The following is a 56468-nucleotide window of genomic DNA, read 5'->3' as shown; positions in this document are numbered from 1 at the left end:
CCGGCGAGATCGGTTCAAGGGATGATCCAAGTTCAGGGTACCCAGTTTGGCAGGGGCAAGACCTTTGTGGTCGGAGATAGAGGTTTGGGGAATTCTCGGCAGCGTTCTGACTGGGGCTGCGGCAGCAGTGGCGGGTTGGGAAGGGGGAACGAGGTCGGTGGCCGGGGAGGGCAATTGGGAGTCAGATGACAGCTCTGCTGCTCGGGTGTTGGGGGATCCGGTTCGCGTCGAGGCTTGTGCTCGCGAAGTCAAGCCGCCCAACATGCCTACCGGCAAGCCCAAAGCCGTGACACAGAGACAGCTGACCAAGCCCATTTTGCGGGCGGGATCCAGTCCCTGTCCAAGCTGTTTCCAATTTCGCATGAGGCCGCGCTCCTCTCCAATCCTGTACAACTTCCAAGGCGACGGTTAAAACAGAAGTTAATGTACCATAGGTTTCTGAATTGACCAGTTTGCACAGTCGGGCACAAAAGCCCAAGTCTTGATAGCATAAGGGGTTTCGGCATCTTGGACTACCGCTCAGCAGGGGTTGACATCGATCTGGGCCAGGCCTTTGTCAGGGGGATCCGCGAGCGCGTTGAACGGATTCAAATTCCGTCCTCAGGTTCTTCAGGAACCTTGGGTGGCATCGGCGGCTTTGCCGGCCTGTTTGAGCTGCCGACAGGGTATCAAGCGCCGGTGTTGGTGGCGGGCACCGATGGGGTGGGGACAAAGCTGGACATTGCCCAGCAGTGGGGTCAGCACCGGGGGGTGGGCGTCGATCTGGTGGCGATGTGTGCCAACGATGTGCTGACGGTGGGGGCCCGGCCGCTGTTTTTCTTGGACTATGTGGCCACCGGCAAGCTGGAGCCGGAAGCCCTGTGGCAGGTGATCGACGGCATCTTGGCGGGCTGCCAGGAAGCGGGCTGCCAACTGCTGGGCGGGGAAACGGCGGAGATGCCGGGGTTTTATCCCCCTGGGAAGTACGACCTGGCCGGGTTTTGTGTGGGAATTGTGGAGAAGGCGGCCATTCTGGATGGGTCGCGGGTACAGCTTGGGGATCGGTTGTTGGCTTTGCCCAGCAGCGGCCTACACAGCAACGGCTACAGCTTGGTGCGGCGGATTGTGGCCGACCGGGGTTGGCGCTGGGATCACCGGCCACCCGGCTGGGATCGGCCTTTGGCGGAAGTATTCCTCACCCCCACCCGCATCTATGTCCAGGCGGTGCAGCGGCTGCAGGCAGCAGGGATCGCCATCCACGGCATGGCCCACATCACTGGCGGCGGGATCCCGGAAAACTTGCCCCGCTGTTTGGCCCCCAACCAGGCGGCGCGGCTGCAGCCCCATAGCTGGCCCATCCCACAGGAGTTTCTCTGGCTCCAAGAACAGGGCCAGGTGGAGACCTTGGAGATGTTCCGCACCTTCAACCTGGGGGTGGGCTATGTGCTGGTGATCCCCCCTGAGGCGGAAAATCAGGTGAGATCCCTGCTCCCCGAAGCCTTCCCCATTGGGGAGGTGGTGGCAGCCAATCCAGGGGAGAGCCGCGTTCTGGGACTGGAACAGTGGGGATCCCTCACAAGCCCTGCCGACTAGCCAACCGATGGATCCCCACCAAAAGGGGGAAAGGGATCCCAGTTCCCTCGACTCATCCTCGCCGTCGCTATGCTAAGTTGGCATGTGGCCTCAGCGCTGTTGCCCGCCTTCTTGCCCGAGCCTGCTTCCCGACATTTGTCCTCTTTGGGAATAGGGGTAACTCGGCCTTGGACCGTTTGCTAATCGCTGCTGACCCTCTAGGTTAGGAGTTGCTGATGACAGGTTTACCCACTGCTCGTGCAACCGCGGGTGCCATCGAAGTTGAGCATCTGAGCAAAACCTACGGCAGCTTCACTGCCATTTGCGATGTTTCCTTCCAGGTGAACGCCGGCGAGATCATGGGTTTTTTGGGGCCGAATGGGGCTGGCAAGACCACTTCCATGCGCATTTTGGCGGGGTATCTGCCTGCCAGCGAGGGGACGGCGCGGGTGGCCGGGTTTGATGTTCACGAAAACTCGATGGCGGTGCGGCAGCGCATTGGCTATCTGCCGGAAAACCCACCCCTCTACCCCGACATGACGGTGGAGGCGTACCTGCACTTTGTGGCCCAGATCAAGCGGGTCAGCGCTGGCGATCGGCCCAGGCGGGTGGACGAGGCGATCCGGCGGTGCAGCCTAGAAGAAAAGCGCCACACCCTCATCCGCAAGCTCTCCAAGGGGTTTAAGCAGCGGGTGGGCATTGCCCAAGCCCTGGTTCACGACCCGCCGGTGATCATCCTGGATGAGCCCACCATTGGGCTGGATCCCAAGCAGATTATCGAGGTGCGCAAGCTCATCAAGAGCCTGGCGGGGGAGCACACCATCATCCTCTCCACCCACATCCTGCCCGAGGTGAGCATGACCTGCGACCGAGTGGTGATCATCAACCGCGGCCAGGTAGCCGCCATCGGCACCCCCGCTGAGCTGACAGCCCAGCTCCAGGATCGGCAGCAGGCAAAGCTGGTGGTGGGGGCAACCGAGGCAATGGCCATCCGGACGGCCCTGCAGCCTTTGCCCCAAGTGGAGGTGGTGAGCCTACAGCCCTTGGCGGCGGATCCCTCCCGCTGGCAGGTGCAGCTCAAGAGCAACGCTGCCGCGGACGGCTGGATCCCGGAGGTGGCCAGGGTGCTGGTGCAGGCAGGGATCGACCTCTACGAGATAGGCCGCCCGCAGGCTTCTTTGGAAGAGATTTTCCTGCAGCTCACTACGCAAGAGGGATCTGAGGGCGCATTGGAGGAAGCGGCATGAACGGAGTGGTTGCCATTTTTCGCAAAGAGCTGCGCGGCTACTTCACCTCCCCCATTGCCTATGTGGTGGCCGCGGTGTTTTGGGGACTGGCGGGGTTTTTCTTCTTTAATATTCTGGTGCGGGTGATCAGCTTTTCTCAGCAGGTGGATCTTTTCGCCCAGTTCGGCCAGGAGAACCCTTTTGACGCCGCCACCATCCTGTCGCAGCAGTTTCTCAACCTCTTGGGCACTCTTTCTCTCTTCTTATTGCCCATCTTCACCATGAGCTCCTATGCCGAGGAGCGGCGGCGAGGCACGATGGAGCTGCTGGCTACTTCTCCCATCACCAACTTGGAGGTGGCCCTGGGCAAATGGTTGGCGGTCTGGGTGTTTTTCATCACGCTGCTGCTGCCGCCGCTGGTCTACCATGTGCTGGTGCTGAGCAGCGCCAACCCGGCAGTGGACTACCGCCTGACCCTGATGGGTTATGTGGGCCTAACCCTGCTGGCGGGTAGCGTTATGGCTTTGGGGTTGTTTATCTCTTCTCTGACAGACAGCACCCTCATCGCAGCAGTGGCCACCTTTGGCTTGATTTTGTTGCTCTGGGTGATCGACGCGGCAGCCGGCCAGGAGGAGAACTGGATTGCCGCGACGCTGCGGCATGTGTCTTTGCTGCAGCAATATAGCAACTGGGTGCAAGGGATCCTCAGCAGCAGCAGCCTCATTCTTTTCTTGAGCATCATCGTCCTGGGGCTGTTTGCCACGGTGCAATCGGTGGAAAGCCTGCGCTGGCAACAGAGCTAGGGTCAGATGGGAGGAGTGTGGTGTTTGCGGCAGCGGTGCGGAGCATTATGAAGGACTGGCGCGCGTTATTGGACTGGACAGGGATCCTGGGCATTGGCGTCATCGCCATTGGCCTGGTGGTGGGATCCGCCTTCACCGGTTGGACGGCTGTGCCCCTGAGCATGCTGGCAACAGGTTTGGCCCTGCTGGTGGCTTGGGGCATCACCCACCGGCAGGAGGTGGGGGTCTTCCTCGGTTTGCGTTCCACCCAGACCAACGCCAACATCCTGGTGGCGGCGGCGGCGATGGCCGTCATTCTGGTGCTGGTGAATGTGGTGGCGGTGCGCTACGACCTGCGGCTGGATCTCACTGAGGAGGGTCTGTTTACCCTCTCGCCCCAAACCCGGCAATTGGTGCAGGGATTGGTGCAACCGGTCAAAGTTTGGGTGGTCACCACTGCGCCGGATCCCAACTTGCGGGAACAACTGGAGCGCTATCGCCGCCTTAACCCCAACCGCTTTCAGTTTGAGTTTGTGGATCCCAATCGGGATCCCTTGACCATTCAACGGCTGCAGGTGACGCAAAACAACACCCTGGTGGTGGAGGCCGGAGAAAGCCGACAACAACTGCCCCAGCCCCCTGCTCCTGACCTGGAGAGCAGACTGACCCCTGTCTTGTCCAAAGTGGTCAACCGAGGGGAGTTAGTGGCCTATTTCGTGCAAGGGCATGGGGAAGTGGGGCTGCAAGCGAGGGAAGGCGCCCCAACTCTGGCTCAGGCGGCGGCAGCCCTGGGCCAGGAAGGCTATCGGGTAGAGCCCCTCAACTTGGTGCAAGCGGAGATCCCAGAGGATGCGAATGTCCTGGTGCTGGCGGGGCCACAGCGGGCTTTGTTCCCCGGCGAGGTGGAGAAACTGCAGGATTACCTGGCCGAGGGAGGACGGCTGCTGTTGCTGATCGGGCCGCGGGTGGATGCCGGCCTGGATCCCTTGCTGGAAGAGTGGGGCGTGGTCTTGGGGGATGACATCATCCTGGAGGCGAGCAGCATCAGCCAGCTTCTGGGGACAGGGCCAGCCGTAGCTTTGGTTACTGACTACGGGGATCACCCCATTACCGCCCCCTTGGCCGCCCAGCGGCTGATGACCCTCTTTCCCTTAGCTCGTTCGGTAGAAACCCAAGCTCGGGAAGGGATCCAAGCCACGCCCTTGCTGCGCACCGGCCCGCAAAGTTGGGGGGAGACCAGTCCTGAGCTGGAACGTGGCCCCTTGCAATTCGATCCGGATCAGGACAAGCCCGGCCCCCTCACCTTGGGTGTTGCTTTAACCCGCCGTTTGGACGCCGACCAGGCCGACACAGGATCCCCGCAGGAGGCCCGCCTGGTGGTGATCGGCAATGTCAACTTTGCCCTCAACGGCAACTTGCGGCAGCAGGGCAACCGGGATCTCTTCTTGAACACCCTCAACTGGCTGACTGAGCAAACGGAGCAGATCTCCATCCGCCCCAAATCCATCACGGATCGCCGTCTCACCCTGACCGGTCAAAACTTCCGCTGGCTGGTGCTGGGATCGACGGTCCTTTTGCCCTTGGCGGCCCTGGGTTCCGGAGCTGCCCTGTGGTGGCAAAGACGGTAGAGCTGGAGGAAAGCAGGCATGTTCAAGCGAACCACCTGGATTCTCCTGGGTTTGGCGGTGGCCTGTTTGCTGGGCTACTTCCTCTTGGACAACATCCAGCAACTGCGCCAGGAGCAACAGGCGGAGCGAGCGCGGCTGTTCCACTTTGCCACCGACACCATCGCCCGCATTGAAATCCGCCAACAGAAAGAGGGGGAACCCGTTCGCGGCAGCGGTGCGGAGTACTTGGAAATCCTTTTGGAGCGCAATCCAGAAGAAGAGGGATCCCACTGGCGGATTGTCAGTCCCATTCAGTCAGCGGCGCTGGACTTCCCCATTGAGCAGTTGCTCAACACCTTCTCCCGCCTCACTCCCCAAATCACCCTAGAGGGGGTCACTGACCTGGCCGCTTTTGGCCTGGATCAGCCGCGACACCAAATTGCCCTTTTCCCCAAAGAAGGGGATCCCTACCGCCTAGCCATCGGCAACGACAACTTCGACGGCTCTGGCTTCTACGCCCAGCCCGAAGGGGGACAGGTGGTGCTTCTAAGCAGTGCCCAGAAGGGATCCCTGTTGCCCTCCCTACTGGCTTTGCGGGACAAAACCTTGCTTCGGTTTGACACTGCCGAGGTGAAGGCCCTGCAAGTGCAGTTGGCAGAGGCAGAGCCGGAAGTTGTTCGCCTGCAGCTGCAAGACGTTCGCGCCAGCGGTGCGGAGCACTTTACTTGGCAGATTGTCCAGCCCCGCGAGCTGCCTGCCGATGACCTCAACGTCGATCGTCTGCTCAATACTTTGTCTCGCCTGCAGGCCGTGGAGTTCCCCGCCGAGACCAAAGACGAGCTCGCCCCCTATGGCTTGGAGCAGCCTTCCGCCCGCCTAACGGTGGAGCTGGAGGGCGGCAAAACCCTGAACGTCGCTTTGGGATCGGAGAAAGATGGCCAGGTGTACGTCATCACCTCTGAGCACCCGGCAGTAGCCACCCTGCTCACCTCCACCGCCGATATTCTCCGCTCCGACTTGGAAGAGCTGCGGGATCACCGCATTGCCCGCCTCAACGCCAACCAAGTGGGCCAAGTCACCTTAGAATCCCAAGGGGAAAAGGTCACCCTCACCCCTCGGCCTTCAGAGAAGGGATCCCTGGAGCTGCGCTGGGAAAACCCGGAGCAACCGGGCCAGCCTGTGGATCTCGGCTCTCTGTTCTCCAGCCTAAATGCTGCCCGCGCCAAAGAGTTTGTGGAACAGGCCGACGCGGAAGCCCAAAGGGTGTTGTCTGATCCGGACCTACGGCTGACCTTTGAGCCCAAACCCGACGCCGAGCAGGATCCCTTAACCCTGACCTTGGCCGCCTCTGGCTTGCGGGCCTACGTGCAAAGCAGCCGCCAGCCGGACATTGCCGTGATCGAGCTGAGCACCTTCAACAGCCTGGAAACCGAAGTGAATCGCCTCTTGGAAGGCCAGCCGGAGAGCAAGGACTCTGCCCCGCTAACGCGACCAGATCCCACTCCCTCGCCCTAGAGTCCCTAGAGCCTTAGCCAGCAGGGGTAGCTGTCTTCTCTTCCGCAGTTTGGGTTGCTTTTTTCAGGGCTTCCCCTTGTATCGTCAACACCGAGCAGGGGGCGCGGTGCAGCACGTAGTTGCTGACGCTGCCCAGAAACAGCTCGCTCAGGCCGGAGTGGCCGCGGCGGCCCACCACCACCAAGTCCGCCTCCCAAGAGCGGGCCAGATCGCAGATGACTCGACCGGGGTTGCCGTAGTTGAGGCTGTACTCAGCACGGATCCCGTGCTCAGCCGCTTTCCCCACCAGCGAGCGCAGGTAGTCCATCTGGTTTTGCTCGAAGATGGCGCATTGCTCCCGATAGGACTGCCACAGCTCGGCGCTGATGGTGGAGCTGTAATCTACCCCCAGGATCATCGGCGGCTCTGGGGCGCCCGGCTCTTCCTGAGACAGAACATGGAGAATCATCATCTGGGCCTGCATGGCCTTGGCCACTTGGACGGCCTTTTGAAATACTCCCTGGCTCAGCTCCGACCGATCCACTGCCACCAAAATCCTGCTGAACATATCGGCTTCCTCCAGATGGCTAACAGCGGGGCACAAGGCAGAAGCAGCGTGACTTCGGGGTTGACCTCTGACCCCTTTTCCCTCGACTCCAAGCTCCCCTCTGCTCTGCCCCACCTATCTGTGTTGTAGAAGATTTGGGCGAGAAAACCCCAGATATCTTGAACGAACTAGGCAGATTGGCAACGAAAGTTCAGAGATCTTGACACCGGTCAGAAGGCATCGCCTTGGGCTGCCCACTCCAACACCGCCTGCAGCGCCTCGGCCTGCTCTTGCCAGACTTGATCGAGGGGAGTGCCCCGCAGGATTTCCAGCGTTAGGGTTGGGATCCGCCGTTCCTGCCCTGCCCAAGTGCCCAGAGAACCAGGGGTAGGGTAGCCAATGTCGGCGGTAATGGGCAAGCCGTTGCAAGCGGCCATCACCTGGGCCAGCTCAAGGGCAGGGCCGTTGTAGTTCACACAGGGGTGTGCCTGACAGGAGTGGGCAGAAAGGATAAATTGGGGCCGCATCTGGGCCAAGCCCTCCAACAACGCCTGCGTCTCGGGCTCGGAGCCTGGGGCTGCTCCGGGCGGATAGCGAGCTTCCAAAGAGGCCGGGATCCAATCTTGGGTGGGCAGATTGCGGTTGAGATCCACACCGTTGGCATTGAGACGTTGCCCCAGGGCACAGCCATCCGGGTTCAAGCGAGGGATTGCCCATAGGGTCGCCTTCCCGGCCAGGGATCCCCATCTCCCCGAGGCCACATAGCGCTCGATCAGGGCATAGCCCTCCACCTCATCCCCGTGTACTCCGCCGATCAGCAGCAAGGAGCGGATCCCTTGGGTGAGCTGCCAAAGGTGAATGGGACGCCCCTGCACCGAGTAGCCGATGACCCGCAGGGATCCCAAAGGTTCACCCGCAGCAAGTTCCTGAGACATGGGGGATCCCGGCAAGTCTCGCAACCGTTAGAACGGGAGATCGTCCGGCTCCGGTGGGGAAACCACATCCCCCTCAGAGGATTCCACAATCGCCGGTTCACCCATCCCCGTCAGAGAGAGGACGCGAGCGGATCCCAGCTGATGGACACGGCGCGCGGTGATCTCGGCCAGCTTTTCCTTGCGCCCATCTCGCTCCACCACATTCATGTGCAGTTGGCCTTCCACTGTGATTTGGTCGCCCACATGGCAGGTGTCCACCACCCTTTTGGCCAGTTCTCCAAAAGAGGAAACGCGCACTCGGTAGGGCGGCTCATCCGGGCGCAAGCTGGGAAAGCCAATCACCAAGGACGCAACAGCTAAGTTATCAGGGGTGTAGCGCAGCTCTGGCTCAGACAGAACCTCGCCCATCAACACAATCGAGTTCATAACGGAGCCATCCAGGGATAAGGGGCAGCTCAGGGCACTTCCATCATGCCCGCAGGCCAGGATGCCGTCAAACCTAGCCGACGCGGAGAGTCATGTGGCGCAGCACACTCTCGTTGATGCGCAGGTTTTTCTCCCAGGCAGCCACCGCATTGGGTTCGGCTTCGTAGTTGAACTGGATGTACAGACCCTCCTTGAACTTTTTCATCTCAAACCCGGCAAAGCGGCGCTTGCCCCTATTGGTAATCTCCACGTGGGTTACTCCGTTCTCTCGCAGGATTGCCTCCTGACTGCTGAGCAGTTGTTCGAGGGGTTCATCTGACAGATCAGGACGCACAATCAGCATCGTTTCGTAAGCGCGGGGCATGGAAGCAAGTTCTCCTTAGAATCCAGTGGTAGAGACGCAGTGGACTATACTAGCTTTTCTTTCCCACAACCGAAAAGGCTGCCGCCCAATTCCCATACTCTGGCCGCAGCGGCAAATGCAGGTGAGGCTGCTCACAAGAGGGGATCCATTGTCCGATACAATAGGGATTGCTTCATTGGCCGCTGGTTGGCCCGGCCAAGACACGCTGAATCGAGAGTTGGGATTCCAAGCATGAGCGCAGACGAAGTTTACAGCCGTGTTCGTAAGATCGTGTCCGATCAACTGGGCGTGGAAGATGACAAAGTGACCCCGGAAGCCAATTTCCAGAACGACCTGGGGGCCGATAGCCTCGATACGGTGGAGCTGGTCATGGCTTTTGAAGAGGAATTCGATCTGGAGATCCCCGATGAAGATGCAGAAAGGATCGCCACCGTGCAAGACGCTGTCAACTACATCCTCTCGAAGAAAGCTGCCTAATCTGCCTCCATACCCCTGGGCTAACACCGGACGATGGCTACTCTGGATCCCGCCACTGCTCTCAGGCCAACCCGCCGCGTTGTGATTACGGGGCTGGGCGCGGTCACCCCCATCGGCAACTCTCCTGCCGAGTTTTGGCAGAGCCTACTGGCAGGGCGCTGCGGCATTGGGCCGATTACCCATTTTGATGCCTCCCGCCACGATTGCCGTATTGCCGGAGAGGTGAAGGGATTTGATCCCCTCGACTACTTGGATCGCAAGGATGTCAAGCGCACCGACCGCTTTGTGCACCTGGCGATGGCGGCCACCCGGCAAGCCTTGGAGGACGCTGACTTTCGCATCACCGCTCTCAACGCTGAGCAAGTGGGGGTGATCTTGGGCACCGGCATCGGCGGCATCCGCGTCTTGGAAGAGCAGCAGACCATCTATCTGCAGAAAGGGCCGGATCGCTGTAGCCCCTTCATGGTGCCCATGATGATCGCCAATATGGCTGCGGGTCACCTGGCCATTCATTTTGGCGCCAAAGGCCCCAATTCCTGCACAGTTACGGCCTGTGCCTCTGGCTCCAACGCCATTGGCGATGCCTTTCGGCTCATCCAGAGGGGAGAGGTGCAAGCGGCGATTACAGGTGGCACGGAAGCGGCGGTCACCCCTTTGTCCATGGCGGGGTTCAGTGCCATGAAGGCCCTTTCCACCCGCAACGACACCCCGGAGCAAGCCTGTAGGCCCTTTGATCGGGATCGGGATGGCTTTGTCATGGGGGAAGGAGCAGGGATCCTGGTGCTGGAGGAGTTGGAGCACGCCCGCGCCCGCGGGGCCAAGATCTATGCGGAGATAGTCGGCTATGGCCTCACCTGCGATGCCCACCACATGACCAACCCTGCCCCCGGCGGCGAGGGAGCGGCCCGGGCGATGCGGCTGGCCCTCAAGGATGCCGGGCTTCAGCCTGGGGATGTGCAACACATCAATGCCCATGCCACCAGCACCCCTCTAGGGGATATCGCCGAGGTCCAGGCCATCAAGTCGGTCTTTGGCGAGCATGCCCCCCGTTTGGCCATCAGCGCCACCAAGTCCATGACCGGCCACCTGTTGGGGGGAGCGGGCGGCATTGCCACGGTGGCCACAGCTTTGGCCATCCACCACGGCTGGGTTCCTCCCACCCTCAACTTGGACAACCCCGATCCCGAGTGCGAAGGGCTGGATTTTGTCCCCCACAAGGGGCGGCAGATGGCTGTTGAGGCCGCTTTGGTGAATGCCTTTGGGTTTGGTGGGCACAACGTCACGCTGGCCTTGCGCCGCTACTCTCCCGCTTGAAGGGCTTGGCCTATGTCTTCTCCCGAAAGTTCACTGCCCTCAGTTCGCCAACAAGCCTTGGCCGCTTTGACGGCGGAGCTGGCGCAGCAGGGTCACCCGCCCGAATATGCTCAGCACATGGCGGCGGCGGTTATTTTTCAAGCGGATTTGGATCTGTGTGCAGCTCAATTGGCGCGGGTGCTCAGTTGGCTGAAGCAAAACCATCCTCAGCTCTATCCAGAGGCGGTGCAATTGGTGGACGCCACCCGCGAAGAGTTCGAGCGTCGCGTCCAAAATGGATAGACAAGCCATCTGCTTTGATGCAGTTGGGTTGCGGTCGTTAGCAGAGGGTGATGTCGCCCATATGGGGCTGCAAGGGGTGATCTTGAGCTGGAGTGGGGTGGTGGCCGATGACGAGAACTTGCACCTACAGGCCATCAACCAACTGCTGGTGGAAGAGAACCTGCGCCCCTGGAACCTGTGCTGGCCGAAGTCGGGATCCCCTGGGCAGCGGGAGCTCTATCGGCTGCAATACCTGGGCCGACCGGATCGAGAGCGCCTGCCGGCTCTGTGGGGGGATCAAGGGCGGGTGCTCAGCCCCAAACAACTGGAAGAGCTGCTGAAACGCAAGGCCCTATACTACCGACAGGCTTTGCAGGGGCAGAGGGAATTGCCTCTCATTCCCGGTTTGGCGGAAACTTTGGAGACGCTGGAGCGGCTGCAACTGAAGGTCGGCCTGCTGTGCGGCCAATCGGCAGCCGAGGTGGCCGCTTTTCTGGAGCGTTTCCAGTCCTGTTGCCCGGCCCTGACGCGGTTGACCGATGGGGGATCCTACCGAGTGACGGGGGATGATGCAGGCCCAATGCTTTCCCCAGGACACTTGCACCGCCTGCTTTTGCAGCGGATGGAATTGCCTGCCCAGGAGTGCTTGAGCATTGAGGCCACCTACCCCGGCATTCAGGCAGCCCGTTCGGCAGGGATCCCGGTGCTGGCTCTGGCCACCTTCTTTCCTCTGCACATGCTGCAGCGGCGGGCCAATTGGGCGGTGGACGGCTACCATCAGGTGGAATGGGATCGCATCCGGAACTGGTTTGCCGGCGGGCAAGACCGTCCTTCGACCCCAGTTGAAGGAGAGGCGGAGGCCGGTTCCTTCAAGGGATCCCAGGGAGGTCAGCCCCAGCCCTAGGGCAGGATCAGCATGCCATCCCCAAAGGAATAGAAGCGATACCCCTGGTCGACGGCCTCTCGGTAGAGATCCAGCAGCCTTTGCCGCCCGATCAGCGCAGCCACCAGCATCATCAGGCTGGAGCGGGGCAGATGAAAATTGGTGACCAGTCCTTGAATCACCCGCCAGGAGTAGCCGGGGTAGATGAATAGATCGCTTTTCCCCTGCCAAGGCTGCAAGGTGCCAGAGGCTGCCGCGGTTTCCAAAGAGCGCACCACAGTCGTTCCCACCGCGATCACCCGCCCCCCTCGGGCTTGGGCTTTTTGGATGGCTGCCACCGTTTCTGCCGGCACCTTGAGCCACTCGCTGTGGAGACGATGCTCGGTTACCCGCTCCGCTTCCACCGGTCGGAAGGTACCCAGGCCGATGTTCAGGGTGATGTAGGCCGTTTGGATCCCTTTTTGGGCCAGCCGCTCCAGCAGCTCCTGGGTAAAGTGCAGCCCTGCCGTGGGAGCAGCCACCGAGCCGGGGTGCTTGGCCCAGAGGGTTTGGTAGTCTTCAGGGCGAACTTGTCCTGAGCCTGGGGATCCGGAAGCCTTGATGTAGGGAGGAAGCGGGATCCGGCCCACCTGTTCCAGGATTTCCTCAAAAGGTTGCGCCCCTTCCCACTCAAACTGCACCACTCGCCCGCCGGTTTCCGGGTCCAAAGCCAGAACAGTGGCCCTCAGCCCAGAGGGGGATCCCTGCTTGCTCCAAAAACCAATCCGATCCCCCACCTTCACCCGTTTGCCCGGCCTGACCAAAACCCGCCAGCTCCACGCCTGATCCGGCAGAGGTTGCGCAGCGGCAGGGATCCCTTCCAGACAAGGCTCCAGCAGCAACACTTCGACCCGCGCCCCGGAGGGTTCCTTGGCCCCGAACAGGCGGGCCGGGATCACCTTGGTATCGTTGAGAACCAGCAGATCCCCCTCCCGCAGGTAGTCAGGCAGATGGCAGAAGCGGCGATGCTCGTGCCTATCCGGGTACACCACCAGCATCCGCGCCTGATCCCTGGGCTCCACCGGCGTTTGCGCAATCTGGTCTGGAGGGAGAGTGTAATCGTAGGAAGCTGTAAGCAGATCGGGATTGGACTCCCTATCGCCCAAAGGCTCGGCCTCACCGGGGGGAGCAGCAGCAGGCGAAAAAGAGTCAGGCATGGAGGGAGATGAATCAAGATGGGGTTCTACGTGGATCCAGCATAGCCAACCGGATCCCGCCAACCCTCTCCCTTTTGAGGGAAGCAGCTAAACCTTGGCCACCACCACCTGCTGCGGCTGATCCTGATACTTGCCGGCGCGGTCGGCGTAGGTCACTTGGCAGGGATCCCCTTCCAGAAACAGAAGCTGGACCACCCCTTCGTTGGCGTACACACGGCAGTCGGCGCTGGAGGCGTTGGAAAACTCCAGGGTGAGATAACCCCGCCATCCCGCCTCAGCGGGCGTCAGGTTGGCAATCAGGCCCACCCTGGCATAGGAAGATTTGCCAATGCAGATCACGGTAATGTTATCCGGAACTTGCAGCCGCTCCAAAGACACCCCCAACCCATAGGAGTGGGCCGGGATGATAAAGTAATCCCCCATCTCGTCGTGGTGCAGCTCCACCGCTTCCAGATTCTTGGGGTTAAACCGTTTGGGATCCACCACTGTGCCGGGCACATGGCGGAAGATCTTGAACTCCACCGGCGACAGGCGGATGTCGTAGCCATAGGAGGACAGCCCGTAACTCAAAACGGGCCGAGATTCAACAGCGCGCACCAGCTCAGGGCAGAAGGGCTCAATCATCCCTCGCCGCGCTTGCTCACAGATCCAGCGGTCGTTTTTCAACATGGCTACAGCCGGCTTCCTGGAGAGTGAGGGCACATCTGGTGGACAAGCTCCAGTCTTATTGGGACTCCGCCCCCCTGACGCGACCCGTGTTGCCTAGGTCTTTCGGAGCGGAAACTGTTTGCGCTAGCGGTGCGGAGCAACATGGGCTGCTGTAGGCATAGCACCTGTGCCGCTGACTTGAGGGGGATCCAGAGAACAGGCAACATTCCCATCGGCAGTGCGCAGCCCTGGGCCTGGGATGCCACGTAGGCGCAACTGCGTGATCAAGTCGGCCCGCTCCAGAAACGAATCTGGCATCTCCGGCCCGGTGATCACCATGTCCATGGAGATGGGGCGCTGGTCGATTAAGCTCAGCACTTCCGCTTCTGGGATCAGGCCCAACTTCACAGCCAAGCTCAGCTCATCCAACACCACCAAGTCATAGCGGCCACTCCTGACAGCCTCCTGGGTAAATTGCCACAGCTCATCCAATGCCACCCGCTCCTCAGGCTCTAGGTGAGGTGTATCGATGCAGCGGTGCAGGCGACAACGAACCCACTCCAAGGATCTGCCCAGGGAGAGACGATTTTCGGGCCCCTGGTTGATCCCACCCTTGAGAAATTGCACGATCAGCACCCGCGTTCCCTGGCCTGCCAAGCGCATCGCCTGAGCCATGACGGGCGTAAACATGCCCCGGCTGGGGTGGGTGTAAAGCTGCAGGGATCCCTGGGGAACCAACTGGGCGGAGAGGGATCCATTCTGCTGAAGGAAAAGCTCGCCGGCAGCAGGGCTGGCTTGAGCCGCAGGCTGTTTGGCGCGGGCTACAGGAGCGGCATCCTTGGAGGAAGGCATAGGATTTGGAGAAGCAGTGCAAACCACGTTCTATCTCGCGAGCAGGCTAGAGAACACGGCCCTAGGTTACAAGGCCTACAAGTGGTGGAGAGCGTCGGCTATGGATTCCATGAAACACCACCTGTGCGTATCCGTCAATGAGTCGGTTCTGCTTCTAGCTGGCATACAAATCATCCCCAATAGAGTAATAGAAAATACAATCCTTGCCCATCCTAGCCTTTTGGCACAAGAGGCAATACCTGAAAAGCTTTGACAGGGGATCTCAATAAAATTTCAGGCCTAGCCCAGAAGCTTGTGTGTGGGGCTATCTCACTTGAGTATAGAGGTGCTCTATAAAAATTTGAGAAAAAGATCAATTTCTTCCAAATAAGATTAACTCTCACAAACAGGAATGCCAGTACCAGCAGCCCACCCACGAGAGAGGAGCAAGGGTCAACCTACCCCAAAAGCCTTGTCCACCAGGAGAGATAGTCATTTTTAAAATAACTATACATTTGGTCGGGAGCCGGGTAGGCCTACACATTAGCGAACATTCGTAGTAGAGAGAATTGTAACCAAAAGTCCAAGGAGTTAATTTCTAACCTCGAGAGTGAAGAAATATAAATTCGTCAATCATCTTCGTCAAAAAATGGATTATTGACAATACTTTTTTGAAAACCAGCATCTGATTTAGCAGAAGCGTAAAGAATTGCGTGCCTTTTATACTCTGAGGTCGTCTTCTTCAAGAGATCGCCTCTTTGATCATTTTTCTTACCGGTCTCAAGGCCAATGTTTTCTACTTAATTTAATCTCTATTTCTGTTATGAGAAATGAGCATTGGGCGTTCAGTTTGGATCCCACTTAAAATTGACCTGAAAAAGCTCTGGGGCTTTGGGTGCTGAGATTGCCGGGATCCCATTGCGCAATCAAAGCCGAGTCCTTCCTCTGGCGAGGAGAGATTTTTGTTGAGAAGGTAGATCCAATCCTGGAGAATACTTGACCCCTCATCCAATCAGCCAGAAAGTCCGGGGATCCCACCCTCGATCCCTGGATCAAAGGGAAAAGACTCCATCCCGCCGGCACAAAAGTTTTCTGTCACCGACTTGGGCTTGGGAAAAACCCTAGGCCATTGTGAACTCGGGGTGTGCGCCGCCGGGAGGGACTGGGATCCGTCTCACTGTTGGGTGGGCTGGCTTCTGGGTGCCGGTGTTCCCAATTGACGGCTTCTCCCCCCAGCACCAAGGTGGAAGCATTGCCCCCATCCAAGTTCAGGGCATGGCGACAGCCCAATTGCTGCATCAACTGTGCCATCTCCAGCAGGGTGAGCCCTTGATTTTCCTGGGCATTGCCGGCGGTAACCAGCAGCAAATGTCCGCTGTCCAGTTGACCAATGGCACTGCGGGCGGCTCGCTGCCTGCGAAAGAGGGGTTGAAATGCCTCCAATCGGGCATCCAAAACCACCTGCCCATCCAAGAGCAAGAGCGGCCCTGCCCCTAGGATGTGGGGATAGGCCTCCAGCTCGGGCGGATCCAAGCGCAGATGAAGGCTGAGGCGATCCCCGGGAACCAGCTTGCGGGCTTCTAGGGCACCTTCTAGCCCCCGCCCTGCCAATACATACCCCTCACTGGGAATCTGTACCGTCAAACTGCCGGCCAGGCCAGCCACCAGAATTTCTTGCACCTGATCCTGCCGCACCATCACGAGCATTTCGTCGTCCGTTTGGGTGGTGTAGGTGGATCCCCAGTCGGGGGTGAACTGGGAGATGCCGGGCAGGATATAGCCTGTATTGATGCCCACCACTGGGATTTGATCCCCAATGGCATTGCGCAGCTCTGCTTGCATCCGCAAACGGGCAAAGCGCACGGATCCTCCTTTTTGCCCTGCCGTCCCATCCGACCAGGCGATGACCCCACGACCCAAAATGGGGCTGGAGATCCAACGGCCATCCCGACGAATTGCCCCCAGCGGCTGACGGGTGTTGCGGTTGAAAAACCCACCGTTAATGGCGGCCACTGCCCCCTGTTCGGGGCCAAAGGAAGACAGCTCCCCCAGACCCACCAGCCCCGCAGGTGCAGCCCAGATAGGCCGCAGTTGGCCCGCTGCGAGAGAAATGACCACGATAGAAACGGGGATCCGATTGTCTCCAACCCAAACCTCCTTCTGGTACAAAGGGATCCCTTGCACCACCCGCACCGGCTGCACACCGAGGGTCACCTGAGCTTGAGCAGCCACGCTGGGCAAAAAGAGAGCAGCAGTGCAGGCTAACCCCCAGCCCATGACCCAGGCGCTCAGCTTGGTTTTGGACATGTCTTCACGTCTTTAGGGCTTCACCATTGTCATTGGGAGATGATTATCCCCCTGCGGCAAAGGTTCCCATCACAATGAGCGACAACAGGATCCCGGGAAAGAGCAGCGTCACCAAGATCAGCAGTTCGGATAGGGTCATTGGGGAATGCTACCTACTTAAGGATTGAGCCAACACAGCAGCCCTAATTTTCACCCTAGCGATCCTATGGAAGTGGCCCAGGATCCCTTTGGGATCCCTTAACACTCGATCACCGGTTTTTGCGGCTGCCCGTGCATGCCATCTCTCGCTCTGCCGACAGTATCCTGGCAAGGGGAAAGCCTTATCCAATGGTTCCTATGGGCATCCAAGGCAAACGCATTGCCGTCGAACCCGGCCATCTTCGCCCCTGGCTCAAAGAGGCTGTTTTGGCAGGGGGTGGCGAAATTGTGCCCCTGGCAGAAGCAGAAGCCTTGGTCTGGGCCGATGCCTTTGATGTGCCTGGCCTGAAGCGTTGTCTGGCGGAAGGGAAAGGGATCCGCTGGGTGCAGCTGCCCTGGGCAGGGGTAGAGCCTTTTGTCCGGGCAGGGGTTTTGCATCCTGCCTATGTGTGGACTTGTGGCAAGGGAGTCTATGCTCAACCGGTGGCAGAACATGCCTTGGCCTTGACCTTGGCCGGCTTGCGCGACTTGAAGATCCGCGCCTTGGCCCAAACGTGGCAGGAAGGCTCCGGTACCAGCCTCTGGGGCAGCCGCGTGGTCATTTTTGGGGCCGGGGGCATCGCCCAAGAGTTGATCAAGCTGTTGCAGCCTTTTCAGTGCTCCATCGACGTGGTGCGTCGCAAGGCGGATCCCTTGCCGGGGGCCACGCGGGTGGTGACACTCGCGGAACGGCAAACGGTGTTGGCAGGGGCAGATGTGGTGATCCTGGCTTTGGCCCTCACGCCGGAAACCGAGGGGATCATCGCCCAAGCTGAGTTGGAGCAGATGGGATCCCAGTGCTGGCTGGTGAATGTGGCGCGAGGCAAGCACATCGTGACCTCCGACTTGGTGGCCGCCCTGCAGCAGGGGGTCATTCGCGGGGCCGCCTTGGATGTCACGGATCCCGAGCCCCTACCGGATGGGCATCCCCTCTGGAGCTTGCCCAACTGCCTGATTACCCCCCACACTGCTCTTACCGATGCCATGATTGTCCCAGCCCTCTCTAAGCGGGTGCGAGAAAATGTGCGGCGCTTCCGGGCCGGGGATCCCTTGCTGGGGGTGGTGGATCCGGTTTTGGGGTATTGAGTCCTCTAGCCCCCCTCCCTTGGGGAGCCTGGGATCAGAACATTTGACGCCAAACCCTACTGCGAAGCCATCTCCCGCACGCGGGCAGCAATGGCCTCTGCCATCTCCTGAGTGCCGACGGGATCCCCTGTGGCCAGGTCATAGGTGACCTGCTTGCCCTCGGCGATCACCGCCTGCACCGCCGCCTCCACCCTTGCGGCAGCCTCCCGCTCTCCTAGGTAGCGCAGCATCATCGCCCCGGAGAGGATCAGAGCGCAGGGGTTGACTTTGTTTTGGCCGGCATATTTGGGAGCAGAGCCGTGAATGGCCTCAAAAACCGCAATGCCGTCGCCGATGTTGGCCCCCGGCGCCACCCCCAGCCCGCCGATCATCCCCGCGCACAAGTCGGAAATGATGTCCCCATAGAGGTTGGTGAGCACCAGCACATCGTAGAGCTGCGGCTTTTGCATCAGTTGCATGCACATGTTGTCCACGATGCGATCTTCAAACTCGATGTCGGGATACTCCTGGGCCACCTCCCGCGCCACCCGCAGAAACAAGCCATCGGTGAATTTCATGATGTTGGCTTTGTGCACTGCCGTCACCTTCTTGCGGCCATTCTGGCGGGCGTACTCAAAGGCAAATTTGACAATGCGGCGGCTGCCGAAGTCCGAAATGGGCTTGATGCCGATGGCGGATCCCTCGCGGATGGGTTTGCCGGAGAGGCGCATCATTTCCTCCCGCGCTTGGATGGCTTCCGGCGTGCCCCGTTCAAACTCGATCCCGGCATAGAGATCTTCAGTATTTTCCCGCACCACCACTAGGTCAATGTCTTGAAAAGGGCTTTTGACACCGAGCATGGATTTGGCCGGGCGCAGATTGGCGTAGAGATCCAGCTCCTTGCGAATGGCTACGTTGACCGAACGAAAGCCAGTACCTACGGGAGTGCCAATCGGCCCTTTGATCGCCACTTTGGTTTCCCGAATGGACTCCAACACCTGGGGTGGCAAGGGGGTGCCGTATTTCTCGATCACCTCCACTCCTGCTTCTACCGGGATCCATTCGAACCGAACCCCAGTAGCCTCCAAGACCGTGGTCATCGCCTTGGCCACTTCCGGGCCGATGCCATCCCCAGGGATCAAAGTCACACGATAGGCCACAGATGCTTCTCCTCGCAGTGTTAACGACAGCGCAAAAACTCCGCCTTGCCAGCGTGAGAGGATCCCCTACAAACGGGTCAGACAACCGGGGATCCGTTGAGCTTAAACGACTATAGAACAGGTTGAGACCGAAAATGCTGCGTCTGCTACCTTGAAAAGACTGGGCTGGGGACAAGATTAGGAACTCGGCGGCAAAGAGATCCGCAGTTCCACCACTGTGCCACTGCCAAAGCGGCGATTACGCCAAGCAATGCTTGCCCCGATCAACTCGGCTCGGTAGCGCATGTTGAGCAACCCGTGTCCATGGCCAGACGGCTGGGCGGGATCCACCCCACTCTTGGACGCCGGCATACCACAGCCATCGTCGATGATCTTCAGCTCCAAGTGGGTGTAGGGAGCGTAAACTACTCGACCCTGACTGCTTCGCAGTACAGGGCGGGCTTTCGGTAGCCCTGCAGTTGGCAAGCCAACCACGAACCTCTAGGCTGGTTTACGACAGCCCCCAAGAGCGCAATCACATTCGCACCATTCAAATCCGCATCCCCTTCCCATCCACAGTGCCCACACTTGAACGACTTGCCACTGCGGTAGGATTGCGCAGGATCGGGATGGATGTGTAAACACTTGTGACAGGTCTGCGACGTGTAGGCGGGCGGCACAAGAATCAGAGAAACCCCTGCAACCCTCGCCTTGTACTCCAGAAACTGACGTAGTTGGTAGAACGCCCAACTGTTGGTCCTACGCCGCTCGGCTTTGCTGCGTGGCTGTTGATTGACCCTTTCCCGGATCCCTGTCAGGTCTTCCAGAGCAATAGCGCTGTTGGTAGCTTTTGCCCTAGAGACAATAGCTTTGGAGATGCGATGATTGACCCACGCTTGAAAGCGCCTCTCCTTGCCAGACAGCCGTTGCAGCAGTTCTCTGCATCTGCGCCGCGAACTGCGTGTGCCCTTACTGGCTTTGCGTTGGAGTGCCGCCCTCAGTCGGGAGTAGTGGTCGCGGACTCTGTTCAGCTGCTGTCCATTCCAGTTGTCCCCCTCTGACGTATGGGCGATATCCGTCCTTCCCAAGTCCACCCCGATCACCCTGTCGGTATCTTGTTGCTTGGGTGGCTTTTCCTCTACGCAAATCTGGATGTAGTAGGAGCCATCCTTCCGCTGGACTAGGGTGGCCGATTTGGGGTTAGAGCCAGCCAGCATCCCACGCTGGTAGTTACCAATGGCTAGCTCAAAGCGTTCTCTCCCTTCCACCGTGGTCAGCGACACCGTCCAGTCTTTTTGACGGAACGAGAAGATGCGTGCGTCGTAGGTAACGAACCCACGCTTGAACTCTTTAACCGGACGGTTGCGCTGTCTCGCCACTTTGCGAGCGCCTGCCACCCGTCTGCACACCTGTTGAGCCAAGTTACTGGACAAGCCGAATCGGGCTCGAATCTCGTAGTAGCAAAGGGATTGCAACTTGACCGCGTTGACGATCTTCTCCGGCGTGTTCTGGTTGACCCAGTTCAATGCCTGCACAAAGACATCCATCGTCGCGTCCAATTTGGCGGCTTGCGACTGGGACGCCTTGAGCTTACAGGAGACGGTCAGGACTTGGCTCATAAGTTCATTGTACTTCATCAAAGCGCATTCCTCCCGGCACTGACCCTACGGGTACAGTGCGGGGCTCCTGCGATTTCTAGCTGAGAAGAGAGCAGCACCAGTTCTTGGACAATTTGGTTTGCAGCCTGTAGCTGGCCTAGCAGCATGGGATCCCGATTGCGGCAGCGGTGCGGAGCACTTTCAACAGAGGCAACCGAAGGCATGACAGCAAGAGATGGGCTTCCATCAACAAGGAACCAACTTCTGCACAGCCTCTAACCGCCCCAAAGCCCAGCCCCGCCGCTGCAGAAGCGCAAAAGATTGCAGCAAATCCGGCCCCTGCAGATCCCCTGTCAGGGCGGCCCGCAAACTCTTCATCAGCAGGCCCTTTTTCATGTTCTGGGCTTTGGCCACCTGATCCACCAGCGGCTTCAAGCTGTCCACCATTCGCGTCAGCGGGACGGAGTCGTTAACCTGAGGCAGCTCGGCAGCAGCCAGCGTGGCAGCCATAGCAGCCATAGCCTCTGCCACCCCAGGCAGGCGCAACTGTTCCAGAGCTGGCAACGTGTAGCTGAGGGGCTCCTGAAACAAAAAGCGGCTGAGCGGAGGAGCCTCTGCCAGGCGGTCGATACCATCGGCAATCAGGCGGGCCACATCTTCCAACCAGGTGGGATCCGGCACTCCGGAAAGGTCAAACCCTGCCGCCTGCCAAAAGGGGGTGAGCCGTTCTACCAGTTCTGGCGGAGAAAGCCGCTTGATGTACTGGCTGTTGATCCAGTTGAGTTTGTCCCAGTCAAAGCGGGCAGCCGCACGGTTAACCCGGTCAAAGTCGAACAGCGCAGCCGCCTTTTCCAAAGAGAAAAGCTCTTCCCCATCCGGGGGCGACCAACTGAGCAAAGCCAAATAGTTCTTGAGAGCTTCCGGCAAAAAGCCCAGTTGCTGGAACTCTGCTACCGAAGTTGCCCCATCCCGTTTGGAGAGCTTTTTCCCTTCCGGGTTCAGGATTAAAGGAGAATGGGCGAACTGGGGAGGTTCGTAGCCAAGAGCGCGGTAGAGCAAAATCTGCTTGGGGGTATTGCCGATGTGATCTTCGCCGCGAATCACATGGGTGATGCCCATGTCAATATCATCCACCACCACCGCCAAGTTGTAGAGAGGGTAGCCATCCGCTCGGGCAATGACCATGTCTCCTCCCAAATCCTGGGTGTTCCAGGTAATGGGGCCGCGGATGAGATCCACCCAAGACACTTCCAGGGGCTCCTCGATTTTGAAGCGGATCACCGGCTGCCGACCCTCGGCTTCGTAGGCTCGTCGCTGGGCTTCGGTGAGAAAGCGGTGGCGGTTGTCGTAGCGGGGGGCTTTGCCGGCGGCCTTCTGGGCAGCGCGCATCTCCTCCAGCTCCGCCTCGCTGACATAGCAGCGGTAGGCCAGCCCTTGATCTAGAAGCTGCTGCACCACTGCTTGGTAGCGCTCGATGCGCTTGGATTGGTAGATCGGCCCTTCATCCCAGTCCAGACCCAACCAGGCCAGGCCTGCCAAAATATTGCGGGTGTAACGGGGCAAAGAGCGATCGCGATCGGTGTCCTCAATGCGCAAAATGAACCGGCCACCGTGGCGACGGGCATACAGCCAGTTGAACACTGCCGTCCGGGCGGTGCCGATGTGCAGATTTCCAGTTGGACTGGGGGCAAGGCGAACACAAACACTCACAGGCTGAAGGCTCCCAAGCAGAGCATCCTGATCCTAGTCGGCGGCGAGATCCTTTGTCATGTTGGCCCTCCATTGGGTTGCAGGCGGTTGCCAATTGAGGCATTTCGAGTAGAATCCGCTCTAGCCGCCGGTCAAAAGGTAGGCTGCACGGGGATCAAGGTTGATTGGCAACGTCCAACCCCCCCTTTTTTCCGGTGTTGAGGAAAAGCTGTAGCGCAGGAGGAATCCCAGCACATGCGTCTGACTTTGGCCATTCTTCTGGGTTGTCTGTCCGCCGGGATCCCGATTGGATCCGCCTTGGCCCAAATTGCCTATCCTTCCTATCCGGTGGGAGATGCCCTGGATAGGATCCTGTTGGATACAGGCAGGAATGTGGATCCGGTCATTTTCCCTGAGGAGGTGGTGCGCTCCCAGGCCCGGCAGACCACCGCCTTCTTCACCACGCTGCTGAACCAACGCACCAACATCCCACCCCTGCGCTCGCTAGATTTGCCCAGTCCCTATCAGGCTTCGGTTCGTACCCAGGCCGGGTACTACCGCGTGACCCAGACAGAGCCCGTTTTGGATTTTGAAATCTTGCGCTAGGCAGGGCAGGTATTCGGGGCCTGTTCCAGCGCCGGCCTGTTGCTGTTGCCAAAACGTTGTGTATGAAGCTCCGTTCTACTGCTGCGCGGAAGAAAGCTAGCTAGGGCGGTGGTTGTGCCCTGGTCGGCGTGGCGGAAAGGGCAGTGACTGCCTGGCGGTTGCCTTAAAGCTGTTCACCCAGGAGGGCATGGTTTTTCTCAGCGAAACAGCTCCCTGGAGAGGCGCTCCGCCGGCGCAATCGGACAAGAGGGAACTGGGGAAAGTTGTGTTTGTGAGAGCCTTCATCCTATGGCCCGCTCGCGCGGACGGTAACTGCCTCTCCGGTCAGCGAAAAAGCTCGCGTGGCGGTAATGCGCACCGGCACCAGGGATCCCTGCAGTTGCTCCGGATTCCCTTCAAAGAACACCAAGCGATTGCCGCGGGTACGCCCCATCGCCTGGCGGGGGTTTTTCGGGTTGGGGCCTTCCACCAGCACCTCTTGCACCTGGCCTAAGAGTCGGGCGCTGCGAGCGGCAGCCACCTCGGCCACCAGTCGGTTCAGCCGTTGCAGGCGGTCGCTTTTTTCCTCTTCAGGCACCTGGTCGGGCCACTCGGCGGCAGGGGTGCCGGGACGGGGGGAGTAGGCAGCAGTGTTCACTTGGTCAAAGCCAATGTCCTGCACCAGTTGCAGGGTTTCTTGGAACTGAGCTTCGGTCTCTCCCGGAAAGCCGACAATGGCATCGGCGCTGATGGCGGCTTCGGGCATGTATTGGCGGATGAGCTGGATGATCTGGCGATAGCGCTCGTGGGTGTAGCCGCGCCGCATCCGCTTGAGCACTTCGTTGCTGCCCGCCTGGAAGGGAATGTGGAAGTGCTCGCAGACTTTGGGCAGCTCGGCGCAGGTGGCGATCAGCTCCTCGGTAAAGTAGCGCGGGTGGCTGGTGGCAAAGCGAATCCGTTCAATACCTTCCACCGAATGGACGAAGCGCAACAAGCTGGCCAGGTTGGTTTTCGGATCCAGATCCCGTCCGTAGGCGTCGATGTTCTGCCCCAGCAACGTCACCTCGCGGTAGCCCGCTCTGGCCACGTCTTCGATTTCGGCGCGAATGGCCTGGGGCTGTCGGGACTGCTCTTGCCCTCGCACCCGCGGCACGATGCAGTAGGTGCAGCGCTCGTTGCAACCGTAGATGACATTGATCCAAGCAGTGACCTGGCTGTCGCGGCGGGGCTTGGTGATGTCTTCTGGGATCTCAACCGGCTCGGTGGCCACCACCTGGTTTCCGGCTTCCACCTGCGCCAGCAAATCCCCAAGGCGGTTCACGTACTGGGGGCCCATGACCAGATCCAGCTCAGGGACGCGGCGCAACAATTTCTCCCCCTCTTGCTGGGCCACACAGCCGGCCACGATCAGCTTGATGGCCGGGTTCTTGCGCTTGCGCTGTGCCTGGATGCCCAGGTAGGAATAGACCTTTTGCTCAGCATTGTCGCGGATGGTGCAGGTGTTGTAGAGAACTAAGTCCGCCTGCAACTCATCTTCGGTGGCCACATACCCCAGGGACTCCAGGATCCCGGCCATGCGCTCGGTATCGGCGCGGTTCATTTGGCAGCCGAAGGTGATGGTGTAATAGGTGGGAGCAGCCATGGGAAGTAACAGCACAAAGAACCACCATCTTCGAGCTTAGCGGATCCTTAAAAATGGCTGAGGGGTTTGAGACTGCAACGGTTAGTCTAGATAAAAGTTCCTACACCGGCAAAGGCTCATGTTGCCCAAGCATCGTCCCAAGCAACTGTCGCTGGGCCCTCTGGAATCGGAAATCTTGGAGATCCTCTGGGATCTGGGCAGCGCCAGCACCCGTCAAATCCACGAGCGCATCTTGGCCGATCCGGATCGGGAGCTGGCCTATGCCTCTGTGACTACAGTTTTGCAGCGCTTAAGCCAGAAGGGCTGGGTGAGCTGTGAGCGCCGCACCGATCCCCAAGGGCGGAATCTGCCCATGCTGTGGCGGCCTCGTCTTTCGCGTCAGGAAGCGGCCAGCCTCAGGGCCTTCACCCACCTGCAGCAGTTTTTGGCCGTGGGGGATCCCGATACGGTGGCAGCCTTTGCCGATAGCCTGGATCAGGCCAGTGTGTCCCAGTTGCAGGCGATTGCCGAACGGCTGCGGGCGGCCCGTCAAGCCAGGAGGGATCCGCGATGAGCCACTTGGGCATGTTATTGCTGGGCTTGGGCCTCAGTTGGCTGTGGCGGGTGCAAGTGCGCCTGGATAAGGGGGGCGGGTGGAGCCGACGTTGGCAGCGGGCTTGGATCCACTTCTTGCTGCCCCCGCTGCTGTTGCTGACCACTGCTTTGGCCTTGGCCTGGATGGGGCCGTGGGGACAAATGGCCGGGGTGGGGGGCTGGTTCTGCTACGGCTGTGCTCTGCTGTTGCTGGCCGTGGCCGGCGGCGTGGCCTTGCACTGGATTTGGGAATACTGGCGCTCCTATCGACGTGCCCATCTGCAAGCTCTGGCCCAGGTGGATTTGCATGGCTCTCCGGCCTATGTGCTGGATTTGGAGATCCCTTTTGCTGCTCAAGTGGGGGTGTGGAATGCCCAGTTGGTGGTCAGCCGCGGCCTGCTGGAGCAGTTGGATGATGAGCACTTGCGGGCTGTAATCGCTCACGAAGAAGCCCATCGCCACTACCGCGACACCCTCTGGATGTTTGGGGTGGGCTGGCTGCGACGCCTCACCGGCTGGCTGCCCAACACCGAGGCCCTCTGGCAGGAATTGCTCACTCTGCGGGAACTGCGGGCGGATCGCTGGGCGGCCCAACGGGTGGATCCCTTGCTGTTGGGAGAGGCCCTGCTGCAGGTGGTGGGCTATGGCGTGGTGGAGCAACCGGCGGCGGCCTGGGTTGGCTTTGCAATGACCGTGAGTTCGGACTCAGGGCAACGGCTGCAGGAGCGTATCGATGCCCTGCTGCAGCAGGCAGAGTCAGGGCCCGTCGATCCCCCGCCCCATTTTTCTTTAATTCGGGGTTGGGCCTGGTTGGGGTTGTCCCTGTTGCCTTTGCTGGCGATCCCGTTCCATACCTGAAGATTGACGGCGATTCCTCAACCAAATTGTCCTTGGGTTGGGGAAGCGAGCTTGAAAAAAAACCACCAGTTGACGCCCAAAGCCTGAGATCTGCTTTGCAAGCAGAATGGGATACTCTAGGTCAGGTTTTCTGGACTTCTAGGGACTTACAGCAGTGCAAACCAACTCTTCCCTTTCTGAGGCGACCGGGTCGGCGTGTGATCCCCTTACGCGGGCGCAGATCCTCATCGAGGCTTTACCCTACATTCAGCAGTACCAGGGCCGCGTTATTGTCATCAAATACGGCGGCGCAGCCATGGTGCACCAAGAGCGACGGGCCGAGGTGCTCCGAGACATCGTCTTTCTGGCCTGTGTGGGGATCCGCCCGGTGTTGGTGCATGGGGGGGGGCCGGAGATCAACAGTTGGCTACAAAAACTGGACATTCCCTTCAAGTTTGTAGATGGCTTGCGGGTTACCGATGCCGCCACCATGGAAGTAGTGGAGATGGTGTTGGTGGGCAAGGTCAACAAGCAGATCGTCCAGCTCATCAGCTTGGCCGGCGGATCGGCGGTGGGGCTGTGCGGGCGGGATGGCAACTTGATCAAAGCGCGATCCCAGGGCCGGGCAGAGATCGGCTTTGTTGGGGAAGTGAGCAGTATCAACCCCCAGTTGCTGCAAACCCTATTGGAAGGTGGACAGATTCCGGTGATCTCCAGTGTGGCTGCCGATGAGACGGGCCAAGCCTACAACATCAACGCCGATACGGTGGCGGGAGAACTGGCGGCTGCTCTGGGGGCAGAAAAGCTGATTTTGCTCACCGACACCCCTGGCATTCTCAAAGATCCTCAGGATCGCAGCTCTCTGATTACGTTGCTGGATATCGAGACGGCTCGCCAGTTGATCCAAGCCGGTGTCGTCAAGGGCGGCATGATCCCGAAGGTGCAGTGTTGCATTCGCGCCTTGGCACAAGGGGTACGGGCAGCCCACATTCTGGATGGGGGATCCCCTCACTCTCTACTGCTGGAGATTTTGACCGATGCCGGGGTGGGCACCAAGCTTGTTCCTTCTCAGTTTTCCGCTCAGTTGGAAGGACTGAACAACGGATCCCGCTAGGCTTCCTTGATGAAGCGCAGGATCTCCCGCACATGGCCGAGAAATTGGCTATCCACACTGAGCTGAGTCACAGCTTGGCGGGTCTCTTGGCGCAGTTGGCTGTGCTCCAGCTCGTTGCTGGCCCGCAACTGTTCCAGTTGGGCCTTGAGCGCGGCCAGCTCCTGCCGTAGGTAGCGCCGGGTTTCTTCCTCCTGTTGGGCCCAAGAGCCAGGTTTGCCGGGATCCCATTGCTCCTGCAACTGCTCGACTTGGCGCTGCAACTGCTCTAGTCGTTCCGCCAGCTCGAGGGCATCTTCGCGAGGGATCTGGATTTGCCCTTGCAACTGGGCCAAGCGGTCGGCCAAATACTCGTAGCCCCGGATGGCCGGGCGCAGAGCCGTTAACAACACCGCAGCCACGGCGCTGGGGTAGCCAATGGGGGTGACTTGCCCAACGGCCAAGCCATAGAAAGCTAGAGCCGACAGCCCATGCAGGGCAATGGCCACGCGCAACGACCAGCGGCTGAGCTTTTGTAGGAAAGCCAAGGTTGAATCTTCCACCGGGATCCCTCGTTCCTGAGACACGACCGCCTCCTGCTGAACGGCCTTGGCCTGAAAGTAGAGGTTCCAGGGAAGGGTGACGATCACCACCAGCCACCAAAAGCTGGCGATCCCAATGGCCCAATCGGCCAGCTCCCCAATAGGTAGCCCAAAAGCCCGCAGCAGGACAAACAGGATCCCACCGCCAATCAACAACACCAGCCCCGCCACCCAAACTGGGAAAAAGATTTTCGAGTAAGACACGGAGTAAGAGGTTGAGTAAGACATTGCCGGTTTCTCCTCATCAAGCTGCCTACAGCCTGCCCGAACCGAGCGGCCAGAAGCTCCTGAAGCGGCCAGTTTTCCGTCCGTCCCAGAGCCATTAGGGGTGCAGCTATAGCCATTCCCAATGGCGAGGAAACCCTTGCGGATCCCAAACTCCCTCTCCCTCAGGGAGAGCGCTTAGAGTAGATCAGCTAGAAATCGCAGGAGCCCCGCACTGTACCCGTAGGGTCAGTGCCGGGAGGAATGCGGAAGTCACAATAGAACCATGACCCAAGTCCTGACCGTCTCCTGCAAGCTCAAGGTGTCCCAGTCGCAAGCCGCCAAATTGGACGCGACTTTGGAGGCTTTTGGCCAAGCCTTGAACTGGGTCAACCAGAACACGCCGGAGAAAGTCGCCAACGCCGTTAAGCTCCAGTCTCTGTGCTACCGCGAAATCCGTGCCCGGTTCGGCTTGTCCAGTAACTTGGCTCAGCAGGTCTGCAGACGGCTGGCCGGCGCCCGTAAAGTTGCCCAACAGAAAAACCGTCCGGTCAAAGCGTTCAAGAGAGGCTTTGCGACCTACGATGCCCGTATCTTTTCGTTTCGCGAGAAAGACTGGACGGTGTCGCTGACCACGGTGGAGGGTCGAGAGCGCTTTGAGCTGGCGATTGGCCGTTACCAGAGAGAACAGTTGGCAGGCTCCAATCCCAAATCTGCCACTCTGGTCAAGCGCAAAGACGGCTCCTACTCTATTCAGATCTGCGTGGAAGCGGAGCCATCCCCGCCGCAACGCACGGGCAGAGTGCTGGGGGTGGACTTGGGAAGGACGGATATTGCTCATACATCGGAAGGAGATAACTGGAATGGACAGCAGTTGAACAAAGTCCGAGACCATCACTCGCGGTTGAGGGCGGTACTTCAACGCAAAGCCAGTAAGGGCACCCGCAGTTCGCGGCGCAGATGCAGAGAACTGTTGCAACGGCTGTCTGGCAAGGAAAGACGCTTTCAGGCGTGGGTCAATCATCGCATCTCCAAAGCTATTGTCTCTAGGGCAAAGGCGACAAACAGCGCTATCGCCCTGGAAGACCTGACAGGGATCCGGGAGCGCATCAACCAACAACCCCGCAGTAAAACTGAACGGCGCAGGGCCAACAGTTGGGCGTTTTATCAACTCCGTCAATTTTTGGAGTACAAGGCTCTGCGTGCAGGGGTTGCTTTGATTCTGGTGCCGCCTGCCTACACGTCGCAGACCTGCCACCGGTGTTTGCACATTCATCCCGACCCTGCGCAATCCTACCGCAGTGGAAAGAAGTTTAAGTGTGGACACTGTGGATGGGAAGGGGATGCGGATTTGAATGGTGCGAATGTGATTGCGCTTTTGGGGGCTGTCGTAAACCAGCCTAGAGGTTCGTGGTTGGCTTGCCAACTGCAGGGCTACCGAAAGCCCGCTCCGTACCGCTTTAGCGGTCGGAGTCGGGTAGTTTACTGCTCTCTATGAGTTGTCTTTGTTGTTCTCGGGTGTAAGCCTGTGAGCCTTGCCGCCTCTCCCCCCGATACCGATTTAAGTAGGGATCCCCGCCCTCGGCGAGAAAGCGATTGGCGGCTGCTGCGGCTCCTCTGGCCCTACGCCCGTCGGCACCTGAAGCTACTGTTGGCCGCCTTGGCCTTTCTGCCTCCCTTGGCGCTGGCGGATGCGGTGCAGCCCTTGATTCTGCAGCGGGCTCTGGATGGCCCCATTGCCCGATCGCTGGAACGAGGTGAGGCCGGGATCCTCGCCGACCTTTGGCCCTATGTGGGTCTGTTGATCCTGACGGTGCTGGTTCGCTGGCTCTTTCAAGCCCTGGAAGGGTATGTCAGCCAAAAGCTGGGGCAATTGATGACTCGCGACATCCGCGACGATCTCTTCGCCCACATTCTGGCCTTGCCGGCTCAGTTTTTCGACCGCACCCCGGTGGGTAAGTTGATCACCCGCATCACCAACGATGTGGAAGCCTTGGGGGATGTCTTTTCCACCGGTGCCGTCGGCATTGTCAGCGACCTGTTTACCCTGGGGGTGATCGCGGTGGTCATGCTCAGCCAACGCTGGGATCTGGGCTTGCTGCTGATCTTGATCGTCCTGCCCATCAGCGCCGTTGTCCTCGAGTTGCAGCGCCGCTTTCGCGATGCCAACTTTCGCGTGCGCGAAGAACTCTCCAAACTGAACTCCTGGATCCAGGAGAACATCTTGGGCATTGTCGTTGTGCAACTGTTTCGCCGGGAGCGGTTGAACAGCGAGATTTTTCAAACCATAAACCGCCGCTACATCCAGGAAGTGGATCAAACCATCCTCTATGATTCTGCCCTTTCTGCCGTTTTGGAGTGGGTGTCTTGGCTGGCCGTGGCGGCTTTGCTCTGGGTGGGCGGGCAGCAGGTGATGTCAGCCGGTAGGGGCTCACTTGGAGGGGGATGGACGGGATCCCTGCCCCTGCCCGGGGAACCCCTCACCTTTGGCAGCCTCTACGCCTTTATTCTCTTTTCGCAACGGTTTTTCAACCCGCTGCGGCAGTTGGCCGAAAAGTTTACGGCCCTACAGGCGGGGTTCACCGCCGTCGAGCGCATCGACGCCATCCTCAGCCTGCCGGTCGCCATCCGGGATCCCGCTCAGCCCCGCCACCTACCCCCCGATGCCAGAGGAGAGGTGCAGTTTGAGCACGTCTGGTTTGCCTACAACCCCGGGGAGTGGGTGCTCAAAGACCTCACCTTCACCATCCGCCCCGGAGAAAAAGTGGCCCTGGTGGGGCCCACGGGAGCCGGGAAAAGCTCCATCATTCGCTTGCTCTGCCGCCTCTATAACGTAACCCACGGCTCCATTCGCATCGACGGTGTCGATATTCGCGATCTCCCCCAAGCCGAGCTGCACCGCCACCTAGGGGTAATTCTGCAGGATGGATTCTTATTTTCCGGGGATATCCAGCAAAACATCACCCTAGGAGAGAAGGCAGATCTAGCGGCAGTGGAGCAGGTCGCCCGCCAACTCAACCTGCATGACTTCCTCCGCAATTTGCCCCAAGGCTACGCCACCCCTGTGCGAGAGCGGGGCAGCAACCTCTCCAGCGGCCAGAAACAGCTTATCAGCTTTGTGCGGGCCATGTGGCGGGATCCCAAAATCTTGGTTTTGGACGAAGCCACCGCCAGCCTGGATGTGGGCACCGAAGCCCTCCTGCAATCCGCTCTAGACACCCTGCTGCGGGATCGCACCGCCCTGATCATCGCCCACCGCCTTTCCACCATCCGCGATGTGGATCGCATCTTGGTTCTGCAGCGGGGGGAACTCAAAGAGCAGGGATCCCATGCCGAGCTCATGGCCCTCAGCGGGCTCTATGCCAGCCTCTATCGGCTGCAAGATCTGGGCGGCTAGCAGGGTGCTTCTGCCCAACCGTCAGCGACTGGCGCCAAAGCGAGACCGAATTGCCTTTAGGGTGGTGAAGCTGGCATCCGCGAACGCGATGCGAGCCTTGCAGAGTAACAGATTGCCGTTATCCACGGCAGTGTCTCTCAAGCTGGCCAAACCATCGCTGGCCTGCACCAGGGCACGGCGGCCCCAGCTAGAGAAATTTTTGCTGAGGGTGTTGATCAAGCGTTCCATAGGGATTGGACATTCCTCTCCTTGTCTTCCACCTAGCCTACTCCCCCAGCCGCAGGTATCCACAGAGGGCCATCAAGAAAATTGTTTGTTACAGATTGTTAAAAACTTGCCGTCAAGCCGGCAGACTGGCTATGATAGGCCCCAAGTTTGGCAAGCAATTCAAAGAAAGCGGTTAGCCATGAATCATCGGCCAGAGGTAGTGGAAGGCACAGAGTCCAAGCAGAAGGTGACCCTGTATCTCTCACCTGAGCTGCACCGGAATCTGAAGATTCGGGCTGCCGTGGAGCGGGAGCCGATGTCGGCAGTGGCAGAGAAGGCCATTACCTTCTATCTGCTTCACCCAGAGGTCATTGAAGGGGTACAAGGTAGCGCCTATCGTGTCCATCAATGTCCCAAGTGTAGTCACCCATTTGTTATCCGCGATGGAGAGGTGGTTTCCCTGCACCAGACATCGGCTGCCGAAGCCATCCTTGAAGAGGTGGAGCCAGAATACTGGGGATCGGCTGCTGGCTCGGAAGAGCAACGGCAGGATGCTCTGGTACCCTGCTAGAACGCTCCCAAGCGGGCCCCCTTCAGGAACTTGAGCTGATAGGAACAGACAGCAACACAGAAGGCTTCTAAAATCCTCTCAAAATCCATCCAACAAGGGCGTACTCCCAAGTGCAATCCAATACCTAGGCAACTCGAACCCCATTTTTCAACCGTTCTGGCGGCTCCTGAAATTTCCCCTCTGCAGTTGGTGTTTCCCATGCAAGAGCTAAGCATCCTCATTCAAGCTCAATACCCACTGCTGTACCTGCTGACTCCAGAGGAGGAACGGGCAGAAGCGGCTCTGGCAGCAATTGCCCGCACCCTTAAGCCTCAGCGTCGCCTATTCATTTGGACAGTTACCCACGGCATCGTCGAATACGGCAACCCCCGCAGCCTCACCCAGCACAACACCCAATCCCCCCAGCCCGCCATCCAGTGGGTCATGGAGCAAAAGGATCCCGCCATCTGCGTCTTCAAAGACCTACATGACTTCTTGGACAACACCGAGGTGAAGCGCTGGCTGCGGGATGCTATTGCCAGCCTGAAGGGATCCCACAAAACCATCCTGCTCATGTCGCCGGTGCAGGTGATCCCGGTCGAGCTGGAGAAAGACATTTGCGTAGTGGACTTCCCCCTGCCGGACATGGCCACATTGGAGCGCGCCCTCAACCGCCAGCTGGAGCAGATCCCGCGCTCCCTGCCTTTGGCTCCTGATACCCGCGAAAAGTTGCTCAAGGCGGCCCTGGGTCTAACGCAGGACGAGGCAGAAAAAGTCTACCGCAAGGCTGTGGTGATGCATGGTCGCCTCACCGAGGCAGAAGTAGACATCATCCTCTCTGAGAAGAAGCAACTGATCCGGCGCAACGGCATTCTCGAGTTTATCGAAGAGGACGAGACCATCGACGCCGTTGGCGGTCTGGAAGAGCTGAAGCGCTGGCTGCTGCAACGTTCTGAGGCCTTCACTGAGCGGGCCCGCGCCTATGGACTGCCCCAACCCAAGGGTATGCTGATCCTGGGCGTGCCTGGCTGCGGTAAGTCGCTGATCGCCAAAACCACGGCTCGTCTCTGGGGCCTGCCCCTGCTGCGTCTGGACATGGGCCGCGTTTATGATGGCTCCATGGTGGGCAAATCGGAAGCGAATCTGCGCAGTGCCCTGCGAACTGCTGAATCTCTCGCCCCTGCCATCCTTTTCATCGACGAGCTGGACAAAGCCTTTGCTGGATCAGCAGGCTCCAGCGATTCTGACGGGGGCACCTCCAGCCGCATCTTTGGCTCCTTCCTGACCTGGATGCAGGAGAAACGCTCGCCGGTCTTTGTCATGGCCACCGCCAACCGTGTGGACCGTCTGCCGGGCGAATTCCTGCGCAAGGGCCGTTTTGACGAAATCTTCTTCGTGGACTTGCCCAACATCAACGAGCGCATCGAGATCTTTCGGATCCACCTGAAGAAGCGGCGGCGCGATATCAGCCGCTTTGACCTGCGCCAGCTAGCTGCCGCCTGTGAAGGCTTCTCCGGCGCAGAGATCGAACAAGTTTTGATTGCTGCCATGTACGAAGCGTTTGCCCAGAACCGCGAATTTACCCAGCTGGACATTTTGGCAGCAACGAAAGCAACTCAACCGCTATCTCGCACCATGACGGAGCAAGTGGTAGCGTTGAGGGAATGGGCCCAGCAGCGGGCTCGGCCTGCAGCGGCCTCTGTAGCCGAGTACCAGCGGCTGGAGTTCTAGGAGGAGGTGAGGATCCAAAGCTACCTTGACAGAAGCAGGGACGGCAGGGCCCAAACCTTCCCCAAAGAACAGTGCCCATTGTTTGTGTCGATGTTCCAACCCCTATACAAAGGAGAGAAACACCATGTCTCATTTTAGCACCCTGCGTACCAAAATCACTGACGGTCAAGTCCTGATCAACTCTCTGCGCGATCTCGGCTACACCGTTAAGCTGAACGCCGACGTGCGTGGCTACAACGGCCAGCGTGTTCGCGCTGACATCGTGGCTCAGTTGGAAGGCGACTACGACCTGGGCTGGTCGAAGAATCCCGACGGTTCCTACGACCTGATCGCCGATCTGTGGGGCGTGGCCAAGAAGCACAACCAAACCGAGTTGATCAACTCCATCAACCAAAAGTACGCCGTCAACAAGACCTTGGCCGAGGTGAAGCGTCCTGGCCTGAACAACGCCAACGTTAAAGTGGTGGTGCACTAAGCCGGATCCTGTCTCGCCATCGCTGCAGCGATCTACACCGACTAAAGTTAGGAGGGGCTGAATCCAGCCCCTACTTTTTGGCTTGGTTTTTGGATTGGAGGGGCTGCGACCCGAAGGAGGAACCTACGCTTCTGTGAGAGCGGCAATGCCGGGCAGCACCTTCCCTTCCAATAGCTCCAGGCTGGCTCCGCCACCGGTGGAGATATGGGTCATTTTGTCGGCCAGGCCCACTTTTTCCACGGCAGCCACCGAGTCTCCCCCGCCGATGATGGTGGTGGCTCCCGCTTGAGTGAGATCGGCCAGGGTGCGGGCGATGGCTTCTGTGCCCACGGCAAAGCGGTCAAACTCAAAGACGCCCATCGGCCCGTTCCAGACCACGGTTTGGCACCCCTGCAGGGCAGCCTGGAAGGCTTTGATCGATTCCGGGCCGATGTCCAAGCCCATCCAATCCTCGGGGATGGCGTGGATGGAAACGGTCTGGGCCTGGGCATCTTTGTCAAACCTATCGGCTACCACCACATCCACCGGCAGCAGCAGCTCCACCCCCCGCTCTTTGGCTTTTTCCATCAGGGAGCGGGCCAGATCCAGCTTGTCGGTTTCCACCAGGGATTTGCCGGTCTTGAGGCCCTGGGCTTGGTAAAAGGTGAAGATCATGCCGCCGCCGAGGAGGAGCTTATCCACCTTCTCCAGCAGCCTCTCGATGACGCCGATTTTGCTGGACACTTTGGAGCCGCCGATGATGGCCGCCAAGGGGCGCCGCGGATTCTCGATGGCGCCGGAGAGGAATTGCAGCTCCTTTTCCACCAGGTAGCCGGCCACAGCAGGCTGGAGGTAGGCGGTGACGCCGGCAGTGGAGGCGTGGGCGCGGTGGGCGCTGCCAAAGGCGTCGTTGACAAACAGGTCGGCCAGTGAGGCCAGCTTGCGGGCAAATTCCGGGTCGTTGTCCTCCTCTTCTGGGTAGAAGCGGACGTTTTCCAGCAGGGCCACCTGGCCGTTTTCCAGGCGGTTCACTACCGCCTCGGCCTCAGGGCCGATGCAGTCGGGGGCAAAGGCAACCGGCTGGCCCAGCAATTGAGAAAGACGGGTGGCTACGGGGGCCAGGCTATTGCCCTCGCGGGCGACCTTAACCGCGCCTGTCTCTTTGTCCTTCTTGACGGGGCGGCCCAGGTGGCTGGTGAGGATCACTTTGGCGCCTGCCTGGGTGAGGGCCTGGATGGTGGGCAGGGAGGCGCGAATGCGGGTGTCGTCGGTGATGTTGCCCTGGGGATCCAACGGGACGTTGAAGTCGGCGCGCACCAGCACGCGCTTGCCGTTTAAATCAAAGCCAGATGACAGCAGGGATCCCAGTGTTTGTTTGGCCATCGTTGTTTTCCCCCGGACTGCAGAAAATCTTTATTTTTTCTTCCGTATGTATCCTACCAGCGATTGGGATCCCGGCAGTGAGACAGATGGGCTTCGGGATCCCCTTGTTCCGCTGCTTTTGCTGGGTCGGCCTTCCGTCTGCCCCTTGGCCCCGGCAATTGTAACGGTTTGCAAATAGAATAAAAATGTTGCTTTGTCGTTACCCTCATGCGTGTTGCCATTGCTGGTGGCGGGCTGGCCGGGCTGGCCTGTGCCAAGTATCTCTGCGATGCCGGGCATCAACCGCTCCTCTTTGAGCGGCGGGATGTTTTGGGTGGCCTGGTGGCTGCCTGGAAAGATGCCGACGGCGACTGGATCGAGACGGGGCTGCACAACTTTTTTGGCGCCTACCCCAACACGTTGCAGCTGTTCCGGGAGCTGGGCATCTCCGATCGCCTGCAGTGGAAGGAACACAGCTTGATTTTCAACCAGCCGGACAAGCCGGGCACCTATTCCCGCTTTGACCTGCCGGATATTCCCGCTCCTTTCAACGCCATTGTCGGCATCTTGCGCAACAACGACATGCTCACCTGGGGGGAAAAGGTGAAGTTTGCCCTGGGGCTGGTGCCGGCCATGATTCGCGGCCAGCGCTATGTGGAGCAGATGGATCGCTATAGCCTCTTGGAATGGCTGCGGCGGCAGGGTATTGACGAGCGGGTCAACACCGATATTTTCATTGCCGTCTCCAAGGCCCTGGCCTTCATCAACCCGGAGGAGATCTCGGCCATGGTGCCCCTGACGGCCTTGAACCGCTTTTTGCAGCAAAAAGATGGCTCTAGGATTGCCTACCTAGACGGCGCTCCCCCAGAGCGGCTCTGCCAGCCGATGGTGGACTACATTGTCGCCCGTGGGGGGGAAGTGCATTTGAAGGCGGCGTTGCAGGACATTCGTCTCAACCTCGATAACAGCGTGGCCGGGTTTTGCTTAGCCACCCCCTCTGGGCCGGTGGAGGTGACTGCCGATGCTTATGTCTCGGCCCTTTCGGTGGATGCCCTCAAGGAGCTGCTGCCGGCGCAGTGGTGGGGGATCCCCTTTTTCCAAAAGCTGCGTGAACTGGAGGGGGTGCCAGTAATTAGCCTGCAGATCTGGTTTGACCGCAAGATCACTCACATCGATCACTCCTTGTTTTCCCGCTCGCCGCTATTGAGCGTGTATGCCGACATGAGCAACACCTGCCGGGCCTATGCCGATCCGGAGCGGTCCATGTTGGAGCTGGTGCTGGCTCCGGCTGCCGAGTGGATTGATCGCGGCGATGAGGAGATCTTTGCCGCCACGCTGGAGGAACTGAAAAAACTCTTTCCCCAGCACCTTACCGGCCCCAACCCCGCCCGCGTGCGCAAGTGGGTGGTGGTGAAAACGCCGCGCTCGGTCTACAAGGCTACCCCTGGCAGACAGCAGTATCGCCCCACTCAAGTTACCCCTATTCCCAACTTCTTCTTGGCGGGCAGCTACACCCTACAGCCCTTCCTGGGCAGCATGGAGGGGGCCATCCTCTCCGGCAAGTGGGCGGCGGAGGCCATCAACAAGGGGATCCCATTTCAACGCGCTTCTGTCTCGGCCTCAACTCTGGCAGCTGCGGGGGTCTAGCTCTCCGCCGTCCGCCTCCTATGCCTTTTGAATCTTTCTTTTCCCCACAACCTCTTCTAGGCTATCCGCGGCGTCCGCTTTCCCGTAGTGTTGATATGTGCCCTCGCCGTTCCTCTTCCTTCTCTATCCTGGCCCTGTGCTCCTGGAGATAGCCAGATGAGTCCGCTTGAGCAATCTTTTGCCCTCTGTCGCCAGATTACGGCCAAGCACGCTAAGACTTTCTACCTGGGATCCCTGCTCTTGCCCCAGTCCAAACGGCGGGCCATCTGGGCCATCTACGCTTGGCTGCGGCAAACCGATGAGTTGCTGGATGGACTGGAAGCCAGCCAGGCAGAGGTGGAGGTCACCCGCAGCAAGCTGGAGCAGTGGGGATCCCATCTGGAGTCGCTCTTCCAGGGAGGCGAGCCGCAAGTCCCCACGGACCTCGCTTTGATCCACACCATCCGCACCTACCGCCTTTCCATCGAGCCGTTTCGCGAGATGCTGCGGGGGCAGAGCATGGACTTGGATACGCGGCGCTACGCCACCTGGGAAGATCTGCGCGTCTACTGCTACCGCGTGGCTGGGGTGGTGGGGCTGATGTGCTCGGAGATCATGGGATTTGTGCCGGGCCGGGATGGCCGCGAAGAGGCGGTGGCGCTGGGGATCGCCATGCAACTAACCAACATCTTGCGGGATGTGGGAGAGGACGCCCGCCGCGGACGGATCTACATCCCCCTGGAAGATCTGCGCCGCTTCAACTACTCCGAGCGGGACCTGTTTAACTATGTTATTGACGAGCGCTGGATGGCTTTGATGGACTATGAGATCCGGCGGGCTAGAGAGCTCTATGCCCAAGCGGAACGGGGGATCCCTACCCTGCAGCCGGACTCCCGCTGGCCGGTAGCCGCTTCCTTGATGCTCTACCGGCAGATTCTCAACGCCATCGAGCGCAACCACTACCAGGTTTTTCGCACCCGCGCTTACGTGTCCACTCTCAGCAAGGCATTGGCGCTGCCGGTGGCCTGGTGGCGGTCGTGGCGCTCCAACTACTACGGCTACTAGCTGCGCTGGCAAGAGGAAGATCTATGCTGAACCAGGCCTTGCACCGACCCTATCGGCAAATCTGGGAAGACAGTTTAACCATCTTCTGGCGCGACTGGCTGGATCTGCGCGGGCGGGTCTGGCAGGTGGTGGCTTCGGGGCTGGTGGCTCCCCTCATCTACATTGTTGCCTTTGGGGTGGGCCTAGGGGGATCCCTGCGGGCCGAGGCTTTGGCCGACGTGGCCGGAACCACCGCAGCCGGTTCTTACTTGCGCTTCATTTTGCCGGGGATGGTGGCTCTTTCGGCCATGACCATCAGCTTTGCCGGCACCACCTTCTCCATTTGCGGATCGCGGCTGTTTACCAAAAGCTTTGAGGAATTGCTGTTGCTGCCGGTACACCCGCTGGCGCTGCATTTGGGCAAGGTGCTGGCGGGCATTGTCCGCGGCTTGCTCACGGCTTTGGGGGTGTTGGCGGTGGGGGTGCTGGGCACCGGTGCTTGGGGCCTGCTCCATCCCCTGTCGCTGCTGGTGCTGCTTTTGGATTGCGCCGTCTTTGCCGGCATTGGGGTAATCGCCGGCTTGAAGGTGCCCAGCCTGGAGAGTGTGGGGGTGCTGACTAACTTTCTGATTACGCCCATGTCCTTTCTGGGGGCCACGTTTTTTGATCCCAGTCAGTTGCCAAGTTACCTGCAGGTCTTGGTCTATTGCCTGCCCCTTTCCTACGCCAGCATCGGCATGCGGGCAGCCGCCTACCAGCCCCTGGCGGAGTTCCCTTGGTACACCGTGGCGGTGCTGGCAGGGTTGGCGGCCATCCTGGCCCTGGTGGGAGCTTACCTGTTTTCCCACCAGCAGGATTAGTTGCCCTTGCCAAACACCTCTGGGTAGCGAGCCAGTTGCTCCCGCAGGTCTTGGTCGTAGCGCAGGGCAATTACTCGGTAGCCGTGCCCCAAAAGCTGAGAGCGCAGTTGGCGATCCTGGGCAGCCTGGGCGGGATCGTCGTGCACTGCGCCGTCGCAGAAGATGCAGATGTTGGGATCGTAGAAGAAGTCGGCCACGCAGCGGGGCTCGGCGAGGGCTTTCTGGGCCTCATCGGGAAGGCGATAGCCCCCTTCGGCCAGCAGCTCCAGGAAGCGGCGCTCCAATTCGGAGCGAGGGTCGAGGAGCTGGCGCAGCCACTCCAGGTGCTCCTGGCGGGAGCGGCCCAGGGAGCGCAGCTCGGTGCGGCTGTTGGCCAGCAGGCCCAAAAGATCCCGGATCTGATAGCGGTCAAGCTGCAGCGCTTCCCGTTGGTTGGCATAGCTGAGCAGGCATTCGTAGCAGGCTGCTCGGCATTCGGGCCACAGGTCTTGGATCCCCTCTTCCGAAAGCTGGAAGTGGCAGATCTCCAGAGCCACTTGGGCCACCTCGGCAAGGGCATGGGGCTCTTCCACCAGGCGCCGCAGGACGCCAGCGCCCCCTTCTGCTGTTTCGTAGAAGAGCATGGCCTGATGGGATCCCTGGCCAATAGACTCGGCAGCCAGCTCCGTCTCCTCCAGCTCAAAGGTCTCTTCGATCCCTCGCTTGAGGGCATAGCGCAGGGTGGTCTCCAGGGCCTGCGGATTCTCCACCCCTGGCTGAACCAGGCGCACCAGCAACAGGTTTTGGGTACTGCGCACCGCCAGGCGAATGGACTGCAGGGGGACTGGGTTGGACGAGCCTGCCCTGTTCCGCTCAAGCTGAGTTCGCGAGGGAACTTCCCCATTTTCAAAGTTGACCAAAAAGCCGCGCCCTCCACTTCCCCGCCAGCCGTGGTTGATGCGTAGCAGGGTGGCCGCCGGGGCATAGCGCAACTGCAGCAGGGGAGTTTGTCCGCTCAGCACATCAGCTTCTTGGACGCGGTAGCCAGAGCTTTCGGGAGCAAACTGGAAGAAGGTCTGCAGCTCGTAGCCTTGCCGCCGCCGCTCCTCTTCGTCAGCTGTGATGCGATCCCGCCGCCGCATGCGCACATTGGGCATTTCCAGAAGCTGGGTAAAGAGGCTGTTTTGCCCATCGAACTGGGTGCCGCAGACGGGGCAGCAATCCAGGTGGGGATCGGCAAAGGCCCCACAGCTAAAACAGAGCTTGTGGCTACTTTTGCGCTCCTCCAGGCCGCCGGGCGGAGCCTGAAACGCCACTGCTTCCCACTGGCAGCCCTCATGGTAGAGGAAGTTGTGGGGAGCAAACTCGCGGATAGCCAAAAAGCGAGGCCGGGCGATGAACTCGCCCTCGCTGCCGCGGGGCACCCAGGCCCGCACCGGCAAGGCAGGGAAGTTGTAGCCGGGCAAGAAGCCTTCGCTAGCCAAATAGCGGTAGGGATAGAAGTCGCTTTCCTCCCGCTGGGTTCCAATCTGCAGCAGCAAGTTGCGCTGGCGCAGGGCTTCTTGCTGGCGGCGCTCGGCTTCCTGTTGGTCTTTCTTTTGGCGAGTCGTCTGGAGCTGGCGGTTAGCGGCTTCCAACTGCTGCGTGGCAGCCCGATAGAGCTCTCGCCAGCGATCGAAAGCTCGGTCAAAAGCCTGGGGTGCCTCTTCAATGACCTGCTGAAGCCAGCGCTCGCTAAACCAGCCGCTTTTATCTAGGAGTTGGCGATCGGCGGCCAGCAGCTTCTGCACCTGCTCCTTCACTTGTTGGCGGGCAGACTCCTCAAGTTGGATTTGCTGGGCCACTGTCTCCCTGAGGGGCAGCTCTTCCCGATCCGCGTCGATGACGGTTTCAATGGAATTGCCTAGGGGCAGGCGCACCTGAGCCAACCAAACGGCGTGGATGTGAGCGCGCAGCAGCGATTCGTTGGCTAGATCCAGGCGGGGAGGGCGCACGCGACCGGCCACCATCTCGGGGCGGCGGCGGAAGTAGTACTGGTCGTGGCTATTGAAAGCCCCGCAATAGGTGATGATGAGTCCCGGCTGCCCCTGGCGGCCTGCCCGACCGCTGCGCTGGGCGTAGTTGGCGGGTGTGGGGGGCACGTTGCGCAGATGCACCAGATCCAAATCGGCAATATCGACCCCCAACTCCAGGGTTGGCGAGCACACCAAATAGGGAAGGCGTCGAGCTTGATCCTCCCCGCGAAAGCGCCTTTCTCGCTGCTCCCGCTCTCCTGGCCGAACCACTTGGGCAGTGTGCTCCCTAGCCTCCAGGGATCCCAGCCCTGCTGCCCCGGCCTGGTAGAGGCGCTGGAAAAAGAGATTAACGGGGCGGCGGGCAGAGGAGTAGCCGCTCTGCTCGGCCCGGCGGGAATACAGAGGATCTGGCGGCGGCAGGCCATCCCCCAGACACCAGCGCAGACAGCCAGCGTTGAGCTGGTAGGCTTCCTGGCTATTCTCCGAGTGGCGCCGCAGCAGGTCGTAGCTAACTAGGAGAGAAAGCAGGGACTCCAAAAACCTGTCGTAGGCTTCTTGGTTCAGATCAAGGCGCCTGCGGAGAAAGCGCCCAATAGGGCTGCGGGGGCCCAAGCTATGAACTTGCAAGTCCTGCCGGGACTGGCTCTGGCGAACAAAGTAGCTAGCCGTCCACAGTTCGTCATGCTCCTCTAGGCCCCAAAACTCGTTGAGATGTTGCTCGGCCCGCCGGCGCAGCGTTCTCTGGGGTTCTTTCTCGAGCAGACGGACATCGATGGCCAATTTCCGCCGAAACTGATCCAATACGGCCCGCAGCAGGCCCTCTCGCTCGCCAACGGTTGCTTGGCCAAACCAGGGGTGAAGGGAAGCCAGGGCAGGGCTTTGGCAAAGCTCTTTGAGCCCGCGGTATTCGATTTTCAGCAGCCCCACCTGTTCCAGGTTGGGATGGGTGACCCGCCAGCCGCGCCGCAGATCCTCGTAGAGCCGGTATTCGGTTAGCTCCGTAAAAGCCTGCCAGACCTCTTGGGCAGCCGGCGACTGGGGATCCAAATCGGGGTTTTGGGTAATGTCGGCAAGGCTCAAGCCTGAGGCCTGCACCACTGCCGGGGCTACCTCTGAGAAGTCCAGCTCTTTTTTCTCCTGCAGGGCAGCATAGAGCGAGGCCCGCAGAAGGGCCACATGCACAAAATCGTTGAAGTGGCCGGCCTGCAGGGAGGCGTCCTGGCGGTTGTCGGTAAAAGTCAGCAGCTTGCTGCAAGCGGCCTGGGTTTGCTCGGCATGGCGCAGCAGAGAAGTGGCCAGAATGGTGGTGGCGCTGGAGCGGCCTTCGCTGGAGAGGGAAGCCAGCTTGACAAACTCCCGCTCCCGCTTACTGTAGTACTCGCCGCAAGCTAGGCAAAGAGAAAAGGGCTGGGGCTGCCACCACATCTTCTGCGCCTCCGCCTGGGGGTACTCGGAAAAGGAGCCATCCGGGCGCACCCAAACTGCTTGGGGGACGCGCTTTTTCCAGTGGGGTTTGAGCCGGTTTTCAGGGGTGTACCAATCTTCCGGGATTTGCTCCAGCGACCACTCGTTGTCAAGAGGATCCAAGCTCAGGTAACCGGCTTGCTGGTCTTCGCCTTCCTCAACCTCTTCCCCCAGAGGATAGGGCAGGAAGTGAGTCTTTGACCTGAGGACGTGGTAGTAGTCCTGGCCACAGTGGCGGCACAACTTGACGGGGAAAAACAGCTTTCCTTCCCCTGCTTGCACTTGTCCTTCCAGGGAAAACTGCCGCTTGTCCCGACTTTCCAGGGTGGCATAGAGGGTGCGGCCCTGGGAGATAAACTGGTGCAACTTCAAGGCCGGGCCGCGGCTAGAGCCCTCCCGCAGGCTGCTGGCGTGGGCCAGAAACTGGCGTAGGGACTCGGTGCAGCTCTCAGGGGTAGTGCTGGTCAGCTCTGCCAGTTGGGCGGCCACCTCGGAGAGCTCCCTGGGCACGCGGCGCTTGAGGCTGTCGTCGGGACTTAACTCTAGGCCCAGCTCGTACTCCAACCAGCGCATCAAGGGGTGGCAGCGCAGGCTAGCTAGGTCGGTGGGCCAGGGGGGATCGAGGGCGGGTTTGAGCTCTTCAGGTGAAGGCGGGCCACCTTCGCTCAAAGGGGCCAGGGTTTCTTCAATAACATCCTCCAGCTCAAAGCAATGGCCGAAAAAACGGCTGGCAAAGGCGGCTACAGTCTGGCGGCGCTCCTGGGCGTCGGCTTCTGGTCGGGAGATCATGGTGGCGCTGGTGCCAATATGCACCAAGTTCTTGGCCCCACAGCGTCCTTTTAGGCGGCGAACCAGCATGGCCACATCCGCCCCTTGCCGACCCCGGTAGGTGTGCAGCTCGTCAAAGACCAGAAAGCGCAGCCCTCCCATCTCGGGATTCAAAAACCGCTGATCTTCAGGACGAACCAGGAGGAGTTCTGCCATCACATAGTTGGTGAGCAGAATTTGAGGTGGATCCCGCCGTAGCTGGTCTCGTTCGTTTTCCGAAGTTTCCCCGGTGTACTTGGCAAAGCGCAGCGGAAAAGGGCGATGGCAGGCGCGCTCGTAGCGCTCGCGCAGAGTTTGTAAAGACTGGTATTGGGAGTTAACCAGGGCGTTCATGGGATAGACCACTAGGGCCGTCACCTGGCCCAGGGATCCCCCCTGGCGAATCCAGTTGTCAATGATGGGCAAGAAGTAGCAAAGGCTTTTGCCAGAGCCGGTGCCGCTGGTAACGACAAAACTCTTGCCTGCTAGGGCCTTGGCAACAGCTTCCTCCTGGTGGCGGTAGAGGCGGAAGGGTCTGCTATCCTCAAAGCGGAAAATGCGGGCTGTTTCTTGGGCAATGCGCCCCGCCTCGGCCAACTCGTCAACGGTTGGACCAGATACATAACTAGGGCTGAGCTGGAGGAGGGGTTCTGGCCAGAGGTGGATCCCTTCCTCTAGCGCTTGCTCTACAAACGCCTGGGCTTGGGGATCGGCAATGAGAAAAAAGGAGCGGACAAAATCGCGATAGTCGTCCAGAACAGTGGCGTGGAGATCAAAGATGGTGGACATCGAATCTGCCCTTAAGGCCCGCTTGGTTAGCTCAAGCCTAGCTTGAAGATGCCGCAAGTGGTGTTTGAAACCGCACCCACCAAGATCTACGGCCCGCTGAACGGCAAAAAGATATCTCCGAAGTGGGATCGGCAATGCGCCAGCTTCCCCCACACCTCCAGTACCCGCCGACGGCTGCAGCGTTCTCCGAATGCAGGAACCAGAATCCCTTGCCTTTAGGCAGGGGGCATGTCAAGAGAAAACTGGTCTGCAGAAGGCCACCTCTGCCTCATGGACGAATAACCCGCAATCCTAGATGCGCCTCGTAGCCATCGAAGTCACTGTCGTGGTGGAGGAGCGGAACATTGTTCTCAATGCACCAAGTGGCAATCAAACTATCTATTGTTTTGCGCACCGTCACGCCTTTGCGACGCAACAAGCGAAAGTTCTGCGCACTTTTCACCGCCAGGGAGGGGTTAACCATTTGCACCTGATGCAATTTCACCAGAGCACAGCGAGCCTGCTCGAAATCGGCATCTTTGCGAAAGCCCTGCAAGACTTCTGCCAAAATCAGGTCGCCCACCAGGATAAGAGTTTGATCCAGGGCCCAATCCAGATAGTCGGTGTGAAGCGATGAAATGCCGTTGAAGTAATCAATCCAGATGGTGCTGTCCACCAGGATCATCCTCAGTCCTGCAGGCACGACAGGCGTTGCTGATGCAAATTGCCCTCCCATTTCAACTTGCCGCGTAAGTTGCGGATCTCAGCTTGCTCGTGTAGGCGAATCAGGACACGCAGCGCTTCGTGAATCACCTCGCGCTTGGTCTTGAGGCCGGTTACCTGGCGGGCACGCTCGATCAGGTCGTCATCCAGGACGATGTTGGTGCGCATGAGGAGCCACTTGTGTGTATAGAAATGCAGATCTATGTGTATTCTAAGCTTTTATTGAATGCTGCGCCAGCTTCTCCCACGCCTCCAGTACCAGCCGCCGCGTGCGGTATTCGCCGTATTGACGTATCTCCTTCTCCTTCAGCACGCGAAAGGTTTCGCCGGGGAAGGTGCTAGCAGCAGCGCGGGTAGCGTAGCCAGCCGGGTCGAGCGGGTCTGCCACCTCTTCCCGCGGGTCGAGTATGTCTTCCAGTTCGCGTTCGGTGAGGTCTGCCGGGTCGAGGATGTAGCGCAGTTGCTTGCGGGTGAGGCCGTAGAGCTGGGCGTAGTACGCATCCAGTTCAGCGCGGAGGATGGCGCGGCGTTCCTCGTTCCAGGTGAACGGCGGGAAGGGGAAGCCCTCACCCAATGCTGCGGGCGAGGGGGTCGGGGGGTGAGGTCTAATCACAGCCCGCAATCCTTCGTCTGCCTCTCGCCATACGTCGTCGGCGAAGGGTTTCATGTCCCAGGAGGTGTAGACCAGCTCCAGCACGCGCGGGACGATGAAGCGCAAATCCTCGGGGGTGTAGGCACTCGGCGGGAGGACGGGGAATTGCTCAATGTATCCAAATGTCATGTTTACACCACCAATTTTCTGACGAACAAAATAGTCAAAGACGATCGAAGAAAAATTGGCTACTAGTGCTGGAACGAGATATGTTTTTACTACTTTGGCAAAGAGCAATGGCATTGAATGTCCTACTCCCGCTTTTGGCAACAAACCAAAGATCGCAGTGCGCTCGTCAGTGGAGCGTGCTACATTGCGAAACCCCAGCAACCACCCCCGCCGCCAATTGCCCAGGCGGGCTTCAACCTCCTCTGCCGGCACCCAGTACCAGGGCTGGACGACGAAGTGCGGGTCGGCGTGCTGGTGCTCATCAGGCGTGGGCAGTTGGGTGCTGGAGCGGTCGCGCACGCCCTCATAGGTGCCGTAGCGGTGGTCATAGTGCCAGATCATCTTGGCCTCGTAGAGGGGGAGGTAGCCCTCACCCCCGGCCCCTCTCCCAAGGCTTTGGGAGAGGGGAGAAGGATGCTCGTAGGAATGGGCAGTGACATAGGCAGCAATCTCTTGGAGGACTTGTTCTGTGTGGTCGAATATCTGCTCATTGGTAAAGCGCAGCATGGCAAAGCCATGTTCGCGCAGGATTTCCTCCCGCAAACGGTCGCGTTCCTGCTGAGTGGGTTCGCGGTGCACGGCGCCATCTATCTCAATGATCAGGCGGGCATCGTCACAGAAGAAATCGGCGATGAATTGTCCAATCGGATGTTGACGCCGGAATTTTCGGCCTAGCAGCCGACGGTCACGCAACAATTCCCAGAGCAGGCTTTCGGCGGTCGTCGCCTCGCGACGCAACTGCCGCGCCCTGGCAATCAGTTCCTGGCTGGCCTTGGGTAATTCGTACCCTCCTTCTCCTGCAGCGCGAGAAGAGAGGTCGGGGGCTGCGATCCTTCCCCCCTCTCCCGCAGCGTGGGATAGGGGGCTAGGGGGTGAGGGCACAAACCGGTTCCCCACCAGCCGGTAGCCCTGGGCTTCCAGTTCGGCGCGGGTGCAGAAGAGGTGCGAGTCAGAAGACATATTGAACAACCCCTGCTTAAACTGCACGCCCCAGGGGTTGACCCTCACCCCCAGCCCCTCTCCCTTAGGAAGAGGGGAGTCGTTCACCAGAACCGGCACGCGCTGGTAGATGGCGCGGGTGAGGTCGGCGTCTTGCCGGGTGCGGAAGACGGGCAGGGTGCGGGTGTTGGGGTTGATGACGGCTAAGTCGTGTGGTGCCAGAGGCAAAAGTTTCAGCGGATTCCGTATATCTTCAGGACGGTGGCAGAAAAATGCGAAATGAATCTGTCGTTTTGGATCGCCTGTCCCGCAGATCGTGAGCAAGCAAAACTTCATTAGTGAAATAACCGACGGAAATAACTTTTCACGATTGTCAAAGTCGAACAGGCTGAGCAGTTGCCCTTTTTCCACCACATCGGCAAAGAAACGCTTGTTGGTGTCGTCGGTGGCGATGCCGGTGGGGACGATGATGCCCGCCCGCCCCCGGATATTGAGCAGGCTACGCACCCGTTCGGCAAAGACCGAGTAGGTGTTGATACGGCGGCGGACGGCGAGGGGATATTGACCACTGCCCCGTAAAAAGCGGCTGGTGCTTTCGGCGCCGTGCAGGGCACGCTGGTAGTCGTGCCAGAGGGCGGGGTTGGTCTTGGGTAGGTCGGCGATCAGCCGTTTACGGGCGGCGGCGTTGGGCGCGCGGGCAATGGCGGTATCGCGGCTGGCGAAGAATTCCTGCTCTTCCAGTTGAATTTGCTCCCAGGGCGGGTTGCCGAGGATGACATCGAAGCCGCCACTTTCAAACACCTCCGGGAACTCCAGCGGCCAGTGGAAAAACCGGTTCTCGACGGCGAGGGCCTGAGCAGTGGCAAGGGCCTGGGAGGGGGTTCTCTCCTGCAGTCGATCAGCCACGGCTTGGGTGGTAATGGCCCTAGAGAAGTCAGGGATCAAGGGCTGGAAAAAAGCGGCTGTCCACAGGTTGCAGGCTTCCACTAGCTTTTGGTGTTGCGGGTCTTGGCAGTAGCGGCTGTAGAGCTGCTGCTTGCGGCTAACCTCTGCCGGGGAGTTGTCTGGAATGGCTTCTAGCTTCTGTCGCTCCTGGCTAAGCTCAGCCACCACCTGGTCAGTGTCAAAAGCAAGGGAAAGCTGCCCTGTTTGCAAACTCTGGCACTCGGTGCGATTGCGCTGCTTTAGCGAGCGGGCAGCCTCCTTGGAGTCAGCGCTAACCGGGGTAAAGGCTTCATCGGGGATGCCCTTTTCCAAAATCGCCAAATCCAAGACACCCACCAGCGAATCGCCGCACTTGATGTGGTGATCCAGGAAGGTGAGGGGCTTGCCGGCGCAGTGGGCCTCCAGCCACAGGGCCACGCGGCAGAGTTCCACCGCCAGCGGGTTTTTGTCCACGCCGTAGATGCAGTGCGCCACCACATCGCGGATGGCCTCGCGGACACGCTCGGGGGCGGGTTCCTCTTCGCCGGTGCGGATCTTTGCCAGTTCCTTGCCCAACCTGCGGGCGGCAGCAAGCAGGAAGTGACCGGATCCGCAGGCGGGATCACACACACGGATGGACAAAATCGCTTGCTCTTTTTCCTCAGGTGGGCGAGCGGCTTTCAGCCGTTCTTCGATCACTGGCTCCAGCGCCGAGCGGATGAGTTCGGCCACTAGCTCCGGCGGGGTGTAGTAGGAGCCTGTGCTCTTGCGCTCTGAGCCGTAGCTCAACTCAAAGCGAGGCGCCCCTTGCCCAGTTACAATCTGAGGCTGGTAGTCGAGCAAGCTTTCGTAGACGGATCCCAGTTCTTCTACATCCAGCGCCGCGTAGTTGACCCGCCGAAGGGGAGAGGTGGGGTTTTCTCGGTAGTAGGCTAGGTGCGAAAAGGCTTGCAGCAGATCCCGGTTGCTCAGGCTGCACTCATCCAGCTCCAGAGGGGCAAACAGCTCTCCGTTGAGAGGAGCAGCCCCCAGCAGCTCCGCCAGCTCCTCTTGGGAAAGCACCCTCCAGAGCACCCGCAAGCTGCACCAGAGATCCTCGTGTTCGTCTTGGGCACTTTGCCGATCCAAAAACCGCCGCAGCCGCGTCACGCTGTAGTGCTCGCGATAGAGCGCCGCGCTGCTCATCAACCCCCGCTCTTCGGAAACCAAGAGGAACAGGAACCGGTAGACCAAGCGCAGCAGTTGGCGGTAGAGCTCCCTGGGATCCGACAAGAGCCGCGCTCTCAGCCTCTGGTTCTTGGGATGGGCCAGGAACCCATTTGCCAGCAACCTGATGCACTCCTCAACCCCCTCCCGCAGCCGTTCCCGTACCCGGCCACCCTGCTCCAGGGCCTGTTGGTAGTACTTTTCCAGCAGACAATCCCCTGCTAGCTCTGCCGTTTGGGGCAAGCGGCTGCGGTGCAGCAGCCGAAAGAGGATGGCAAAGTCGTTAAACCGCTGCTCCTCTAGGATCTGCTTCAGGTCAAACTCCACATAGGCCTGCCGACGCACATAGGTGGAGTCCCGCAGGAGGCGCAGGGTCAATCCGTTGGTAACAATGCCCCAGAGGTGCTCGCTGCGGTTGAGATACTCCTGCAGCAGCGAGTGGGGTGCCAGGCGAGGCCGGCCAGAAGCCGGCACGCGGCCCAGCTCCTGGCGTGCGCCGACGATGTGCACCGGTGGCGCGTCTTCCGCCTCGCCCATGCGATGCGAGATGGGGAAGTTCATTCCGTCCACCTCGCAGGCGCGCGGTTGATAGCGCACCTCGATCCCCAGCAAACTGAAGAAGGGGATCGCCCAGGCATCGCGGGTGATGCTGGTGGCGAGATCGCTTTCGGGCAGGCGCTGCAGGCGGCTCTGGAAGGCCTCCCAGTACTTTCGACAATCGGCAAAGACCGCGGCAATCTCTTCGACTGGGCTGCGCTTGCTGTTAAAGCCGAAGTCTTCTGGCTTCTGTCCTGGCAGATCCCCTGCCAGCAGCTTTTCGAGAATATCGGGCCCCAACAGGCCTCCTTCGATGCGTACCCCAGAAAACTCGCTCATCGGCAAACCACCGGTTGGAGAACAAGGAGTCCTAAAAGATCGGGGGGAAGCTGCGGCTTCACCTTCAGCCCCCGCCCCTGTAGGGACACGGCTTGGCGGATGCGCCTATGGGCAGCCTCCAGCTCAGCAGCACGCTGCAAAATCCGCTCCCGCGCCGCCTGCTGCAGCCGGTGATCCCTTCCCCAGTTTTCCTCTGTCTCCTGCCACGGGCCGAGACAGGCCAGGAGATGCTGAACCAGCTCCCGCTTTTCCGCTAGCGGTAGGTTCTCATCCGGCTTGGCCGTGGCCAGCAGTTGGAGAGCTGCGCCCGTCTCCAGCCAGCGGGCCTCGCCGCTCTCCAGGCCAACACCGCCTAGCACCAGCACCTCTTCCGCCAAGAGAGGCTGCCCCTGGGGTTGCTCCACCAGGTAGCGCACCCGCAGCAGCAGTAGAGTTGTAAGATCAACTACCGCTCGGGTGCGTAGAGCGCCGCAGCGGGAGACGACAGCATCCCCTTTCTCTGGGTTGTCGAGGGCTTCCTCCAGCAAAAACTGGGCCAGGGCAACCACGACGCGGTGGTTGCGGCCAATGTATTCGGCACCTTCGGGCGTGGGCGAGTCGAAGCTGATTAGCCAACGCCCGCCTTTGGGAGAGGGCAGGGCCAGGCGAATGGCTTCCGGCAAGGTGGCAGTGGCTTCGGAGCCGACGCTAACCTGGTAGACCCCCGACCGCTTCCCTGGGGTTATGGCTAGGTTGAGGCGCTGGGCGGCAGCCAGGAAGAATTCGCGCACAGCTTCGGGATCCCCTAGCACGGCATCGGTGACCTCCAGCTCCCGCTGCACTGCCTCAGGCTTGAGGGCCCGCTGGGCAAAACGGGTGCGGTTGCGCCGCTCCTGTTCGACAGAGCGATCCCAGCGCCGGTGAAACTCATCCACTTCCGGCACGCCAAGATCGAGGGTTAGCTGGCGCTCGGCGGACCAGTGTCCCTTGCGCAGGAAGAGGGCTTCGAGCACAGCCTGGGTAACGCTTTCGCTAGCCTCCGGCACAGGCACGTGGGTGCCCAGGGTGCGGTGGATCTCCCGCGCTTTGTTGAGCAACACCTCCAGTACCACGCCATCTACGGGGTTGTCGCGGCCAAAAAAGCGGATGACCTTGACCCGGCTGGCCTTTTGGCCGTAGCGATCCACCCGGCCCTCCCGCTGCTCCAGCCGATTGGGGTTCCAGGGCAGGTCGTAGTGGATGACGGCTGTAAACTTTTCCTGCAGGTTGATCCCTTCCGAGAGGCAGTCGGTGGCCACCAGCACCCGTGGTCGGTCAACTTCCAGGTTCGCGATCTTGGCCTCCCGCTCCTCGTCTCCCATCCTGCCCGTTACACAGGCTACTTGGGCTGGGGATCCCAGCTGTTGCCGAAGGTAACTGTCCAGATACTCCGCAGTGGCAACGTAGCGGCACCAGAGGATGGGATGAAAACCTTCCTGAAGCAACTTTTTCACCAGCTCGATGGCCCGCGCCAGTTTGGTGTCGTGCTCTGGGCCCTGGAGCTGTTTGGCCAGACGGGCCAGGGCCTGCAACCGGCGGCGGTCGCTATCCGGCAGGGTTGGGTCTGCGGCTTCAAGAGCTGGCGTTGGCAGCTCATCGTCGGTACGCTCTTCTGCCGACTCGAACACCCAGCGGCTCAGTTCTGCCTCAACCTCTTCTTCTGCCTCCAGGGTTGCTCCGCTGCGATTGTGCAATGCCGCTACTGCTGCCGCCGGGCTGGACATTACGCAGCGCAAAAGGGCCAGCGCTCCCCAGTAGCGCACTCGCTGCTGGCGCTTCTCTAGTTGCTGCCCTGTGCACACCAATTCCGAGCAAAACCCATAGGTGTCCTCGAACAGCTTGCGCTGCCCCTCAGAAAGGGTGTAGGTTTCATCTTCAGCTTCCCGGGTTGGAAAACAGGTGAGCTCCTGCCAAGTTTCCCGAATATCTCGCCGCGTGCGCTGGACAAAATGACGGGCTAGCTGGACGCGTTGGTCTTCGTTGAGATCCTGGAGATCCCATGTCTCGAACTCGGGCCGCAGCAGCCCCAGCAGCGAGCGGAAGGCCTCTTCGACACCGCTGTGGGGAGTTGCCGTCAGCAGGATCAGGTGGCGGTTGGGGTTTTGGGCCACCGCTTTGAGCAGACTGTGGCGCTCCTGCTGGTTTTTGCCATGGGCCGCCGCTGCCCCATGGACTTCGTCGGCAATGACCAGCTCAGGACAAAATTGCAGAAATGGGTGGCGGTTGCGCTCGGTCTTGACGAAGTCAATGCTGGCCACCTGGACAGGAAAGTGCTCGTAGAGGCTGCGCCCAACAGGGGTTTTTCGATCCAATTGCCCCACCGTTCCCGAGCGGATGACCACTGGCTCCAGGTTAAACTTCTCGGCCAGCTCGCTGGCCCACTGCTCGCACAAATAGGGAGGGCACAGGACACAAAGGCGTCGGATCTCGCCGCGATCCAAAAGCTCCCTGGCTATCAGCAGCGCCTCGATGGTCTTGCCCACCCCTACGTCGTCGGCAATCAATAGCCGCACCGGATCGAGGCGCAGCGCCATGAGCAAGGGCACAAACTGGTATACCCGTGGCCGAATCGAGAGGCGCCCCAGAGAGCGAAAGGGAGTTGCGCCCTCCCGTAAAATCAGCCGGGCCGCCTGCCAGAGGAGAAGGGTACTGGTGGCATCGGCAGGATGATCCCCAGAGGGCCAAGGAAAGGCGGTAGGCTCCACTCGCTCGAAGGGCAAGGTGCCGCCCACAAGGTTCATCAGGTGTCGGTGAATGCAAACCGCATCTTCTGGGGTGCCGGTGAGGGGCCGCAGCACCACAATTTCTTCTGAATCAGCGGGGAGCACCACCCACTCGCGGTTGCGGCAGCGGACAATTGAGCCAGGCTGCATGGGATCCCTGGGAGCGACCTACCTTTTCCATTGCATCTTAGATACTCTTTGGGGACAACTCTCTCCCATCTCCCAACACCCTGCCGGCAGCGGTAGGATGAAACGGAGCCGGCCTCAGGTACCCCTCTGGCCCACCGACATCATGAGCAGCCCCCGTTATCCGTTTGAGCGTGTTCGCGAGCACTTGCTCTTCCAATCCTTGGAAGATGCCGAGTGGAAGGCGCTGACGGCAGCCCTGTTGCCCAGCCGCTTCTCTCCTGGCCAGGTGATCTTTCAAGAGGGGGATCCCAGCAGTGACCTGTACATGATCCTCAGTGGAGTGGTGGAGCTGCGTCGCCAATATGTGCGACATCCGGGAGATTATTGGCTGGCTACGCTGCACGCCGGGCGTTTGTTTGGGGAACTTTCTCTGCTGACGGGACGGCGGCGCTCCTTTACAGCAGTGACCATAACCGAGGTGCAGACCCTGCGCCTCTCCAACGAGGGGCTGATCCTGTTGCCTCTGGAAGTCCAGGTGAAACTCTACCGCGCCTGGAGCCAGATCATCAGCGAGCACCTTTACTGGCTGGATAGTATGTTCACGGATCTTCTGGAGCAGCGAGGGGTAGAAAATGTAGCCTCGGCTATGGCTCTGCTGCACCAGCGCTATCCCGCTTGAAAGAGGCTCAATCCCTGCTCCGCATAGGTTTGCAGGTCAACGTCCACGAAGACAACCCCTTGGATCCCAAATTTTGTCTTCAGAATGTTCAGGGGTTGCGATATCATGTGCTAGGCAGCAGCCCCCAAGAGATTTCAAGCAGCGAGGTCAGGAGCAGTGGTTAGGGTAGCCATCAACGGGTTTGGTCGCATTGGTCGCAACTTTTTGCGCTGTTGGCTGGGTCGCTCCCAGTCCAACCTGGACATTGTTGCCATCAACGACACCTCAGACGCTCGCACGGCTGCCCACCTGCTCAAGTACGATTCCATCCTTGGGCCGTTGCAGGGAGCAGACGTTGAGCCTGCAGAAAACGGTTTGGTGGTGAACGGCAAGCATATCTATGCCGTTTCCGACCGCAACCCCAGCAACCTGCCCTGGAAAGAGTGGAAGGTGGATCTTGTTATTGAAGCTACAGGTGTTTTTGTCGACTACCAGGGTGCCTCTAAGCACATAGAAGCGGGGGCCAAAAAGGTGGTGATCACCGCCCCGGCCAAGGGGGGAGACATTCCCACGTTTGTCTACGGTGTTAATCAACACACCTACGACCCGGTGCGGCACAACATTGTCAGCAACGCCAGCTGCACCACCAACTGCCTTGCCCCGATCATCAAGGTGTTGCTGGACAAGTTTGGCGTCCTTCGCGCCACCATGACCACCACCCACAGCTACACCGGCGACCAGCGGATCTTAGATGGTGGTCACCGCGATCTGCGGCGGGCCCGGGCAGCAGCATTGAGCATGGTGCCCACCACCACGGGGGCTGCCAAGGCGGTGGCTTTGGTGATCCCGGAGCTGAAAGGCAAGCTGAATGGGGTGGCGGTACGGGTTCCCACGCCCAATGTGTCTCTGGTGGACTTGGTGGTGCAGACGGAGCGGCGCGTGATTGCCGAGGAGGTAAACGCTGCCCTGAAGGAAGCCTCGGAAACCACGATGAAAGGGATCATCGCCTACTCGGATATTCCCTTGGTCTCCATCGACTACCGCGGCCACGACTGCTCGGCCATTGTGGATGCGGAGATGACCAGTGTGCTGGATGGGGATCTGGTCAAGGTCATGGCTTGGTACGACAACGAGTGGGGCTACTCCCAGCGGGTGTTGGACTTGGCGGAATACATGGCCGCTCACTGGGTGGAGTAGGCTGCTTCGGTTGGCAACCCTCTTCTGTTCCCCATTATTCCCCCATCGAGAACTGGGCAAAAACCTGCCAACGTTTGCCGTCGTGGAGGAGGAGCGTCAAAGCTGACGCTACAAACGCACTCTGGAAAGAACGCGTCTTGAACTCTGGCCAGGCGGCGCGAAAGTGGGCGGGGGTTAGGTCTCGGAAGGCCACGGTTATGTGGGGCACAAACGGACGGGCTTGAGCGGTCGTTTCTTTCCGGTTGAGAAGGAGCCCCATGTGGTGATGGGCTTGAGCTTGTAGCTGCTGCAGTTCTGGGGAGGGCACGACGTGAATAAAAATGACACGCGGCGCGAAGGCCCCAAAGCCGGATAACTGGATGGCGACGGGAGTTTGCTGCTTGGCAAAGGCCTCTAGGGATCCCGTCAAGGCCGGCAGATCGGAACTGGGCCACTCGAACGGCGGCACCAGAGTGATGTGGGGAGGCGAGCGCAGGGCCGCTTGGCTGGCAAATTGCTCGGCAAACTGCTGTTTGATGGCTGTCACCTGCTCTTGCAGTGCTGGAGGGGGGAGCAGAGCAAGAAACAGTCGCTGCTTGGGGTTATCCACCAGCATCGGTAAGAACCTAGAGAACAGGGGATAATGCAACTGTAGCCAAGCCCAAACATCTTGTTATGTCGCGTCCTGTCGCTTCTTCCCCTATCCTGGATCCCTCCTCGGCAACCGGATCCCCAGGCCAAGCGCCTCAGCCGGCTCCCATTCCGCCCTACCAGTGGCATTTGTTCCTTTGTGCAGATCAAACCAAGCCCAAATGTTGTGAGAAAGCCGTGGGATTGGAAGCCTGGGACTATTTGAAATCGCGGATCAAGGAATTGAACCTGGAAATCGGGAGCGGGGGATCCCTGCGGGTACACCGCACCAAAGCCAACTGCCTGCGGGCATGCGACTATGCTGTTCCTGGCCCTGTGTTGCTGGTCTATCCCGGTGGGTTTTGGTACCACTCGGTCACGCCGGAGGTGGTGGAGGAGATTCTTCAAAAGCACATCTTGGGAGGGATCCCTGTTGTTGAGTATCTGGTAGCCCAAGATACCCTCAGCGCCCCTGATCCAAAAGGGCATGGATAGCCTGCACGCACTCTGCCGTCACCCGCTGCAAATCGGCCTTATCGCTGGAAGCGGGGGGGAGAATCAGGTTGCCAATGCGCACCGTGATGGGGCAGAACAAACGCGGCCACCGGGATCCCTTGGGCAAGACCTTTTCCGTGCCCCAAAGGGCTACAGGCAGCAGAGGCGTTTGGGTGCGGGCTGCAACCAAGGCCGCTCCCAAGTGGGGCTGAGGAATGCGGCCATCGGGGGTACGAGTGCCATTCAAAAAGATCCCTACCGCCCATCCCTGCGCCAAAGCTGCTTCCGTGGCCCGCAGGGCAGCGCGGTCAGAGCCGCCTCTTTTGACCGGGTAGGCGCCGTAGAGCTGGATCACCTGCTTCAGCCCCGGCACCCGAAACAGCTCTTCCTTGGCCATGAAGGCCACCGGGCGGCGCACCGCATTGGCCACCAGCGGCGGATCCAAATGGCTGGCGTGGTTGCTGACGACGATGAGGGATCCCTGGCGAGGCACGTTTTCCTGCCCATAGGTGCGCCCAAAATACAGTCCCCGAAACAAGGGGTTGACCACCAGCCACTTGAGCAGCCAGTAGGCCAACCAATCCCGGCGGCGATAACCCATCTGTGAGTCCAACGATCCCTGCCACTCCGGCAGCAGTTCCCTCTGTAAACTACCCGACCCTGACTGCTTCGCAGTACAGGGCGGGCTTTTGGTAGCCCTGCAGTTGGCAAGCCAACCACGAACCTCCAGGCTGGTTTACGGCAGCCCCCAAAAGCGCAATCACCTTCGCACCGTTAAAATCTGCATCCCCTTCCCAACCGCAGTGCCCGCATTTGAACTGCTTACCCTTGCGATAG

At 59.8% G+C, this 56468-nt stretch carries 49 protein-coding genes and 1 pseudogene (1 of these 50 running past the window's edge); 25 read left to right on the top strand and 25 right to left on the bottom strand.

What is annotated here, in order from left to right; genetic code table 11:
- Positions 1 to 363, bottom strand: partial view of a septal ring lytic transglycosylase RlpA family protein gene (locus tag ACVW0C_RS07400; RefSeq protein ID WP_457384779.1) — the 5' portion only. 816 nt of this gene lie to the left of the window's left edge; only the first 363 of its 1179 coding nucleotides appear in the window; it begins with the start codon at positions 361 to 363; the stop codon falls past the left edge of the window.
- Positions 364 to 507: 144 nt separating this feature from the next.
- Here ACVW0C_RS07400 and purM point away from each other — a divergent pair, with 144 nt between their 5' ends.
- The 5 genes from purM to ACVW0C_RS07375 all read left to right on the top strand — a co-directional run bounded on the left by purM (position 508) and on the right by ACVW0C_RS07375 (position 6681).
- Positions 508 to 1572 carry a phosphoribosylformylglycinamidine cyclo-ligase gene (gene purM / locus ACVW0C_RS07395; RefSeq protein ID WP_457384778.1) on the top strand — a complete coding sequence of 355 codons (1065 nt, stop codon included), beginning with the start codon at positions 508 to 510 and terminating at the stop codon, positions 1570 to 1572.
- 215 nt (positions 1573 to 1787) lie between these two features.
- Positions 1788 to 2798, top strand: a complete 1011-nt coding sequence (locus tag ACVW0C_RS07390) for an ABC transporter ATP-binding protein (protein ID WP_457384777.1) — start codon at positions 1788 to 1790, stop codon at positions 2796 to 2798.
- Positions 2795 to 3580 carry an ABC transporter permease gene (locus ACVW0C_RS07385; RefSeq protein WP_414343288.1) on the top strand — a complete coding sequence of 262 codons (786 nt, stop codon included), beginning with the start codon at positions 2795 to 2797 and terminating at the stop codon, positions 3578 to 3580. Before ACVW0C_RS07390 ends, ACVW0C_RS07385 begins: the two co-directional genes overlap by 4 nt.
- A gap of 47 nt (positions 3581 to 3627) precedes the next feature.
- Positions 3628 to 5187, top strand: a complete 1560-nt coding sequence (locus ACVW0C_RS07380) for a GldG family protein (RefSeq protein ID WP_457384776.1) — start codon at positions 3628 to 3630, stop codon at positions 5185 to 5187.
- A gap of 18 nt (positions 5188 to 5205) precedes the next feature.
- A complete protein-coding gene (locus tag ACVW0C_RS07375; RefSeq protein ID WP_457384775.1) occupies positions 5206 to 6681 on the top strand; it encodes a DUF4340 domain-containing protein in 1476 nt (491 codons plus the stop codon).
- A gap of 13 nt (positions 6682 to 6694) precedes the next feature.
- Here the strand turns inward: ACVW0C_RS07375 and ACVW0C_RS07370 are convergent, their stop codons facing one another.
- The 4 genes from ACVW0C_RS07370 to rpsF form a co-directional block, all read right to left on the bottom strand.
- Positions 6695 to 7228 (bottom strand): universal stress protein, encoded by a 534-nt coding sequence (locus ACVW0C_RS07370; protein WP_457384774.1) that lies wholly within the window; start codon positions 7226 to 7228, stop codon positions 6695 to 6697.
- Between the two features lie 209 nt (positions 7229 to 7437).
- On the bottom strand, positions 7438 to 8142 hold the full coding sequence (locus ACVW0C_RS07365) for a M14 family zinc carboxypeptidase (protein ID WP_457384773.1): 705 nt from the start codon (positions 8140 to 8142) through the stop codon (positions 7438 to 7440).
- A 27-nt stretch (positions 8143 to 8169) separates the two neighbouring features.
- The gene (locus ACVW0C_RS07360; protein ID WP_414332102.1) at positions 8170 to 8568 is read right to left on the bottom strand and encodes a single-stranded DNA-binding protein; all 399 of its coding nucleotides are present in this window, start codon (positions 8566 to 8568) and stop codon (positions 8170 to 8172) included.
- A 73-nt stretch (positions 8569 to 8641) separates the two neighbouring features.
- The gene (gene rpsF, locus ACVW0C_RS07355) at positions 8642 to 8932 is read right to left on the bottom strand and encodes a 30S ribosomal protein S6 (RefSeq protein ID WP_011433268.1); all 291 of its coding nucleotides are present in this window, start codon (positions 8930 to 8932) and stop codon (positions 8642 to 8644) included.
- A gap of 231 nt (positions 8933 to 9163) precedes the next feature.
- Here rpsF and ACVW0C_RS07350 point away from each other — a divergent pair, with 231 nt between their 5' ends.
- The 4 genes from ACVW0C_RS07350 (at position 9164) to ACVW0C_RS07335 (ending at position 11888) form a co-directional block, all read left to right on the top strand.
- Positions 9164 to 9409, top strand: a complete 246-nt coding sequence (locus ACVW0C_RS07350) for an acyl carrier protein (protein ID WP_414343279.1) — start codon at positions 9164 to 9166, stop codon at positions 9407 to 9409.
- Positions 9410 to 9442: 33 nt separating this feature from the next.
- Positions 9443 to 10723, top strand: coding sequence for a beta-ketoacyl-ACP synthase II (fabF, locus tag ACVW0C_RS07345; RefSeq protein ID WP_457384772.1), 1281 nt, complete (start codon positions 9443 to 9445; stop codon positions 10721 to 10723).
- Between the two features lie 12 nt (positions 10724 to 10735).
- Positions 10736 to 11005, top strand: a complete 270-nt coding sequence (locus ACVW0C_RS07340; protein ID WP_414343277.1) for a hypothetical protein — start codon at positions 10736 to 10738, stop codon at positions 11003 to 11005.
- Between the two features lie 61 nt (positions 11006 to 11066).
- Complete coding sequence (locus tag ACVW0C_RS07335; RefSeq protein ID WP_457384771.1) at positions 11067 to 11888, top strand: HAD family hydrolase; 822 nt, start codon at positions 11067 to 11069, stop codon at positions 11886 to 11888.
- Here the strand turns inward: ACVW0C_RS07335 and queA are convergent.
- The 4 genes from queA to ACVW0C_RS07315 form a co-directional block, all read right to left on the bottom strand.
- A complete protein-coding gene (queA, locus tag ACVW0C_RS07330; RefSeq protein WP_011433273.1) occupies positions 11885 to 13063 on the bottom strand; it encodes a tRNA preQ1(34) S-adenosylmethionine ribosyltransferase-isomerase QueA in 1179 nt (392 codons plus the stop codon). The two genes, ACVW0C_RS07335 and queA, sit on opposite strands and share 4 nt — an antisense overlap.
- Before the next feature lie 87 nt (positions 13064 to 13150).
- Entirely contained in the window at positions 13151 to 13732 is a 582-nt protein-coding gene (dcd, locus tag ACVW0C_RS07325) for a dCTP deaminase (protein ID WP_011433274.1), read from the bottom strand.
- 123 nt (positions 13733 to 13855) lie between these two features.
- Positions 13856 to 14563 carry a cob(I)yrinic acid a,c-diamide adenosyltransferase gene (locus tag ACVW0C_RS07320; RefSeq protein ID WP_148202730.1) on the bottom strand — a complete coding sequence of 236 codons (708 nt, stop codon included), beginning with the start codon at positions 14561 to 14563 and terminating at the stop codon, positions 13856 to 13858.
- Positions 14564 to 15637: 1074 nt separating this feature from the next.
- Positions 15638 to 16849 (bottom strand): phosphodiester glycosidase family protein, encoded by a 1212-nt coding sequence (locus ACVW0C_RS07315; RefSeq protein WP_457384770.1) that lies wholly within the window; start codon positions 16847 to 16849, stop codon positions 15638 to 15640.
- A gap of 336 nt (positions 16850 to 17185) precedes the next feature.
- Here ACVW0C_RS07315 and ACVW0C_RS07310 point away from each other — a divergent pair, with 336 nt between their 5' ends.
- Entirely contained in the window at positions 17186 to 18112 is a 927-nt protein-coding gene (locus ACVW0C_RS07310) for a D-isomer specific 2-hydroxyacid dehydrogenase family protein (protein WP_414416498.1), read from the top strand.
- A 56-nt stretch (positions 18113 to 18168) separates the two neighbouring features.
- Here ACVW0C_RS07310 and ACVW0C_RS07305 read toward each other — a convergent pair whose 3' ends face one another.
- The 4 genes from ACVW0C_RS07305 to gltX all read right to left on the bottom strand — a co-directional run bounded on the left by ACVW0C_RS07305 (position 18169) and on the right by gltX (position 22538).
- Positions 18169 to 19251 carry an isocitrate/isopropylmalate dehydrogenase family protein gene (locus ACVW0C_RS07305; protein ID WP_457384769.1) on the bottom strand — a complete coding sequence of 361 codons (1083 nt, stop codon included), beginning with the start codon at positions 19249 to 19251 and terminating at the stop codon, positions 18169 to 18171.
- 177 nt (positions 19252 to 19428) lie between these two features.
- Positions 19429 to 19725 carry an ATP-binding protein gene (locus ACVW0C_RS07300; protein WP_457384768.1) on the bottom strand — a complete coding sequence of 99 codons (297 nt, stop codon included), beginning with the start codon at positions 19723 to 19725 and terminating at the stop codon, positions 19429 to 19431.
- Positions 19656 to 20849, bottom strand: coding sequence for an RNA-guided endonuclease InsQ/TnpB family protein (locus ACVW0C_RS07295; RefSeq protein WP_457384786.1), 1194 nt, complete (start codon positions 20847 to 20849; stop codon positions 19656 to 19658). The genes ACVW0C_RS07300 and ACVW0C_RS07295 overlap by 70 nt, the downstream gene beginning before the upstream one ends.
- Positions 20850 to 21074: 225 nt before the next feature.
- On the bottom strand, positions 21075 to 22538 hold the full coding sequence (gltX, locus tag ACVW0C_RS07290) for a glutamate--tRNA ligase (protein WP_457384767.1): 1464 nt from the start codon (positions 22536 to 22538) through the stop codon (positions 21075 to 21077).
- A 234-nt stretch (positions 22539 to 22772) separates the two neighbouring features.
- Here gltX and ACVW0C_RS07285 point away from each other — a divergent pair, with 234 nt between their 5' ends.
- The gene (locus ACVW0C_RS07285) at positions 22773 to 23123 is read left to right on the top strand and encodes a hypothetical protein (RefSeq protein ID WP_011433285.1); all 351 of its coding nucleotides are present in this window, start codon (positions 22773 to 22775) and stop codon (positions 23121 to 23123) included.
- A gap of 286 nt (positions 23124 to 23409) precedes the next feature.
- Here ACVW0C_RS07285 and miaB read toward each other — a convergent pair whose 3' ends face one another.
- Complete coding sequence (gene miaB / locus ACVW0C_RS07280) at positions 23410 to 24744, bottom strand: tRNA (N6-isopentenyl adenosine(37)-C2)-methylthiotransferase MiaB (RefSeq protein WP_457384766.1); 1335 nt, start codon at positions 24742 to 24744, stop codon at positions 23410 to 23412.
- A 118-nt stretch (positions 24745 to 24862) separates the two neighbouring features.
- On the opposite strand from miaB, the gene ACVW0C_RS07275 reads away from it, so the two are divergent.
- The 3 genes from ACVW0C_RS07275 (at position 24863) to argB (ending at position 27268) form a co-directional block, all read left to right on the top strand.
- Entirely contained in the window at positions 24863 to 25297 is a 435-nt protein-coding gene (locus ACVW0C_RS07275) for a BlaI/MecI/CopY family transcriptional regulator (RefSeq protein ID WP_414344770.1), read from the top strand.
- A complete protein-coding gene (locus ACVW0C_RS07270; RefSeq protein WP_457384765.1) occupies positions 25294 to 26175 on the top strand; it encodes a M56 family metallopeptidase in 882 nt (293 codons plus the stop codon). Before ACVW0C_RS07275 ends, ACVW0C_RS07270 begins: the two co-directional genes overlap by 4 nt.
- Positions 26176 to 26329: 154 nt before the next feature.
- Positions 26330 to 27268 carry an acetylglutamate kinase gene (gene argB, locus ACVW0C_RS07265; RefSeq protein ID WP_414373667.1) on the top strand — a complete coding sequence of 313 codons (939 nt, stop codon included), beginning with the start codon at positions 26330 to 26332 and terminating at the stop codon, positions 27266 to 27268.
- Here argB and ACVW0C_RS07260 read toward each other — a convergent pair.
- Positions 27265 to 28074 (bottom strand): hypothetical protein, encoded by an 810-nt coding sequence (locus tag ACVW0C_RS07260; RefSeq protein ID WP_457384764.1) that lies wholly within the window; start codon positions 28072 to 28074, stop codon positions 27265 to 27267. The two genes, argB and ACVW0C_RS07260, sit on opposite strands and share 4 nt — an antisense overlap.
- A 262-nt stretch (positions 28075 to 28336) precedes the next feature.
- Between ACVW0C_RS07260 and ACVW0C_RS07255 the strand changes: the two genes are divergently transcribed.
- Together ACVW0C_RS07255 and ACVW0C_RS07250 are read left to right on the top strand one after the other, a co-directional pair.
- Complete coding sequence (locus ACVW0C_RS07255; protein WP_457384763.1) at positions 28337 to 29548, top strand: RNA-guided endonuclease InsQ/TnpB family protein; 1212 nt, start codon at positions 28337 to 28339, stop codon at positions 29546 to 29548.
- A gap of 30 nt (positions 29549 to 29578) precedes the next feature.
- Positions 29579 to 31447, top strand: a complete 1869-nt coding sequence (locus tag ACVW0C_RS07250) for an ABC transporter ATP-binding protein (RefSeq protein ID WP_457384762.1) — start codon at positions 29579 to 29581, stop codon at positions 31445 to 31447.
- Positions 31448 to 31468: 21 nt separating this feature from the next.
- Here ACVW0C_RS07250 and ACVW0C_RS07245 read toward each other — a convergent pair whose 3' ends face one another.
- Positions 31469 to 31675, bottom strand: a complete 207-nt coding sequence (locus ACVW0C_RS07245; protein ID WP_041436551.1) for a hypothetical protein — start codon at positions 31673 to 31675, stop codon at positions 31469 to 31471.
- Positions 31676 to 31853: 178 nt separating this feature from the next.
- Here ACVW0C_RS07245 and ACVW0C_RS07240 point away from each other — a divergent pair, with 178 nt between their 5' ends.
- The 3 genes from ACVW0C_RS07240 to ACVW0C_RS07230 all read left to right on the top strand — a co-directional run bounded on the left by ACVW0C_RS07240 (position 31854) and on the right by ACVW0C_RS07230 (position 34410).
- A complete protein-coding gene (locus tag ACVW0C_RS07240) occupies positions 31854 to 32225 on the top strand; it encodes a hypothetical protein (RefSeq protein WP_041436554.1) in 372 nt (123 codons plus the stop codon).
- A gap of 198 nt (positions 32226 to 32423) precedes the next feature.
- Positions 32424 to 33935: a stress-responsive protein Ycf46 gene (gene ycf46, locus ACVW0C_RS07235; protein ID WP_011433294.1), complete on the top strand. Its 1512-nt coding sequence runs from the start codon at positions 32424 to 32426 to the stop codon at positions 33933 to 33935.
- A 124-nt stretch (positions 33936 to 34059) separates the two neighbouring features.
- The gene (locus tag ACVW0C_RS07230) at positions 34060 to 34410 is read left to right on the top strand and encodes a DUF1257 domain-containing protein (RefSeq protein WP_011433295.1); all 351 of its coding nucleotides are present in this window, start codon (positions 34060 to 34062) and stop codon (positions 34408 to 34410) included.
- Between the two features lie 123 nt (positions 34411 to 34533).
- Here the strand turns inward: ACVW0C_RS07230 and ACVW0C_RS07225 are convergent, their stop codons facing one another.
- On the bottom strand, positions 34534 to 35772 hold the full coding sequence (locus tag ACVW0C_RS07225) for a phosphoglycerate kinase (protein ID WP_457384761.1): 1239 nt from the start codon (positions 35770 to 35772) through the stop codon (positions 34534 to 34536).
- A 207-nt stretch (positions 35773 to 35979) separates the two neighbouring features.
- On the opposite strand from ACVW0C_RS07225, the gene pds reads away from it, so the two are divergent.
- The 3 genes from pds to ACVW0C_RS07210 all read left to right on the top strand — a co-directional run bounded on the left by pds (position 35980) and on the right by ACVW0C_RS07210 (position 39281).
- Entirely contained in the window at positions 35980 to 37398 is a 1419-nt protein-coding gene (gene pds / locus ACVW0C_RS07220; RefSeq protein WP_011433297.1) for a 15-cis-phytoene desaturase, read from the top strand.
- A 156-nt stretch (positions 37399 to 37554) separates the two neighbouring features.
- Positions 37555 to 38442, top strand: coding sequence for a phytoene synthase (locus ACVW0C_RS07215; RefSeq protein WP_457384760.1), 888 nt, complete (start codon positions 37555 to 37557; stop codon positions 38440 to 38442).
- A 23-nt stretch (positions 38443 to 38465) separates the two neighbouring features.
- Positions 38466 to 39281: an ABC transporter permease gene (locus ACVW0C_RS07210; RefSeq protein WP_011429228.1), complete on the top strand. Its 816-nt coding sequence runs from the start codon at positions 38466 to 38468 to the stop codon at positions 39279 to 39281.
- Here the strand turns inward: ACVW0C_RS07210 and ACVW0C_RS07205 are convergent.
- The 5 genes from ACVW0C_RS07205 to ACVW0C_RS07185 all read right to left on the bottom strand — a co-directional run bounded on the left by ACVW0C_RS07205 (position 39278) and on the right by ACVW0C_RS07185 (position 52693).
- On the bottom strand, positions 39278 to 44335 hold the full coding sequence (locus ACVW0C_RS07205; RefSeq protein ID WP_457384759.1) for a DEAD/DEAH box helicase: 5058 nt from the start codon (positions 44333 to 44335) through the stop codon (positions 39278 to 39280). The genes ACVW0C_RS07210 and ACVW0C_RS07205 overlap by 4 nt on opposite strands.
- Positions 44336 to 44603: 268 nt before the next feature.
- A complete protein-coding gene (vapC, locus tag ACVW0C_RS07200; protein ID WP_011433301.1) occupies positions 44604 to 44999 on the bottom strand; it encodes a type II toxin-antitoxin system VapC family toxin in 396 nt (131 codons plus the stop codon).
- Between the two features lie 2 nt (positions 45000 to 45001).
- Positions 45002 to 45205 (bottom strand): type II toxin-antitoxin system VapB family antitoxin, encoded by a 204-nt coding sequence (locus tag ACVW0C_RS07195; RefSeq protein WP_414418939.1) that lies wholly within the window; start codon positions 45203 to 45205, stop codon positions 45002 to 45004.
- Between the two features lie 43 nt (positions 45206 to 45248).
- Entirely contained in the window at positions 45249 to 49802 is a 4554-nt protein-coding gene (locus ACVW0C_RS07190; protein ID WP_457384758.1) for a DUF559 domain-containing protein, read from the bottom strand.
- Positions 49799 to 52693 (bottom strand): helicase-related protein, encoded by a 2895-nt coding sequence (locus ACVW0C_RS07185; RefSeq protein ID WP_457384757.1) that lies wholly within the window; start codon positions 52691 to 52693, stop codon positions 49799 to 49801. The genes ACVW0C_RS07190 and ACVW0C_RS07185 overlap by 4 nt, the downstream gene beginning before the upstream one ends.
- A 97-nt stretch (positions 52694 to 52790) precedes the next feature.
- On the opposite strand from ACVW0C_RS07185, the gene ACVW0C_RS07180 reads away from it, so the two are divergent.
- Together ACVW0C_RS07180 and gap are read left to right on the top strand one after the other, a co-directional pair.
- Positions 52791 to 53351 (top strand): Crp/Fnr family transcriptional regulator, encoded by a 561-nt coding sequence (locus tag ACVW0C_RS07180; protein ID WP_414342364.1) that lies wholly within the window; start codon positions 52791 to 52793, stop codon positions 53349 to 53351.
- Positions 53352 to 53507: 156 nt separating this feature from the next.
- Positions 53508 to 54527, top strand: a complete 1020-nt coding sequence (gap, locus tag ACVW0C_RS07175) for a type I glyceraldehyde-3-phosphate dehydrogenase (protein ID WP_011433307.1) — start codon at positions 53508 to 53510, stop codon at positions 54525 to 54527.
- A 34-nt stretch (positions 54528 to 54561) separates the two neighbouring features.
- Here the strand turns inward: gap and ACVW0C_RS07170 are convergent, their stop codons facing one another.
- On the bottom strand, positions 54562 to 55122 hold the full coding sequence (locus ACVW0C_RS07170; RefSeq protein ID WP_414373648.1) for a 2'-5' RNA ligase family protein: 561 nt from the start codon (positions 55120 to 55122) through the stop codon (positions 54562 to 54564).
- A gap of 59 nt (positions 55123 to 55181) precedes the next feature.
- Between ACVW0C_RS07170 and ACVW0C_RS07165 the strand changes: the two genes are divergently transcribed.
- The gene (locus tag ACVW0C_RS07165) at positions 55182 to 55631 is read left to right on the top strand and encodes a (2Fe-2S) ferredoxin domain-containing protein (RefSeq protein WP_414331431.1); all 450 of its coding nucleotides are present in this window, start codon (positions 55182 to 55184) and stop codon (positions 55629 to 55631) included.
- Here ACVW0C_RS07165 and ACVW0C_RS07160 read toward each other — a convergent pair.
- Positions 55600 to 56232 (bottom strand): lysophospholipid acyltransferase family protein, encoded by a 633-nt coding sequence (locus ACVW0C_RS07160; protein WP_011433310.1) that lies wholly within the window; start codon positions 56230 to 56232, stop codon positions 55600 to 55602. The genes ACVW0C_RS07165 and ACVW0C_RS07160 overlap by 32 nt on opposite strands.
- Positions 56233 to 56281: 49 nt before the next feature.
- Positions 56282 to 56468, bottom strand: a pseudogene (locus ACVW0C_RS07155) (RNA-guided endonuclease TnpB family protein); the annotation flags it as partial.

This window comes from Thermostichus sp. OS-CIW-26 (assembly GCF_054058395.1).
This window is presented reverse-complemented; position numbering and strand designations above follow the sequence as displayed.

Bases quoted from the DNA above. Each gene is read 5' to 3' on its own strand.
- ACVW0C_RS07390 (WP_457384777.1), top strand. From the start codon at position 1,788: ATGACAGGTTTACCCACTGCTCGTGCAACCGCGGGTGCCATCGAAGTT.
- ACVW0C_RS07385 (WP_414343288.1), top strand. From the start codon at position 2,795: ATGAACGGAGTGGTTGCCATTTTTCGCAAAGAGCTGCGCGGCTACTTC.
- ACVW0C_RS07380 (WP_457384776.1), top strand. From the start codon at position 3,628: ATGAAGGACTGGCGCGCGTTATTGGACTGGACAGGGATCCTGGGCATT.
- ACVW0C_RS07375 (WP_457384775.1), top strand. From the start codon at position 5,206: ATGTTCAAGCGAACCACCTGGATTCTCCTGGGTTTGGCGGTGGCCTGT.
- ACVW0C_RS07370 (WP_457384774.1), bottom strand. From the start codon at position 7,228: ATGTTCAGCAGGATTTTGGTGGCAGTGGATCGGTCGGAGCTGAGCCAG.
- ACVW0C_RS07365 (WP_457384773.1), bottom strand. From the start codon at position 8,142: ATGTCTCAGGAACTTGCTGCGGGTGAACCTTTGGGATCCCTGCGGGTC.
- ACVW0C_RS07360 (WP_414332102.1), bottom strand. From the start codon at position 8,568: ATGAACTCGATTGTGTTGATGGGCGAGGTTCTGTCTGAGCCAGAGCTG.
- rpsF (WP_011433268.1), bottom strand. From the start codon at position 8,932: ATGCCCCGCGCTTACGAAACGATGCTGATTGTGCGTCCTGATCTGTCA.
- ACVW0C_RS07350 (WP_414343279.1), top strand. From the start codon at position 9,164: ATGAGCGCAGACGAAGTTTACAGCCGTGTTCGTAAGATCGTGTCCGAT.
- fabF (WP_457384772.1), top strand. From the start codon at position 9,443: ATGGCTACTCTGGATCCCGCCACTGCTCTCAGGCCAACCCGCCGCGTT.
- ACVW0C_RS07340 (WP_414343277.1), top strand. From the start codon at position 10,736: ATGTCTTCTCCCGAAAGTTCACTGCCCTCAGTTCGCCAACAAGCCTTG.
- ACVW0C_RS07335 (WP_457384771.1), top strand. From the start codon at position 11,067: ATGGGGCTGCAAGGGGTGATCTTGAGCTGGAGTGGGGTGGTGGCCGAT.
- queA (WP_011433273.1), bottom strand. From the start codon at position 13,063: ATGCCTGACTCTTTTTCGCCTGCTGCTGCTCCCCCCGGTGAGGCCGAG.
- dcd (WP_011433274.1), bottom strand. From the start codon at position 13,732: ATGTTGAAAAACGACCGCTGGATCTGTGAGCAAGCGCGGCGAGGGATG.
- ACVW0C_RS07320 (WP_148202730.1), bottom strand. From the start codon at position 14,563: ATGCCTTCCTCCAAGGATGCCGCTCCTGTAGCCCGCGCCAAACAGCCT.
- ACVW0C_RS07315 (WP_457384770.1), bottom strand. From the start codon at position 16,849: ATGTCCAAAACCAAGCTGAGCGCCTGGGTCATGGGCTGGGGGTTAGCC.
- ACVW0C_RS07310 (WP_414416498.1), top strand. From the start codon at position 17,186: ATGGGCATCCAAGGCAAACGCATTGCCGTCGAACCCGGCCATCTTCGC.
- ACVW0C_RS07295 (WP_457384786.1), bottom strand. From the start codon at position 20,849: ATGAGCCAAGTCCTGACCGTCTCCTGTAAGCTCAAGGCGTCCCAGTCG.
- ACVW0C_RS07285 (WP_011433285.1), top strand. From the start codon at position 22,773: ATGCGTCTGACTTTGGCCATTCTTCTGGGTTGTCTGTCCGCCGGGATC.
- miaB (WP_457384766.1), bottom strand. From the start codon at position 24,744: ATGGCTGCTCCCACCTATTACACCATCACCTTCGGCTGCCAAATGAAC.
- ACVW0C_RS07275 (WP_414344770.1), top strand. From the start codon at position 24,863: ATGTTGCCCAAGCATCGTCCCAAGCAACTGTCGCTGGGCCCTCTGGAA.
- ACVW0C_RS07270 (WP_457384765.1), top strand. From the start codon at position 25,294: ATGAGCCACTTGGGCATGTTATTGCTGGGCTTGGGCCTCAGTTGGCTG.
- ACVW0C_RS07260 (WP_457384764.1), bottom strand. From the start codon at position 28,074: ATGTCTTACTCAACCTCTTACTCCGTGTCTTACTCGAAAATCTTTTTC.
- ACVW0C_RS07255 (WP_457384763.1), top strand. From the start codon at position 28,337: ATGACCCAAGTCCTGACCGTCTCCTGCAAGCTCAAGGTGTCCCAGTCG.
- ACVW0C_RS07245 (WP_041436551.1), bottom strand. From the start codon at position 31,675: ATGGAACGCTTGATCAACACCCTCAGCAAAAATTTCTCTAGCTGGGGC.
- ACVW0C_RS07240 (WP_041436554.1), top strand. From the start codon at position 31,854: ATGAATCATCGGCCAGAGGTAGTGGAAGGCACAGAGTCCAAGCAGAAG.
- ycf46 (WP_011433294.1), top strand. From the start codon at position 32,424: ATGCAAGAGCTAAGCATCCTCATTCAAGCTCAATACCCACTGCTGTAC.
- ACVW0C_RS07230 (WP_011433295.1), top strand. From the start codon at position 34,060: ATGTCTCATTTTAGCACCCTGCGTACCAAAATCACTGACGGTCAAGTC.
- ACVW0C_RS07225 (WP_457384761.1), bottom strand. From the start codon at position 35,772: ATGGCCAAACAAACACTGGGATCCCTGCTGTCATCTGGCTTTGATTTA.
- pds (WP_011433297.1), top strand. From the start codon at position 35,980: ATGCGTGTTGCCATTGCTGGTGGCGGGCTGGCCGGGCTGGCCTGTGCC.
- ACVW0C_RS07215 (WP_457384760.1), top strand. From the start codon at position 37,555: ATGAGTCCGCTTGAGCAATCTTTTGCCCTCTGTCGCCAGATTACGGCC.
- ACVW0C_RS07210 (WP_011429228.1), top strand. From the start codon at position 38,466: ATGCTGAACCAGGCCTTGCACCGACCCTATCGGCAAATCTGGGAAGAC.
- ACVW0C_RS07205 (WP_457384759.1), bottom strand. From the start codon at position 44,335: ATGTCCACCATCTTTGATCTCCACGCCACTGTTCTGGACGACTATCGC.
- vapC (WP_011433301.1), bottom strand. From the start codon at position 44,999: ATGATCCTGGTGGACAGCACCATCTGGATTGATTACTTCAACGGCATT.
- ACVW0C_RS07195 (WP_414418939.1), bottom strand. From the start codon at position 45,205: ATGCGCACCAACATCGTCCTGGATGACGACCTGATCGAGCGTGCCCGC.
- ACVW0C_RS07190 (WP_457384758.1), bottom strand. From the start codon at position 49,802: ATGAGCGAGTTTTCTGGGGTACGCATCGAAGGAGGCCTGTTGGGGCCC.
- ACVW0C_RS07185 (WP_457384757.1), bottom strand. From the start codon at position 52,693: ATGCAGCCTGGCTCAATTGTCCGCTGCCGCAACCGCGAGTGGGTGGTG.
- ACVW0C_RS07180 (WP_414342364.1), top strand. From the start codon at position 52,791: ATGAAACGGAGCCGGCCTCAGGTACCCCTCTGGCCCACCGACATCATG.
- ACVW0C_RS07170 (WP_414373648.1), bottom strand. From the start codon at position 55,122: ATGCTGGTGGATAACCCCAAGCAGCGACTGTTTCTTGCTCTGCTCCCC.
- ACVW0C_RS07165 (WP_414331431.1), top strand. From the start codon at position 55,182: ATGTCGCGTCCTGTCGCTTCTTCCCCTATCCTGGATCCCTCCTCGGCA.
- ACVW0C_RS07160 (WP_011433310.1), bottom strand. From the start codon at position 56,232: ATGGGTTATCGCCGCCGGGATTGGTTGGCCTACTGGCTGCTCAAGTGG.